At 70.6% G+C, this 56754-nt stretch carries 50 protein-coding genes (2 of these 50 running past the window's edge); 16 read left to right on the top strand and 34 right to left on the bottom strand.

What is annotated here, in order from left to right:
* Together B0I28_RS02340 and B0I28_RS02335 are read right to left on the bottom strand one after the other, a co-directional pair.
* On the bottom strand, positions 1-1004 hold the 5' portion of the coding sequence (locus B0I28_RS02340) for an LPXTG cell wall anchor domain-containing protein (protein ID WP_181245609.1). Its footprint begins 73 nt before the window's first position; only the first 1004 of its 1077 coding nucleotides appear in the window; its start codon is at positions 1002-1004; its stop codon lies beyond the left edge, outside the window.
* Positions 1005-1270: 266 nt separating this feature from the next.
* On the bottom strand, positions 1271-2374 hold the full coding sequence (locus B0I28_RS02335) for a substrate-binding domain-containing protein (RefSeq protein WP_219926507.1): 1104 nt from the start codon (positions 2372-2374) through the stop codon (positions 1271-1273).
* 274 nt (positions 2375-2648) lie between these two features.
* On the opposite strand from B0I28_RS02335, the gene B0I28_RS02330 reads away from it, so the two are divergent.
* A complete protein-coding gene (locus B0I28_RS02330) occupies positions 2649-3551 on the top strand; it encodes an MBL fold metallo-hydrolase (RefSeq protein WP_106362187.1) in 903 nt (300 codons plus the stop codon).
* A gap of 10 nt (positions 3552-3561) precedes the next feature.
* Here the strand turns inward: B0I28_RS02330 and B0I28_RS02325 are convergent, their stop codons facing one another.
* Positions 3562-4065 carry a MarR family winged helix-turn-helix transcriptional regulator gene (locus tag B0I28_RS02325; RefSeq protein WP_106362186.1) on the bottom strand — a complete coding sequence of 168 codons (504 nt, stop codon included), beginning with the start codon at positions 4063-4065 and terminating at the stop codon, positions 3562-3564.
* Between the two features lie 132 nt (positions 4066-4197).
* Between B0I28_RS02325 and B0I28_RS02320 the strand changes: the two genes are divergently transcribed.
* Entirely contained in the window at positions 4198-5097 is a 900-nt protein-coding gene (locus B0I28_RS02320; RefSeq protein WP_106362185.1) for an EamA family transporter, read from the top strand.
* Between the two features lie 45 nt (positions 5098-5142).
* On the opposite strand, the gene B0I28_RS02315 is transcribed toward B0I28_RS02320, so the two are convergent.
* From B0I28_RS02315 to B0I28_RS02280, 9 genes are all read right to left on the bottom strand, one after another.
* A complete protein-coding gene (locus B0I28_RS02315; protein ID WP_106362184.1) occupies positions 5143-5952 on the bottom strand; it encodes an ABC transporter permease in 810 nt (269 codons plus the stop codon).
* Positions 5949-6956, bottom strand: coding sequence for an ATP-binding cassette domain-containing protein (locus B0I28_RS02310; RefSeq protein ID WP_106362183.1), 1008 nt, complete (start codon positions 6954-6956; stop codon positions 5949-5951). Before B0I28_RS02310 ends, B0I28_RS02315 begins: the two co-directional genes overlap by 4 nt.
* Before the next feature lie 160 nt (positions 6957-7116).
* Entirely contained in the window at positions 7117-7791 is a 675-nt protein-coding gene (locus tag B0I28_RS02305; RefSeq protein WP_106362182.1) for a hypothetical protein, read from the bottom strand.
* Positions 7792-7868: 77 nt separating this feature from the next.
* A complete protein-coding gene (gene hrpA / locus B0I28_RS02300; protein ID WP_106362181.1) occupies positions 7869-11762 on the bottom strand; it encodes an ATP-dependent RNA helicase HrpA in 3894 nt (1297 codons plus the stop codon).
* A 167-nt stretch (positions 11763-11929) separates the two neighbouring features.
* The gene (locus B0I28_RS02295) at positions 11930-12436 is read right to left on the bottom strand and encodes a superoxide dismutase family protein (protein WP_106362180.1); all 507 of its coding nucleotides are present in this window, start codon (positions 12434-12436) and stop codon (positions 11930-11932) included.
* 96 nt (positions 12437-12532) lie between these two features.
* On the bottom strand, positions 12533-14125 hold the full coding sequence (locus B0I28_RS02290; RefSeq protein WP_106362179.1) for an ABC-F family ATP-binding cassette domain-containing protein: 1593 nt from the start codon (positions 14123-14125) through the stop codon (positions 12533-12535).
* 303 nt (positions 14126-14428) lie between these two features.
* Complete coding sequence (locus B0I28_RS02285; protein WP_106362178.1) at positions 14429-15238, bottom strand: lytic polysaccharide monooxygenase auxiliary activity family 9 protein; 810 nt, start codon at positions 15236-15238, stop codon at positions 14429-14431.
* A gap of 217 nt (positions 15239-15455) precedes the next feature.
* Positions 15456-15569: a methionine/alanine import family NSS transporter small subunit gene (locus B0I28_RS26775; protein WP_146147942.1), complete on the bottom strand. Its 114-nt coding sequence runs from the start codon at positions 15567-15569 to the stop codon at positions 15456-15458.
* Complete coding sequence (locus tag B0I28_RS02280; protein WP_219926505.1) at positions 15566-17065, bottom strand: sodium-dependent transporter; 1500 nt, start codon at positions 17063-17065, stop codon at positions 15566-15568. The genes B0I28_RS26775 and B0I28_RS02280 overlap by 4 nt, the downstream gene beginning before the upstream one ends.
* 295 nt (positions 17066-17360) lie before the next feature.
* Between B0I28_RS02280 and B0I28_RS02275 the strand changes: the two genes are divergently transcribed.
* Entirely contained in the window at positions 17361-19577 is a 2217-nt protein-coding gene (locus B0I28_RS02275; protein ID WP_219926504.1) for a HelD family protein, read from the top strand.
* 47 nt (positions 19578-19624) lie between these two features.
* Positions 19625-21424 (top strand): Stk1 family PASTA domain-containing Ser/Thr kinase, encoded by a 1800-nt coding sequence (locus tag B0I28_RS02270; RefSeq protein WP_106362176.1) that lies wholly within the window; start codon positions 19625-19627, stop codon positions 21422-21424.
* Positions 21425-21480: 56 nt separating this feature from the next.
* Here the strand turns inward: B0I28_RS02270 and pyrE are convergent, their stop codons facing one another.
* From pyrE to B0I28_RS02240, 6 genes are all read right to left on the bottom strand, one after another.
* Positions 21481-22014, bottom strand: coding sequence for an orotate phosphoribosyltransferase (pyrE, locus tag B0I28_RS02265; protein WP_106362175.1), 534 nt, complete (start codon positions 22012-22014; stop codon positions 21481-21483).
* A 26-nt stretch (positions 22015-22040) separates the two neighbouring features.
* On the bottom strand, positions 22041-22919 hold the full coding sequence (locus B0I28_RS02260) for a phytanoyl-CoA dioxygenase family protein (protein WP_106362174.1): 879 nt from the start codon (positions 22917-22919) through the stop codon (positions 22041-22043).
* 223 nt (positions 22920-23142) lie between these two features.
* Positions 23143-24777, bottom strand: a complete 1635-nt coding sequence (locus B0I28_RS02255; protein WP_181245608.1) for a protein kinase domain-containing protein — start codon at positions 24775-24777, stop codon at positions 23143-23145.
* 120 nt (positions 24778-24897) lie between these two features.
* Entirely contained in the window at positions 24898-25320 is a 423-nt protein-coding gene (locus tag B0I28_RS02250; protein WP_106362172.1) for a hypothetical protein, read from the bottom strand.
* Between the two features lie 124 nt (positions 25321-25444).
* Entirely contained in the window at positions 25445-25912 is a 468-nt protein-coding gene (locus B0I28_RS02245) for a ribose-5-phosphate isomerase (RefSeq protein WP_106362171.1), read from the bottom strand.
* Between the two features lie 11 nt (positions 25913-25923).
* Complete coding sequence (locus B0I28_RS02240) at positions 25924-27135, bottom strand: DUF1015 family protein (RefSeq protein WP_106362170.1); 1212 nt, start codon at positions 27133-27135, stop codon at positions 25924-25926.
* Positions 27136-27239: 104 nt separating this feature from the next.
* On the opposite strand from B0I28_RS02240, the gene pepN reads away from it, so the two are divergent.
* Positions 27240-29780, top strand: a complete 2541-nt coding sequence (pepN, locus tag B0I28_RS02235) for an aminopeptidase N (RefSeq protein ID WP_106362169.1) — start codon at positions 27240-27242, stop codon at positions 29778-29780.
* 134 nt (positions 29781-29914) lie between these two features.
* Positions 29915-30847 (top strand): hypothetical protein, encoded by a 933-nt coding sequence (locus tag B0I28_RS02230; protein ID WP_146147941.1) that lies wholly within the window; start codon positions 29915-29917, stop codon positions 30845-30847.
* A gap of 56 nt (positions 30848-30903) precedes the next feature.
* On the opposite strand, the gene B0I28_RS02225 is transcribed toward B0I28_RS02230, so the two are convergent.
* The 3 genes from B0I28_RS02225 to B0I28_RS02215 form a co-directional block, all read right to left on the bottom strand.
* On the bottom strand, positions 30904-31281 hold the full coding sequence (locus B0I28_RS02225; protein ID WP_106362608.1) for a DUF5130 family protein: 378 nt from the start codon (positions 31279-31281) through the stop codon (positions 30904-30906).
* Between the two features lie 55 nt (positions 31282-31336).
* Positions 31337-31600, bottom strand: a complete 264-nt coding sequence (gene ctaJ, locus B0I28_RS02220) for an aa3-type cytochrome oxidase subunit CtaJ (protein ID WP_106362167.1) — start codon at positions 31598-31600, stop codon at positions 31337-31339.
* A 206-nt stretch (positions 31601-31806) separates the two neighbouring features.
* Positions 31807-32361, bottom strand: a complete 555-nt coding sequence (locus B0I28_RS02215) for an HNH endonuclease (RefSeq protein WP_245888852.1) — start codon at positions 32359-32361, stop codon at positions 31807-31809.
* Between the two features lie 226 nt (positions 32362-32587).
* Between B0I28_RS02215 and B0I28_RS02210 the strand changes: the two genes are divergently transcribed.
* Both B0I28_RS02210 and B0I28_RS02205 read left to right on the top strand, forming a co-directional pair.
* Positions 32588-33595 carry a mechanosensitive ion channel family protein gene (locus B0I28_RS02210; RefSeq protein WP_181245607.1) on the top strand — a complete coding sequence of 336 codons (1008 nt, stop codon included), beginning with the start codon at positions 32588-32590 and terminating at the stop codon, positions 33593-33595.
* A gap of 86 nt (positions 33596-33681) precedes the next feature.
* Positions 33682-34110 carry a globin gene (locus tag B0I28_RS02205; protein WP_106362164.1) on the top strand — a complete coding sequence of 143 codons (429 nt, stop codon included), beginning with the start codon at positions 33682-33684 and terminating at the stop codon, positions 34108-34110.
* A gap of 57 nt (positions 34111-34167) precedes the next feature.
* Here the strand turns inward: B0I28_RS02205 and B0I28_RS02200 are convergent, their stop codons facing one another.
* From B0I28_RS02200 to ettA, 5 genes are all read right to left on the bottom strand, one after another.
* Positions 34168-34854, bottom strand: coding sequence for a hypothetical protein (locus B0I28_RS02200; protein WP_181245606.1), 687 nt, complete (start codon positions 34852-34854; stop codon positions 34168-34170).
* 221 nt (positions 34855-35075) lie between these two features.
* Positions 35076-35846 carry a type III secretion system chaperone family protein gene (locus tag B0I28_RS02190; RefSeq protein ID WP_219926503.1) on the bottom strand — a complete coding sequence of 257 codons (771 nt, stop codon included), beginning with the start codon at positions 35844-35846 and terminating at the stop codon, positions 35076-35078.
* A gap of 352 nt (positions 35847-36198) precedes the next feature.
* Entirely contained in the window at positions 36199-36744 is a 546-nt protein-coding gene (locus B0I28_RS02185; protein ID WP_106362162.1) for a DUF8185 domain-containing protein, read from the bottom strand.
* Positions 36741-37142: an acyl-CoA thioesterase gene (locus tag B0I28_RS02180; RefSeq protein ID WP_245888851.1), complete on the bottom strand. Its 402-nt coding sequence runs from the start codon at positions 37140-37142 to the stop codon at positions 36741-36743. Before B0I28_RS02180 ends, B0I28_RS02185 begins: the two co-directional genes overlap by 4 nt.
* Positions 37143-37144: 2 nt before the next feature.
* On the bottom strand, positions 37145-38824 hold the full coding sequence (ettA, locus tag B0I28_RS02175; protein WP_106362161.1) for an energy-dependent translational throttle protein EttA: 1680 nt from the start codon (positions 38822-38824) through the stop codon (positions 37145-37147).
* A gap of 178 nt (positions 38825-39002) precedes the next feature.
* Here ettA and B0I28_RS02170 point away from each other — a divergent pair, with 178 nt between their 5' ends.
* From B0I28_RS02170 to B0I28_RS02160, 3 genes are all read left to right on the top strand, one after another.
* On the top strand, positions 39003-40433 hold the full coding sequence (locus B0I28_RS02170; RefSeq protein ID WP_106362160.1) for an alpha,alpha-trehalose-phosphate synthase (UDP-forming): 1431 nt from the start codon (positions 39003-39005) through the stop codon (positions 40431-40433).
* A 66-nt stretch (positions 40434-40499) separates the two neighbouring features.
* Positions 40500-43094 (top strand): trehalose-phosphatase, encoded by a 2595-nt coding sequence (gene otsB / locus B0I28_RS02165; RefSeq protein ID WP_106362159.1) that lies wholly within the window; start codon positions 40500-40502, stop codon positions 43092-43094.
* Positions 43095-43157: 63 nt separating this feature from the next.
* Entirely contained in the window at positions 43158-44969 is a 1812-nt protein-coding gene (locus B0I28_RS02160) for a protein kinase domain-containing protein (RefSeq protein WP_106362158.1), read from the top strand.
* Between the two features lie 195 nt (positions 44970-45164).
* On the opposite strand, the gene B0I28_RS02155 is transcribed toward B0I28_RS02160, so the two are convergent.
* A complete protein-coding gene (locus B0I28_RS02155) occupies positions 45165-45512 on the bottom strand; it encodes a hypothetical protein (protein ID WP_106362157.1) in 348 nt (115 codons plus the stop codon).
* Between the two features lie 392 nt (positions 45513-45904).
* On the opposite strand from B0I28_RS02155, the gene B0I28_RS02150 reads away from it, so the two are divergent.
* The gene (locus B0I28_RS02150) at positions 45905-46420 is read left to right on the top strand and encodes a DUF3145 family protein (protein WP_106362156.1); all 516 of its coding nucleotides are present in this window, start codon (positions 45905-45907) and stop codon (positions 46418-46420) included.
* Positions 46421-46483: 63 nt separating this feature from the next.
* Here the strand turns inward: B0I28_RS02150 and B0I28_RS02145 are convergent, their stop codons facing one another.
* On the bottom strand, positions 46484-47131 hold the full coding sequence (locus B0I28_RS02145; RefSeq protein ID WP_106362155.1) for a mycothiol-dependent nitroreductase Rv2466c family protein: 648 nt from the start codon (positions 47129-47131) through the stop codon (positions 46484-46486).
* A gap of 115 nt (positions 47132-47246) precedes the next feature.
* On the opposite strand from B0I28_RS02145, the gene B0I28_RS02140 reads away from it, so the two are divergent.
* Positions 47247-48152, top strand: a complete 906-nt coding sequence (locus B0I28_RS02140) for a helix-turn-helix domain-containing protein (RefSeq protein ID WP_106362154.1) — start codon at positions 47247-47249, stop codon at positions 48150-48152.
* A 104-nt stretch (positions 48153-48256) separates the two neighbouring features.
* Here B0I28_RS02140 and truB read toward each other — a convergent pair whose 3' ends face one another.
* The 4 genes from truB to B0I28_RS02120 form a co-directional block, all read right to left on the bottom strand.
* Entirely contained in the window at positions 48257-49168 is a 912-nt protein-coding gene (truB, locus tag B0I28_RS02135; RefSeq protein WP_245888850.1) for a tRNA pseudouridine(55) synthase TruB, read from the bottom strand.
* Positions 49169-49385: 217 nt separating this feature from the next.
* Positions 49386-50723, bottom strand: coding sequence for an MATE family efflux transporter (locus B0I28_RS02130; protein ID WP_106362152.1), 1338 nt, complete (start codon positions 50721-50723; stop codon positions 49386-49388).
* Positions 50720-51169 carry a 30S ribosome-binding factor RbfA gene (rbfA, locus tag B0I28_RS02125; RefSeq protein ID WP_106362151.1) on the bottom strand — a complete coding sequence of 150 codons (450 nt, stop codon included), beginning with the start codon at positions 51167-51169 and terminating at the stop codon, positions 50720-50722. The genes B0I28_RS02130 and rbfA overlap by 4 nt, the downstream gene beginning before the upstream one ends.
* Before the next feature lie 101 nt (positions 51170-51270).
* A complete protein-coding gene (locus tag B0I28_RS02120) occupies positions 51271-51567 on the bottom strand; it encodes a DUF503 domain-containing protein (RefSeq protein ID WP_106362150.1) in 297 nt (98 codons plus the stop codon).
* 125 nt (positions 51568-51692) lie between these two features.
* Between B0I28_RS02120 and B0I28_RS02115 the strand changes: the two genes are divergently transcribed.
* From B0I28_RS02115 to B0I28_RS02105, 3 genes are all read left to right on the top strand, one after another.
* Complete coding sequence (locus B0I28_RS02115; RefSeq protein WP_181245605.1) at positions 51693-52223, top strand: DUF6069 family protein; 531 nt, start codon at positions 51693-51695, stop codon at positions 52221-52223.
* Positions 52224-52299: 76 nt separating this feature from the next.
* Positions 52300-53562 (top strand): sensor histidine kinase, encoded by a 1263-nt coding sequence (locus tag B0I28_RS02110; protein WP_106362149.1) that lies wholly within the window; start codon positions 52300-52302, stop codon positions 53560-53562.
* Complete coding sequence (locus B0I28_RS02105) at positions 53553-54200, top strand: response regulator (RefSeq protein ID WP_106362148.1); 648 nt, start codon at positions 53553-53555, stop codon at positions 54198-54200. The genes B0I28_RS02110 and B0I28_RS02105 overlap by 10 nt, the downstream gene beginning before the upstream one ends.
* Here B0I28_RS02105 and B0I28_RS02100 read toward each other — a convergent pair.
* Both B0I28_RS02100 and infB read right to left on the bottom strand, forming a co-directional pair.
* The gene (locus B0I28_RS02100) at positions 54197-55633 is read right to left on the bottom strand and encodes a DUF7782 domain-containing protein (protein WP_106362147.1); all 1437 of its coding nucleotides are present in this window, start codon (positions 55631-55633) and stop codon (positions 54197-54199) included. The genes B0I28_RS02105 and B0I28_RS02100 overlap by 4 nt on opposite strands.
* On the bottom strand, positions 55634-56754 hold the 3' end of the coding sequence (gene infB, locus B0I28_RS02095) for a translation initiation factor IF-2 (RefSeq protein ID WP_106362146.1). Its footprint extends 1792 nt past the window's final position; 1121 of the gene's 2913 nt are visible here — the last part of the coding sequence; its start codon lies off the right edge, out of view; its stop codon occupies positions 55634-55636.

The following is a 56754-nucleotide window of genomic DNA, read 5'->3' as shown; positions in this document are numbered from 1 at the left end:
GCCGAGCCGATCATGATCGAGAGCGAGCTACCGGTCTTGGGGAGCTCGGGCTTCGGCGAAGGCGACTCGCTGGGGGTCTCCTCCGGCGGGCACGGGGTCCACGGGACCTCGCCGTAGACGGAGTCCTTCTGGGTCTCGACCCAGTAGAAGACCGAGAACTCCTCGTTGTTCTGCGCCGGGACGGTAATCGTCTTGGACTCGCCCGGGGCCACGACCTCGACGGTCTCGGACTCGTCGTAGCTGGTGTAGAAGTAGAACGTCGTCTCCTCGCCGTCCTCGGGGACGGAGATGGTGAAGTTCAGGCCGTCGCAGTCGGCCTCGGCGGTGACGTAGTGGCACAGCGGGTTGTCGACCCACTCGATGGTGGTGTACAGCTCGCCGTCGACGAGGATGTCGACCGTCAGGCCGGTCTCCGGGTCGTCCAGGAGGAAGTACTCCCAGGCGCCCTCGTCGACCTCGGGGGTGTAGGAGACGGCGTCGCCGTTGCTCGGGTCGAAGGTGAACTCCGCCAGGGCCTCGGGGTTGTAGTTGTCGCCGTAGACGAACACGCCGAAGCAGTCGGAGTAGCCGCCGGCCTCGACCTCGGGCGTGGGCTCCTCGGGGGCCTCGCAGCCGCCCTCGGGCTGGCTGACGACCCCGGTGCCGGAGCCCTCCTGGCCGTTCGGCCACTCCGCGTCGATCTTGAGCTCCGCGGTGGCCTGGTCCAGGCTCAGGGTCTGCGTGCCGGTGATGACCTCGCCGGTGCTCGGGTGGGGCAGGGAGGCGCCGACCTGGAGGTCGCCTTCGAGCTCGGCGCTCAGCGCGGTGACGACACCGGCGCCGAGGTTCTGGGAGTTCCAGTCGGTCGCTTCCCAGGTGACGGTCCAGCCGTCGTCAGTGCACTCGGAGTAACCGGTGATCTCGACGTGGTGGGCTTGGGCTGCGGAGGCGAAGGTGACCGCTCCGGCGAGGCCCAGGACGGCGCTGCCGGCCAGTCCGAGCACCCGCTTGAGGGTACGGTTCATGTCTCTCCTAAGTAGATGACTGTTGGGTTGGGGGGTAGTCAGGGCGCCGGCGGTCAGGGGTTGAGCGTGACCGGCCCAGGCACCGTACCAAATGAGACACGCAGCAACCCGAAGAAGGGTCGCATAACGATCTCGTAACGGAGCGGCCGTCACCTGGTGCGACGCAGGCGTTCCGGATCGTCCTGAGTACATCCGGCGGATCGGGCGAAACGGAAGCGGCCGGACCCGCGAAGGGGTCCGGCCGCGCTCCGAACGCGACGGGGAGGCTACGCCTCTCCGGCGTCGATCTGCTCTTCGGTGAGGTACTCGCTGTCGACGATGACCTCCTTGTAGTTGTCGGCGGTGACGTCCACGGGCTCCAGGAGGAGCGAGGGCACGAACTTGAAGCCGTTGTCGTAGGTGCCGAGGTCGTTGACCTCCGGGTCGCCGCCGTCGACGATCGCCTTGACCATGCCGGTGACGGTGTGGGCGAGCTGGCGGGTGTCCTTGAAGACGGTCTCGGTCTGGCCGGTGCCGTCCTTGATGGCCTTGACCGAGGCGGCCTCGGCGTCCTGCCCGGTGACGACGGGGAAGCCGCCGGTGCCGGGTTCGTAGTCGGCGTCCACCAGCGCGGCGACCACGCCGCGGCTGATGCCGTCGTAGGGGGACAGGACCGCGTGCAGCTCCGTCTCGTCGTCGTCGTAGAACTCGCCGAGCAGGTCGCTCATGCGGGTCTGGGCGGCGTCGCCGCTCCAGCCCGCGGTCGCGGTCGGCTCCTGCTCGGTCTGGCCCGAGGGGATGAGGACCTTGCCTTCGTAGATGAAGCTCTCAAGGGTGTCGAGGCCGCCCATGAAGAAGTACTGCGAGTTGTTGTCGCCGAGGTCGCCGGAGAACAGCTCGATGTTGAAGGGGCCCGGGTTGTCGCGCATGCCGAGCCGGTCGATGATGTGCGTCGCCTGGAGGACGCCGACCTGGTAGTTGTCGAACGAGGCGTAGAAGTCGACGTCGGGGGTTTCGAGGATGAGGCGGTCGTAGGCGATGACGGTGACGCCCTTGTCCTTCGCGTCGGCGAGGACCTGGCCGAGGGAGGTGTTGTCGATGGCGGCGATGACGAGGAACTCCACGCCCTCGTCGACCATGGACTGGATCTGCGCGATCTGGTCCTCGACGACGTCCTTGGCGTTCTGGTGGATGACGTCGTACCCGAGGCCCTTGAGGTTGGACTCCAGCGCCTTGCCCTCGATCACCCACCGCTCGGAGGTGTCGGTGGGCATCGAGATGCCGGTGAAGCCGGTCAGCGAAGCGGACTCCTCGCCCGCGCCGCACCCGGCCAGCGACACCGCGGCGGCGCCCGCCGATCCGTACAGCAGGCCACGACGACTGAGGTGCATAAGGGTGGTACTCCTTCGTACACGGGAGGGGGTTCGTATTCCCCCCGAAACTAACACGGCCGCGAAATGAGACATGTGGGTCGATCCGTGATCCGTTCGTGTCCTGAGCAGGGGATAAATCAGGACTTGCATCATATTACGGCTCGCATGTGTATCGATCTTGACGCATGTTCGGCGCCAATTGGAAATGATCCTCAGTGAAGGTAGATCGGCCCCGGAGATCGCTCTCCGGCGGCCCCGCCGGGAGGGGTGCGCGCCGCATACCATTGCGGGCATGAGCGACCGCTGGATCGAAGTGGCCGACCGCGTGTGGGCGCGGCGGCTGGAGGAACTGGACCAGACCCTGGGGCTGGTCGTCGGGGACGACTGCTGCCTGGTGATCGACACCGGGATCAGCGCCGAGGCCGGGTTCGCGTTCGCCACGGCGATCCGGGAGCTGACCGACCTGCCGTGGCAGGTCGCGTACACGCACGACCACTTCGACCACTGGTTCGGGACGTCGGCGTTCGGCGAGTCCTCAGTGTGGGCCGTGGCCGACGGCGCGCACTACGTGCGGTTCGGCGACGAGCAGCGCCGCAAGTGGGTCGCGAAGTACCGGCTCGACGGGCGCGAGGAGGAGGCCCGGCAGATGGGGGCCTCGCGGCTGGTGCCGCCGAACTGCCGCGTGCAGGGCGCGGTCGGGCTGAACCTCGGCGGGCGCACGGTGGTGCTGCGGCAGGTCGGGCCCGCGCACAGCGACAACGACATGGTCGTGGAGGTGCCCGACGCGGGCGTGCTGTTCGCCGGGGACCTGCTGGAGCAGGGCGCGCCGCCGTCCTACTCGTCGGCCTTCCCGATCGAGTGGCCGCAGGCCGTCGAGCACCTGCTGGGCTGGAAGCCGCCGGTCGTGGTGCCGGGCCACGGCGAGCCCGGGGACTACTGGTGGGCGCGGGCGCAGGTGCGGGACCTCGCCGAGGTCGCGCGGCTGTGCGCCGAAGCGGCGCAGGGCTTCCTCACCGAGGACGAGGCCGCGGAGCACGGCCCGTTCGGGCCCGAGACGATGCGGACCGCGATCGCGCGCTGGAAGGAGCTGACGCCGCCCGCGCCGGAGCCCCTCCCGCAGCCGGAGCCGGACCGGACTCCCCCGGCGCCGGTCGTCATCTACGACTTCGACTACCAGATCGACATGCGGCCCTAGACGATACGGGCTAGTCGAAGGGCTGGTCCTCGAAGCCCGCGTGGAGCTTGCGGAGGAGCGCGCCGAGCTGGTCGCGCTCCTTCGCCGTGAGCGGGGCGAGGGCCTCGTTCTGGGCGGCGATGCCGATGCGCACGGACTCCTCGATGACCTCGCGGCCCAGAGGCGTCATGCGGACCTTGATGCCGCGGCGGTCGCCGGGGTCGGGCAGGCGCTCGATGAAGCCCGAGGCCTCCAGCTTGTCGAGGCGGCCCGTGAGGCCGCCGGAGGAGAGCATCATGGCGGCGCTGATCTCCTTGGGCGAGAGCGTGAACGGCTCGCCGGAGCGGCGGATCGTGGCGAGCACGTCGAACTCGTTGCGGCCCAAGCCCTGCTCCGACCGCAGCGCGTGGAGGCGCGCGCCGAGCTTCTGGGAGATGCGGTGGATGCGGCCGAACAGCGCCATCGAGTCGAGTTCGAGCTCGGGCATCTCGCGGTGCCACTGGCCGATGATGCGGTCCACGGCGTCGTCAGTCATGGCCGTATTCTCCCCTACCTGCACGGGCGCCGGGCAAGTCCCTGGCGGTGATCCAACTCTACCTCAAGTATCTTGACTCTAAACTAGTTTGATGTAAGCTAATTTCAGCCAAGCTACTTCGAAGGAAGCGTCATGAACCGCAGCACCAAAGACCTCCTGCTCACCGCCCTCGCACCGGTCATGTGGGGCACCACGTACTTCGTCACCACCGAGTTCCTCCCCGCCGAGCGCCCGCTCCTCACCGCGCTCCTGCGGGCCCTGCCCGCCGGGCTCCTGCTCATACTCCTGGCACGAAAGCTGCCGCGCGGGTCGTGGTGGTGGAAGTCCGCCGTCATCGGCCTGCTGAACATCGCGGTGTTCTTCGCGTTCCTGTTCATCGCCACGTACCGGCTCCCCGGCGGCGTCGCGGCCGTCCTCGGCGCGGTCGGGCCCCTCGTGACCGCGGGGATGACGATGCTGGTGCTCCACACGCGGGTTCCGTTGCGCACGTGGGTGCTCGGCATCGCGGGCGTCGCGGGCGTCTCGATGGTGGTCCTCACCGCGCAGGCCCGGCTCGACCTGACCGGGGCGCTCGCGGGCGTCGGCGGCGCGGTCTCGATGGCGACCGCCGTGGTGCTCACCAAGAAGTGGGGCCTGCCGCGCAGCGCCGGGCCCGCGGCCCTCGCGGGCTGGCAGCTCACCGCGGGCGGCCTGCTGCTCGCCCCGCTCGCGCTCCTCGTCGAAGGCGGCGTCCCGGAGCTGACGGGCACGAACGTCCTCGGCTACCTGTACCTCGGCCTGGTCAACACGGCCCTGGGCTACTGGCTGTGGTTCCGCGGCATCGGGCGGCTCTCGGTGGTGCCCTTGAGCTTCCTGGGCCTGCTCTCGCCGCTCACGGCCGCCACGGTGGGCTGGCTGCTCGCGGGCGAGACGTTCACCGTGTGGCAGACCCTCGGCTTCGCCGTGGCGCTCGGCGCGACCCTCCTGGCGCAGCTCCAGCACAAGCCGAACCGGGTGGAACCGGTGGCGCCGAAGGTCCTCGCGAAGGTCTGAACGCAGCGAAAGGACCGCCCGGTCGGGCGGCCCTTTCCTCTTGCGCTATACCATCTTGCGGCGGTAGGCGCGCATCGCGAGCGGGGCCGTCACCGCGAAGATCGCGACCGCCCACACGAACGTCCACATGAGCGGCTCGGCGATCGGGCCGTACGACAGCAGGCCGCGCATCGCGTCGGCGAGGTGCGTGACCGGGTTGACCTTCGCCCATGCCTGCATGAACCCCGGCATCGTGTTGATGTCGACGAACGCGCTCGACGTGAACGTCAGCGGCATGATGATGACGAACGCGTAGATCTGCACCTTCTCCTCGGAGTCGGCGACCACGCCCATGAGCACCGAGACCCACGAGATCGCCAGCGCGAACACCACGAGCACGAGCGTCGCCAGGAACGCGTAGCCGACGCTGCGCAGCTCGAAGCCCATGAGCAGGCCCAGGCCGACCATGATGACGACGGACCAGACCTGCTTGAACATGTCGGCGAAGATCTTCCCGGCGAGGGGCGCGGACCTGGCGATGGGCAGGGACCGGAAGCGGTCGTAGACGCCCTTGCGGAGGTCGGCATTGATGCCGGTGCCGGTGTACATGGTGAGGAAGATGGCGTTCTGGGCGATGAGGCCGCCGAGGACGTATTGCAGGTAGTCGGAGGTGGATCCGGCCATCTGGCCGCCGAAGACGTAGACGAACAGCAGCAGGAACATGATCGGGCTGAGGCTGAGGTCGACGAGTTCGAACGGGTTGTGCTTGATGCGGACCATCTGGCGCCAGGCCATGGAGAGGGTCTGGCTGACGGTGGCGCCGAGGCCGGGGCGGCCGAGCGCGGGCGCGGGGGCCTCGATGGTTGCGGCGGTCATTTCGCCTCCTCCTCGCTGTCGTCGGCGTCCTCTTCGGTGCGGCGGCCGGTGAGGGTCAGGAAGACCTCGTCGAGGCTGGAGAGGCCGAGGTGGAACTCGGTGAGCGCGATGCCGCGGTCGCGGAGGTCGGCGGCGAGGGTCGGCATGACGCCGTCGTCGTTGACACCGATGGTGATCGCTCCGGCTTCGACCATGGGTTCGAGGTCGGGGAAGCGCTCGGCGACGAGGCTCCGGAGGGCGTCGAGCTGGCCGTGGTCCTCGGGCTGGATGCGGAGGGTCTGGCCGCCGATCTTGGCCTTGAGCTGGGTGGGGGTGCCGGTGGCGATGACGCGGCCGTGGTCGATGACGGCGATCTCGTGGGCGAGCTGGTCGGCCTCTTCGAGGTACTGGGTGGTGAGGAGGACGGTGGTGCCGTCGGCGACGAGGTCGCGGACGAGGCCCCAGAGTTCGCCGCGGGCGCGCGGGTCGAGTCCGGTCGTGGGTTCGTCGAGGAACAGGATCTTGGGGCGGCCGACGAGGCTGGCGGCGAGGTCGAGGCGGCGTCGCATGCCGCCGGAGTAGGCCTTCGCGGGCTTGTCGGCGGCGTCGGCGAGGTTGAACTGGGCGAGGAGCTCGCGGGCGCGGGCCTTGGCGTCCCTGGTGTGCATGCCGAGGAGGCGGCCGATGAAGCGGAGGTTCTCCTCCCCGGTGAGCAGTTCGTCGATGCCCGCGAACTGGCCGGTGAGCCCGATGAGGGAGCGGACTTCGGGGGCGTGCTCGATGATGTCGTAGCCGCCGACGCGGCCGGTCCCGGCGGTGGGCTGGGAGAGGGTGGCGAGCATGCGGACCATGGTGGTCTTCCCGGCGCCGTTGGGGCCGAGGACGCCGAGCACGGTCCCGGTGCGGGCGTTCAGGTCGATGTGGTCGACGGCCACGAGGTCGCCGAAGTGCTTGGTGATGCCCTCGGTCTCGATGGCGTAGTCGGTGGAATGCGACACGTCGTCCTCCTTCAGGAGCGTTCGCATGGTGCAAGGGTTCTGGTTTGCGCGACGCGTGTGCGCCACCTCATATGATGTCAGATTGACGCCCGGTTGGCATCACCCGGCGCGGAGGAATTCGCGCGGCCGGATTCTGATCATGCACCCAGGGTCCGACACGCGTGCGGGAATCGCCCGGACGCGGGGGTCAGCGCACCTCGGGACGGGGGTACCCGCAGGCGTCGCAGTGGTCCTCGAACCCGATCGGGAGCCAGCCGCCGGAGAGCCAGCGCGGATGGTTGGGGAACGAGTCGTGTGCGGCGAGCGCGAAGATCAGCACCGCCGACATGGTCTGGAACTGGACGATCGTGTCGGCGCCTGTGTCGTTGCCCCGGTAGCGGAAGACGACGGTGTCGGGGCCCGTCAGATCGATCATGTCGAGCCCGGACCAGTAGATGCTGTACTGCTCGGTGTGGCTCCAGAACATGACCCGGGTGGTGGAGACCATGATCGAGCCGGGCGGGCCGGGCATCCAGCGGCGCTGGAGGTCGGCCTGGGCGCGGCGCTTGGCAGCGTTGTTGGCGATGGCGTTGACCGCGAGCGCGCCCGCGACGAATCCGACGCTGCCGAACGCGAACATCCCCGATGTGGAGTAGCTGCCGTCCCCGGCGGCCTGGAAGTACATGGGCGTGGCCTGGCCGTCGGCGACCGGGAGCTCCCCGGGGTCGGTGCGGACGAGTGTCGGGACCGGCCTCCAGTCGCTCAGGCCGTTCCGGCGCAGGCCCTGGACGACGGCGCAGGCGTAGTGGAGGTGCGAGTCGTACTGAGTCCACTCGGCGGCGGTCTGCCCGCCTGCGGGTTCGAGTTCATCGGACGGGCTCATGGCACTCCGGCATAGGGGGATGCGAACGGCGCCATGCTACTGCGGCCGGGCCAGGCCCGGCACCGGGCCGTCACCCGTCAGAGCGTCTGGAGGAGTTTCCTGATGCGTTTCTCGGAGATCTGGTAGCGGGTGCCGAGCTGCTGCGCGAAGAAGGAGATGCGGAGCTCTTCGAGCATCCACCTGACCTCGCGGCCCTCGCCGGTGCGCAGGGCCGCGGGGCGGGAGCGGGCGAGGGCGTCGCGCTCGGCTTCGAGGGAGTGGATCACGTCCATCTTCCCCTTGTCGCCGTTGACGTCGGCGACGACGCGGGTGGCGCGGTAGGCGATGCCCTTGACGTAGCGGAGGAGGTCGTCCAGGCGCCACCAGCCGGTCGCGCCGACGAACCCGTCGGCGCCGGTGAGCCCTTCGAGCTGGCGGCGCATGTCGCTCATCGCCGCGAGCATCGTGAAGTCGAACTTGCCTTCCAGGAGCCGCGCAGCGTTCCGGGCCTCGGTGAGGACCGCGGCGGCCTTGCGGGCCACGGCCGGGGACTCCCCGGCGACCTCGGGGCGGGCGCGCTTGAGGAGGGCCTCGAACCCGGCCCGGTCCCAGGCGGGGCCGCCGCCTTCGATGAGGACCTTGTCGAGGACGGTGCGCACGCAGTCGGCCAGGAGCGCGTCGACGTTCGCGTACGGCCCCGTGGCGAGCGCGAGCTGCTCGTTGCGGGTGAGGACTTCCTTCAGGTGCGGGTCGGGGCAGTTCAGGCGCAGCAGGCGCCGGGTCCCGGCCCACATGTTCGCGGCCTGCGAGCCCGCGTCGGGGAAGGCCTTGACGCCGACGGTGGCGCCCTCGTCGGTGAGCGCGGGGTACGCCTTCGCGGTGTAGCCCTTGCGCGGGGTCTCGTGGAGCTTCGGGAGCGCCTCGAAGTCCCAGGTGGTGAGGCCGGTGCGTTCGAGGTCGAACGCCTCGGCGGCCGCTTCCTCGGTCTTGGGGGCGAGCTGGCGCTGGAGCGCTCCGAGCTCCTTGCCCTCGGCGAGGACCGCGCCGTCCTCGTCCCTGACCTGGAAGGTCACGAGCAGGTGCCCGGGGACCTTCGTGAGGTCGAACGCGTCGAACGGGACGTGCACGTTCGTCATCGACTTGAGCGTGTCGGCGAGCGCGGCCATCATGGGCCGGCCGGGGGCCGGGGCCATGCGGGCGACGGCGGCCTTCGCGAAGTCGGGGGCCGGGACGAAGCTGCGGCGCAGGGACTTCGGGAGGCTCTTGATGAGCGCCTCGGCGAACTCGGCGCGCAGGCCCGGGACCTGCCAGGTGAACGCGTCCTGGTCGAGCTGCTGGAGCGCCGGGAGCGGGACGGCGACGGTGACGCCGTCGCGGGCCGAGCCGGGCTCGAACTCGTAGTCCAGTTCGAGGTCGGCGCCTTCGGAGGTCCAGACCTCGGGGTAGTCGTCGGCGGCGACGGCCTCGGCCCGGTCGCCGAGGAGCAGCGCCTCGTCGAAGTCGAGGAGGGTCTTGTCCTGCTGGCGCTTCCACCACGTGTCGAAGTGGCGGCCGGAGACGACGTCGGCGGGGACGCGCTCGTCGTAGAAGTCGAAGAGGGTCTGCTCGTCGGCGAGGAGGCCCCGCTGGCGGACCCGGCTCTCCAGCTCCTCGACCTCGGTGATCTTCGCGAGGTTGCGGGCGAGGAACTTGTGGTGGGTCTCCCACTCGCCCTGGACGAGCGCGTGCCGGATGAACAGCTCGCGGCTCGTCTCGGGGTCGATCCGCCCGAAGTTGACCTTGCGGCGGGCCACGATCGGGACGCCGTAGAGGGTGACGCGCTCGAAGGCCATGACCGCGCCGGAGCGCTTGGCCCAGTGGGGTTCCGAGTACGTGCGCTTGACGAGGTGCTGCGCGAGCGGCTCGACCCATTCGGGCTCGATCTTCGCGACGACGCGGCCCCACAGGCGGCTGGTCTCCACGAGCTCCCCGGCGACGACCCACCGCGGCTGCTTCTTCGCCAGGCCCGAGCCGGGGAAGATCGCGAACTTCGCGTTGCGCCCGCCCAGGTACTCGCGGGTGTCGGCCTCCTTGACGCCGATGTGCGAGAGGAGCCCGGCGAGGAGCGCGGTGTGGATGCGCTTCGCGTCGGGGACGGGCTCGGTGGGCTGGGTCGGGATCTTCAGGGACTTGAGGACCCCTTGGATCTGGCGCACCAGGTCCTGCCACTCGCGGATGCGCAGGTAGTGCAGGTACTCCTGCTTGCACATGCGGCGGAAGGAGCTCGACGAGCGCGAGCGGCGCTCCCCTTCGAGGTACCGCCACAGGTTCAGGAACGCCGAGAAGTCCGAGTCCGGGTCGTTGAACCGGGCGTGCGACTGGTCGGCCTGCGCCCGCTTGTCCGCCGGGCGCTCCTTCGGGTCCTGGATGGACAGCGCCGCGGTGATGACGGCGACCTCGTGGACGCAGCCCTCCTCGCGGGCCTGGAGGATCATGCGGGCCAGGCGCGGGTCGATCGGCAGGCGCGCGATGTCGCGCCCGGCCTTCGTCAGGCGCCGCTCGCCGGAGCGCACGTCTTCGAGCGCGCCCAGCTCCACCAGGAGGTCCATGCCGTCCTTGATGTTCCGCGAGTCGGGGGCGTCGACGAACGGGAACGTCTCGACGCGGCCGAGCTTCGCCGCGGTCATCTGGAGGATGACGGACGCGAGGTTGGTGCGCAGGATCTCCGCGTCGGTGAACTCCGGGCGGGAGTTGAAGTCCTCTTCGGAGTACAGGCGGATGCAGATGCCCTCGGCGACGCGGCCGCAGCGCCCGGCGCGCTGGTTGGCGCTGGCCTGGCTGATCGGCTCGATGGGGAGGCGCTGGACCTTCGTGCGGGCGGAGTAGCGGGAGATGCGCGCGTACCCGGCGTCGACGACGTAGCGGATGCCGGGCACGGTCAGCGAGGTCTCGGCGACGTTGGTGGACAGGATGATCCGGCGGCCGGTGTGGGGCCGGAAGACCCGGTGCTGCTCCTCGGCGGAGAGGCGCGCGTAGAGCGGGACGATCTCGGTGTGGCGGAGCTTCGCCTTTTCGAGGGCGTCGGCGGTGTCGCGGATCTCCTGCTCGCCGGAGAGGAACACGAGGATGTCGCCGTCCCCGGCGCGCGACAGCTCGTTGACGGCGTCGAGGATGCCGTCGGTCTGGTCGCGGTCCTCGTCGCCCTCCTCGTCGCGCAGGGGCCGGTAGCGGACCTCGACGGGGTAGGTGCGGCCCGAGACCTCAAGAACGGGGGCCGGCTTGGCCTCCGTACCGAAGTGCCTGGCGAACCGCTCGGGGTCGATGGTCGCGGAGGTGACGACGACCTTGAGGTCGGGCCGCTTGGGGAGGATCTGCTTGAGGCAGCCCAGGATGAAGTCGATGTTGAGGCTGCGCTCGTGGGCCTCGTCGATGATGATCGTGTCGTAGGCGCTCAGGAGCCGGTCGTGCTGGATCTCGGTGAGCAGGATGCCGTCGGTCATGAGCTTGACGTACGAGCGGTCGGAGACCTGGTCGGTGAAGCGGACCTTCCAGCCGACGGCCTCCCCGAGCGGGGAGCCCAGCTCCTCGGCAATGCGCTCGGCGACCGCGCGGGCGGCGATCCGCCGCGGCTGCGTGTGGCCGATCATGCCGCGCACGCCGCGGCCGAGTTCGAGGCAGATCTTCGGGATCTGCGTGGTCTTGCCCGAGCCGGTCTCGCCCGCGATGATGACGACCTGGTGGTCGCGGATCGCTTCGAGGATGTCGTCCTTGCGCTGCGAGACGGGCAGCTCTTCGGGGTAGACGATCTTCGGCACGCCTGCCGCGCGGGCGGCGAGCGCGGCCTCCTTCGACTCGACGTCGGCTTCGAGCCGCGCGAACGCGTCGCTGCGGGCCTGCCCGTCGAGGTCGCGGGCCTCCCGGAGGCGCCGCCGGAGGGCGCGCTGATCGGCCGTGCGCAGCGCGGAGACGCGCTCGTGCAGGCTGGGACGGGATTTCGGGACGCTGCTGGGCATGACGATAGGCAAGGATACTTGGGCGGCGCGCCCGCGCGCCATGCATTATGCGCGGGTGTGGCACCCGCGGCCCGGTTCGGGAGCGTCCCGGCAAATCGGACCCCTGGGGACCCCCCGGTTGCAATCCTGCGCGCGGGGTCCGACACCGCTCCGCACGCGAGCAGCCCTCACTCTGCCGTGAGGTCCCCGCACAGGACCCGGTTCGAGTCGGCGCCCTCGTCCTCGGCGAGCTCGTCGGGCGCGTGGACGACGATGCTCTTCGCGCGGTCGTCGGGGACCAGGTCGGTGGACTCGGTGGTCGTGGCCGTTCCGGTGGCGTCGGTGGTGAACGACAGCTCGATGATGTTCCCGGCCGCGTCCTCGCCGTCGGGGTCGGCGAGCCAGTGGCCGCCGCCGGGCGGGTCCTCGTCGCAGGCCGCGTCGTGGACGTGCGCCATGTAGGCGGTGTCGGGGCGCAGCCCGGCGACCGCGAGCTGCACCGAGGTGCTGCCCGTGGAGCTGACGTCGGCGGTGCCGGTCGCCTGCGGGTCCAGGTCGGCCCAGGCGGCGGTCGGTTCGAGCGCGGCGGTCCAGGTGCCGCCCGGGGCGTCGGCGACGTCCTCGCCTCCCCCGCAGCCCGACAGCGCGGCGGCGGCGAGGAAGGCGGTCAAGGCGGTGGCGGCGCGGGACGGCATGGGCGCTCCTTCGTGGTCGGCCCGACCAGTATCGGCCCGGAGCCGCCCCGAGACGGGGATTCCGGGCCCGTGTCCGCAGGGGCACGGGCCCGGAGTTCAGGCCGCGACCGGCACGTCCTCGACGATCCCCTCGCCGCGCACCAGGCCGACCCGGCGGGTCACGCCGATGCCGTCCAGGAACGCCTCGTCGTGGCTGACCACGACCAGCGCGCCTTGGAACGCGGTGAGCGCCTGCTGAAGCTGGCGCGTCGAGGACATGTCGAGGTTGTTCGTCGGCTCGTCGAGCAGCAGCAGCTGCGGCGCGGGCTGCGAGGACAGCACCGTCGCCAACGCTGCGCGCAGCCGCTGGCCGCCCGAGAGCGTGCCGACCTTCTGGAACACGGCGTCGCCGCGCATCCCGAAGCGCGCCAGGCGGGTCCGCAGGAGCGCCTGCGGGGCCTCGGGCGCGGCGGAGCGCACGTTGTCGAGCACCGTGGCGTCCTCGTCGAGCAGTTCCAGGCGCTGCGTGAGGAACCCGTGCGGGACCCGCGCGGCCGCGGCGACCGCGCGCAGCAGCGTGGTCTTGCCGGAGCCGTTGTCGCCGGTGAGGGCGACGCGTTCGGGCCCGCGCAGGTGCAGGCCCACGCCGTCGCCGTAGATCTCACCGGCCTTGAGTCCCTCGACGAGCGCGATCTCGCGGTGCGTCGAGACGTGCGTCTCCGGCAGGTCCACGCTGATGCCGCCGTCGTCGCGCACGGTCTCCTCGGCGGCGTCGAGGCGCTCGCGGGCCTCGGCGACGTCCTCCTGCTTGGCGAGCAGGATCTTCGCCGACGAGACCTCCCCGGCGTTCTTCTTGCCGTTGAGGAGGATCTTCGGCGTGCCGCCGCGGTCGCGCTCGCGCTTCCACGCGGATGCGCCCTTGTCGTTCTGGATGCGGGTGGCGACCAGCTCCTTGCGCTGCCTCGTCAAGTCCTGCTTGGCGTCGCGCACGGCGCGGGCCGCGGCCTCCTGCTCGGCGGCGATGACCGCCTCGTAGGCGCTGTAGTTGCCGTCGAACACGCGGATGCGTCCCTTGTAGAGCTCGGCGACGGAGTCGACGTGCTCCAGGAGCGCCCGGTCGTGGCTGACGACGACAAGCGTGCCGCCGAATCGGCGGATCGCCTGGTACAGGCGCTGCCGCGCGGAGGCGTCGAGGTTGTTCGACGGCTCGTCGAGCAGGAGCACGTCCGGGCGGCGCACGAGCCGCCCGGCCAGGCCCACGAGCATCGACTCGCCACCGGACAGGGTCGCGACGGTGCGCTCGAAGCCGACGTGGTCGAGGCCGAGCTCGTCGAGCGCGACCCGCGAGCGGTCGAGGAAGTCCCAGTCGTCGCCGATGGCGGCGAAGTGCTCCTCCCCCGCGTCGCCCGCCTCGATCGCCAGGAGCGCGCGGCGCTTGTCGGCGATGCCGAGCAGGTCGGCGACGGTGTCGCCCAGGCGCAGCGGGAGTTCCTGCGGCAGGTACTCGATGAGGCCCGACGCGGTGATCGACCCGGACTCGGGTTTGAGGAGCCCGGCGACCAGGCGCATGAGCGTGGACTTGCCGGTCCCGTTGTCGCCGACGAGGGCGGTGCGGCCGTCGGAGAACACGACGTCGACGCCGTCGAAGACGCGGTCGCCGTCCGGCCAGGCGAAGCGCAGCTGCTGGACGTTGATATAGGTGGTGGCCATGGAGACCTCTCTCAGGTGAGTTGTCGAACGGGATCACATGAGAGACATCGCGCCTGACGGCGGAAAGGGATCGTTCCCGGAAATAGGACACCCTCTTGATCGAAGACACACCGTGCACGTGCGCAGAGACGTGGCGGCGCGATGTCTACGACCTAGAGCTTCAAGTGAGTGCCTAACGTCGGGAACAAGGACCGGACAACCGTATCCGCGCCTCCCCTGCGTGTCAAGGGAGACGCGCGCCACGGGCCCAGCCGATACCGGGGGGGTGGATCGGCCGGGCCCGCGGACTTGTGCGGAGGTTGGCTAACAGGTGGCGGTCTGCTTCCAGACCCCCCATTCGCCGGTGGTGCCGGGCTCCTCGCCCTGCGTCCACCAGGAGGCGGTGTAGGCGATGCCGTTGTGGGTCACCTTGCTGCCGCCGGTGTACACCGAGGCGGCGGCCCAGGCCGCGGCCGAGCAGCCCTCACCGGTGCCGGGGTCGGTGGAGGTCGGCGGGTCGGACGGGTCGCCCGAGCCGCCGCCGCCGAAGTCGACGTCGATGCAGGAGTAGAAGGCGTTCGCGGTGTCCGCGATGTTCCAGACCGCGAGGACCAGGTGCTGGCCGGTGCGGGACGGGAGCGTCACGGTCTGCGTCATGGTGTGGTCGGGCTGGGCCCCGCCCATGTTGAACGACGCGATCGGGGTGAGCCCGAGGTCCGCGCGGGTGAGCGGCTGCGCCGGGTCGTAGTTCGCGTTGGTGATGTAGTAGTCGAACGTGGCGGTGGAGTGGCGCGCGGTCATCGTCCACGTGAAGGTCTTCGGGCCGGCGCTCACCGAGGTGGTGGGCCAGTTGCCGCCGCGCGGGTCGTCGAGTTCGGCGAAGGTGTCGTGGCCCGCGGAGCAGATCTCGCCGTCCGCGGGTCCGGCCGCCGGGAAGCCCTTGGGGCCCTCGACGCTCTGGGGCTCGTAGGAGATGGCCCCGCAGTTGGTGACCTCCCCGCTGGCGCACAGCGCCGAGCGGGAGGGCGGGTCGGAGGTGTAGCCGTGGCCCCATGCGAGGGCCGCCATGGAGGCCGACACCGCGAGGGTCGCGGCTCCGGCGATGGACAGGATGATCTTGCGCGACTTGCGCATCGTCGTCTCCTATCGGGGGTTGGGTTCAGCGATTCTCTTCAATGTCGTAACACGATCTAGCTGGGACGACATGAATTAAAAAGTAACCTAACAGTTCCCGGCAAGGCACACAAGGGGAGCGGCCGCGGTTTCTCCGGTTTTTCGGGGAATTGCACCGCATTCGCACGGAACGACGGCGGCCGCGCACAGAACGTGCGCGGCCGTCATGGATCGGTGCTCAGTCCTCTTCGGACTCCTCCGGGTGCGTCATGAGCACGGTGGCGGAGACGATGAGGCCCCCGCCGATGACGACGATCGCGATGACCATCATGGCGATTGCGGTGGCACTCACAGGGCCGCCTCCACTTCGTGCGCTTCCTCTTCGGTCTCGATCGGCGGGACCTCCTTGCGGCGCAGGATGAGCGCCATGATGGTCCCGAAGGCCAGCGCGCCTCCCGCGAGGGCCCAGCCGAACGCCTGGTACTGGTTGTAGGCCTCCAGGCCGGGCTCGGCGGCCAGGAGGTCGCGGAGGCTGAGGAACAGGATGCCCGCGAGCATGACCGGGGTGATGACGCCGAGGCACACGAACCAGATCGGGCCGACCTTGAACGTCGAGGTCGCGTTGGCGTCGTCGCGCAGCTCCTTCCAGCGCCACATGACCCAGACGGTGACGACGATGCTCACGAGCGCGGCGACGACGATGCCGAACTGGTTGATGTAGTAGTCGGAGACGTCGAGGAACATCAGGCCGCTCGCGGTGGGCAGCAGGAGGAGCGAGACGACGGCCATCGCGCCGCCGACGACGGCGGTGGCCTTGACGCGGCCCCAGCCGAAGCGGTCCTCCATGGCGGCCACGGGGACCTGCACGATGCTCACCATCGAGGTCCATCCGGCGACCACGAGGGAGGCGAAGAACAGGACGCCGAAGAGGCCCGCGAGGTACGGCAGCGTGTTGATGATCGTGGGGAACGCGACGAACGCGAGGCCCACGCCCGAGTGGGTCTGCTCGGCGATGGGCACGCCGGACTCGTAGGCGATGAACCCGAGGGCGGCGAAGACGCCGATGCCCGCGAGGATCTCGAAGGAGGAGTTCGCGAAGCCGACGGTGAACGCCGAAGTGGTGATGTCGGACTTGCGCTTGAGGTAGGAGGCGTAGGTGACCATGATGCCGAAGCCGATCGACAGGGAGAAGAAGATCTGGCCGTAGGCGGCGAGCCACACGCCTGGTTCGCGGACCTTCTCCCAGTCGGGCGTGAAGAAGGCGTTGAGGCCCTCGACGGCGCCGTCGAGGGTGAGGGCCTGGACGACGAGGACGCCGAACATGACCAGCAGGAGGGGGATGAAGACCTTGCTGGTGGTCTCGATGCCCTTCTTGATGCCCGCGCCGATGACGAGGAGCGTGAAGGCCCAGACGACGACCATGGCGAGGCCGATGCCGGGGAGCCAGGTGGTGAAGTCGCCGAAGCCGTCGCTGGCCTGGAGGAAGTCGGCCATGAGGAAGGTGCCGGGGTCGGCGCCCCACTGCTGGGAGACGGAGAACCAGCCGTACCAGCCGGCCCAGGCGATGATGGCCGCGTAGTAGACGGCGATGACGATGGAGACGGCGACCTGCCACCAGCCGATGGCCTCGGCGTTCTTGTTCATGCGGCGGAAGGCGACCGGGGCGGAGCCCTTGAAGCGGCGGCCGATCGTGAACTCCATGACCAGCAGCGGGATGCCCGCGGTCGTCAGGGCCACGAGGTAGGGCACGAGGAAGGCGCCGCCGCCGTTCTCGTAGGCGACGCCGGGGAAGCGCCAGATGTTGCCGAGCCCGACCGCCGAGCCGATGGCGGCCAGGATGAAGCCCACCCTCGACCCCCAGTTCTCTCTCACCATGGGTTCGTTCGCTCCAGTCTCTCGTGTTCCGGGCACATTTCGGGCCAACCCTAATGGGGCGTGCAGAGCGGGTCAAATGATCGTTACCGGGGCGTGATGGAGATTCGTTTCGCGCCTGGAAGGGAGACGGAGCGGCCCGGACGGGGCTAAGGTTGACCGGTTCCACCGCGATCGGCACGGCGCATTCGGCGAGCCGTCCATCGGCGGGGGCCGCTCCCGCGCAGTGTCTGCGCCCCTTACAACATCCGCTCCGTCTCCGAGGAGAGCCGTGTCCGCTGCCATCACTCCGGCCGTCAAGGCCGAGCAGACCCGCCTGGACGGGCTGTACGCCCGGGTCGACCGGCTCAGGGACGAGGCCGCCGAGCGCCTCGGCGAGGCCGGGCGCCGCCATGTGGAGAACGACCAGGAGCGGTCGCAGCGCGACGCCGAGACGCTGCTGTACCGGCGGCGGATCGCGCTGCTCGACGCGGTCGAGGAGGGCCTGTGCTTCGGGCGGCTCGACTACGTGGACGCGGCGGAGGCCCCGATGTACCTGGGGCGCATCGGCATCCACGCCGAGGGCGGGGAGCAGCTGCTCGTGGACTGGCGCAGCGAGGCGGGCCGCCGGTTCTACCTGGCGACCGCGGCGTCCCCAGCCGGCGTGCGGCGCCGCCGCCACCTGCACACCAAGGGGCGGCGGATCAGGTCGGTGAACGACGAGGTCCTGGACCTGGACGCGGCGGCGGATTCGGATTCGACGATCGGGTCGGAGGGGGCGCTCCTGGCGGCCCTGGACGCGGCCCGCACGGGCGCGATGCAGGACATCGTGGCGACGATCCAGGCCGAGCAGGACCGGATCATCCGCGCGCCCCTGGAGGGCGTCATGATCGTCGACGGCGCCCCGGGCACCGGGAAGACCGCCGTCGCGCTGCACCGGGCCGCGTACCTGCTGTACGAGCACCGCGAGCGGTTGAAGCGGCAGGGCGTGCTCATCATCGGCCCCGGCAGGCAGTTCCTGCGGTACATCTCCGACGTGCTGCCGGGCCTGGCCGAGACCGACGTGCTGCTGCGCACGCCCTCGCAGCTGTTCCCCGGCATCGTGGCCGACCGGCCTGAGACCGAAGCCGTTGCGGCCGTGAAGGGCCGGGCCGTCATGGCCGGGGTGATCGCGAGCGCGGTCGCCGACCGGCAGGTCGTGCCGCGCGAGCCGCTGCCGGTGGACTTCGAGGGGCACGAGCTGTGGCTGCGGCCCGAGAAGATCACGTCGGCGCGCGACGCGGCCCGCGAGACGGGCCTGGCGCACAACGAGGCGCGGGAGACGTTCCACAAGCGGGTCATCGCGGATCTGGCGACGCAGTACGCGGACATCATCGGCGAGGACCCGCTCGGCGGGGAGAACCTGCTGGGGCTCGCGGACCGGGCGCAGTTCGCGGTGGAGATCGCCTCTGACGCGGTGATCCGCGGGCAGATCGAGGAGCTGTGGCCCGAGCTGACGGCCGAGGAGCTGCTGGAGGACCTGTTCGCGTCCCGCGAGCGGATCGCGTCGGCGGCGGCGGTGCTGAAGAAGGAGGCGCGGGCGCTGCTGTACCGCGAGCCGGGCGGGTGGAGCGAGGCCGACGTGGCGCTGCTCGACGAGGCGGCGGAGCACCTCGGGGACGTGGAGCGGGCGCAGCGCCAGAGCGGGCCCAGCGCGGAGCAGATCGCGTACGCGCAGGACGTGCTCACGATCGCGGCCGGCTCGGCGTCGTTCGACTTCGAGGACGAGGAGTCGGAGCTGCTCCAGGCCACCGATGTGATCGACGAGTTCTGGCTCGGGGAGCGGCAGGTCGACGAGCGGTTCGTGTCCGTGGCCGAGCGGGCCGCGGCGGACCGGCGGTGGATCTTCGGGCACGTGATCGTCGACGAGGCGCAGGAGCTGTCGCCGATGGAGTGGCGGGCGCTCATGCGCCGGTGCGTGACGCGGTCGTTCACGGTGGCCGGGGACCTCGCGCAGGCCGCGGGACCGGTGGCGCCGACGAGCTGGGGCGAGGTGTTCGGGGACTGGGACCTCGACTGGCGGGCCGAGCAGCTGACGGTGTCGTACCGCACGCCGAAGGAGATCATGAACGTCGCCGTACGGGTGCTCGAAGCGATCGGCGTCGACGCGGCGCGGCCGCGGTCGGTGCGCGAATCTGGGCACGAGCCGTGGCTGGAGGTCGCCGGGGACCACGTGGACCGGGTCGTGGAGGAGCAGGTCGCGGCCGAGAAGGCCCTCGTCGGGGACGGGAGCGTCGCGGTCGTGGCGACCGCGGAGCGGGCCGCGGGCCTGGCCGGGATCGCGGACGCGTCGGTGCTCACGGTGAAGCAGGCCAAGGGACTGGAGTTCGACAGCGTCATCGTCGTCGACCCCGACGCGATCGCGGCGACGGGTCTGCGGAACCTGTACGTGGCGCTGACGCGGGCCACGAAGCGCCTCGGCGTTGTGGCACCGGACAAACCGGTGTTCCCCGGCGCAGAGGTCCTGTAGCGGAAGCCGCAAGCTCATACACTGTCAGCAGGTGTAGGAGGTGCGGGTTGACAACGACGACCGGGGACCTGACCGGTGCGCTCGTCGACGGGCGCTACCGGCTCAAGCGGCTGATCGCCCAGGGCGGCATGGCGGACGTGTACGAGTCCCACGACGAGCGGCTCGACCGCACGGTGGCCGTGAAGATCATCACCGCCGGGCGCTCGCACGGGTTCGACCTCAAGGCGTTCACGCACGAGGCGCGCACGATCGCCCGGCTCTCGCACCCGAACGTCGTGGCCGTGTTCGACCAGGGCGTCCACGAGGGACTGCCGTACGTGGTCATGGAGTACGTGCCCGGGACCACCCTGCGCGACCTGCTCAACCGGCGGCGGCGCCTGCGCATCGACGAGGCCGTGGAGCTGTGCTCGCAGCTCCTCGACGGGCTCCAGGCCGCGCACGACGCGGGGCTGGTGCACCGCGACATCAAGCCCGAGAACATCCTCCTCAAGAACGGCGGCCGCGGCGACCGCGTCAAGGTGGTGGACTTCGGGCTGGCCGAGGCCGTCCACGGGGACCGCGACACCGGCGGGCCGCTCGTGGCGACCGCCGCCTACGTGGCGCCGGAGCTGGTCGGCGGGAAGCCCGCGACGACCGCGAGCGACGTGTACTCGTCGGCGATCCTGCTGTACGAGCTGCTCACCGGGGAGGTCCCGTTCGACGGGCCCGACTCGGGCGCGGTGGCGCGCAGGCACGTCGAGGAGGACGTGCCGTCCCCGCAGCTGAAGACCCCCGACGTCCCCGAGGGCCTCGCGGAGCTGGTCGTCTCGGCCGCCTCGCGGCGGCCCGGGTCGCGGCCGGTCGACGCGGGCGCGTTCCTGCGGCGGCTCCAGGCCGTGGACCTGCGGCACGTGCCGGGCACGACCGGGCAGGTGCCGCGGCCGACCCGCGCCGTGCAGACCACGATGGTCGTGGACCACCCGAAGGCGAAGCGGAACTGGAAGGCCCTGGTCACGCTGGGGCTCATCGCGGCCGTGCTCGTGTCGGTGGCGGCGGCCGGATGGTGGATCGGCATCGGCCGGTACACCTCGACGCCGTCGCTGCTGGACCAGGACCGGGAGTCGGTCGAGGCGTACGCCGAGGAGCGGGGCTTCGAAGTGGAGCTGGTCGACGGCTACTCGTCGTCGGTTCCCGCGGGCGGGGTGGTCTCGCAGGACCCCGAAGTGGGCGACCGCATCCGGCAGGGCGCGACGATCACCGTCGTCGTGTCGCTGGGGCCGGAGCGGTACTCGGTGCCGGACCTGGCCGGGCAGAGCGAGGACGACGCGCGGTCGGCGCTCGCGGCCTTCGACGCCGAGGTCACCGTGGAGCACGAGTACTCCACCGAAGTCGAGAAGGACGCCGTGACGCGCACCGACCCGCCCGCGGGCGAGGAGGTGAAGTCCGGGACGCCGGTGACCGTGTACGTCTCGGACGGCATGCCGCCGCTCAACGTCCCGGATGTGGTCGGCCTCGCGCAGGCCGACGCGACGACGGCGCTGGAGGCCGAGGGCCTCGTGGTCGGGGCGGTCTCGCAGCGGCACAGCGACACGATCCCGGAGGGGTCGGTCATCGAGCAGTCCCCCGGCGCCGACGCGCCCGCCGGGCCGGGCGACGCGGTCGACCTCGTCGTCAGCTCCGGGCCCGAGCCGGTCGAGGTCCCCGACGTCGTCGGCATGGACGTCGAGGAGGCCAAGGACACCCTCGAAGCGCTCGGGTTCACCGTGAAGACCGCGCAGATCTGGTTCACCGGCACGGTGTTCGAGCAGTCCCTCGACCCGGGCAGCGAGCACCCGAAGGGCTCCGAGATCTGGCTCTGGGCCAGGTAGCAAGGACGGCGAAGGGGCCGGACGCCATCGGCGTCCGGCCCCTTCCGCTCTGCGTCCTACTCCGCTCCGGCGGCCTTGAGCTCCGTCATCGTGAACAGCGCCTTCAGCTCGATCCCGATGTCCGACAGGTTCTTCAGCCCGCCCGACTCCCGGTCGATGACGCACACGCCCTGCTCGACGACCGCGCCGCGGTTCCGCAGCTCCTCGACCGCGTCGAGGACCGCGCCCCCGGAGGTGACGACGTCCTCCACGATGAACAGCCGCCGCCCGTCGACCTCGCCGCCCTCGGCCAGACGGCACGTGCCGTAGGTCTTGGCCTCCTTGCGCACGAACAGCGCCGGGATCCCGGTGACCTGCGACAGCATCACCGCGATCGGGATGCCGCCGGTCTCCAGGCCCGCGAGCGCGTCCACGCCGTCCGCGGGCACCAGGGGGGCGAGGGCCTCCGCGATGCGCCGCAGCAGGACCGGGTCGGACTCGAACAGGTACTTGTCGAAGTACTCGTTCGCGACCACCCCGGACCGGAGCGTGAACTCGCCGGTCAGGTGCGAGCGGTCGAAGATGTCGCGGGCGAGGTCGGTGTCGGTCATGGGTTCAGACTGCCACGCCGGGACCGCTACGGGCGCAGGGGCGGGTACGACGGGTCGAGGAGGTCACGCTCGGCCAGCCAGTTGTACAGCGGCGTCTCCTTCGGCCAGTGGCCCCAGCCGTGGTCGCCCGTCGGCGCGTGCCCGCCGAGGAGCTGCTGCTGGACCGGGTCGAGGTCGTCCCACCACGGCTCGTTCGGGAGGTGGTCGACGATGTCGCGGGCGCGGATCCACCGCGGCGTGAACCCGAAGAACGCCACTTTGCGCGTCAGGTCCGAGTAGTTGTCGCTGCGCGCGTGCCAGATGCGGCGGTCGAAGAACATGACGTCGCCGGCGTTGCCGGTGACTTCGATGGCGCCTTCGGGGTCGGGCCACTCCATGTCGCGGCGCGGCGGGCCGTCGATGGTGTTCCACTTGTGCGAGCCGGGGATGATCTTGGTGTTCCCGCGGCCCTCGACCGACAGGTCGGTGAAGAAGTACGCGAGCTTGACCGACAGGCGCGGACGCGGCTCGGTCTCGGTCTCGCGGTTCTGGCGGCCGCCGTCCTGGTGCCATTCGAAGCGGAAGGGGCGCTTGCCCTGGATGGGCGGGTGCTTGTCCACGTGGGAGTGGTAGACGTGGAAGTTCCAGCCGAGGATCGACCACACGTAGTGGAAGGTCCGGGGGTGGTTGAGCAGGAACGCGAGCTCCGGGCAGGAGGTGACGGCGTCGAGGCGGTGCATGGCGCCTTCGGGGCTGAGCCTGCCGGCCTCCCGCTCGACTTCGTAGACCCTGTCGAGGGCGTCCGAGCACCGCTTGATCTCATCGGCGTCGAGCGCGCCGCGGATCATGAGGTAGCCGTCGCGGTCGAAGGCTTCGCGCTGCTCAGGAGTCAGCGCTTCGGCACCGACCGATGTCACTGCGGTCATCTCAATGCCTTTCCGGTGTCCGAGGAGGATCTGTCGTCAGCTAGACGCGTCGTCCGTCCGGGTTGGTTGCACCGTCGAATCTGGAAAACCAAGGCAAGGATTCGACGGTGTCGGTTACCGGAAATGGTAGGGCGCACCGCTTCAGGAGCGCTGGAGAAATTCTCGAAGTTCCATGAGAACTGCGATAAATCCCAAGAATCAACGCCATTCGGACGGAACATCACTATCCGAAGAGGCCGGTGATCCAGTCGAACCAGCCGAAGTCGAAATCGAGCCAGCTCCAACTCAGCTCGCCGAGGTAGTCGATGCCGACCATGAACAGGAAGATCCCGGCCGCGAGGTGCGCGAGGCGCGCGGACTTGCGCTTGGCGCGCAGCCAGCGGCCCCACAGGATGCCCCCGGAGATGCGGATGAGGAAGAACAGGCCGACGGCGACGGCGAGGACCAGCAGGTAGCCGAGCACCTGGGTCTGAAGCGTCTCCATGCCCGTGGTGATGGTCTTGAGCAGCCACATGATGAGCGAGAACAGGCCGCCGATGACCGACAGCTCGAAGCCCTTCGCGAGGGACCCGGGCGGGCCGAGCAGCGGGGCCCGGTCCTGCTTGGCCAGCTCGCGCTCGCTGGGCTCCTCGGGGTCGGTGGCGAGGCGCAGCCGCGGCAGCGGGCCGCGCCGCTCGGCGGGCCCGGCGGACCGGCCCGGCGAGTAGGAGCCCTGGTCCGGGACGCGCACGCGGCCCGCGACGGGCTGGTCCTTGGGGCCGTGGGCCGCCGCGTCCATGACGCGGGTGCCGTTGGCGGGCGGCGGGGAGCCGACGACCTGGGTCGGCGGGACGCCCATCGCCGCGGGCGCGTCCATGCGGCGGGTCCGGTCGGCGCCCGGGGCGCCGAGGCGGCGGGTCGCGTCGGCGGGCGGAGCCCCGCGGCCCCAGTCCACGCCGAGGTCGGGGAGGTTCGCGCGGGACACGACCGAGGCGAGGTCGTCGATCCAGCGCGGCAGCTCCTCGGTGCGGGGCCGGTTCGCCGGGTCGTCGTCGAGCGGCGCGGTCAGCAGCTCGCGCAGCCGCGGGTTCGATTCGAGCACGGGGTGGCGGCGCAGCCGCGCCCACGGGACGCTCTGCTCGTGGCCGGGCGAGTCCGTGCGCGCGGTCGCGCCGGTCACGAGGTAGAACGCGATCGACCCGAAGCCGTGCACGTCGTAGGCCGGGCCGACGGTGCCCTGGTGGGCCTCGGGTCCGGCGGTCTCGCGCGTGTACGCGATGGTCGTCAGGTGCGCGGGCGTGTAGTAGCGGGCGCCGGTGAAGTCGATGACCTTCGCGGACCCGTCGGGGCCGATGATCACGTTGGCGGGCTTGAGGTCCATGTGCAGCACCGGGTGCGCGCCGACCGGCGGGTGGTGCATCGCGTTCATGACCTCGACGACGGAGCGGAGCGTGCGCGCGGCGTCGACGCGGCCGAGGCGCTGCGACAGGAGCTGGCGCAGGTCGTGGCCGGGGAGGTATTCGAGGACCTGGAACGGCATCGGGTCGCCCTGCGGCGGGCGGCCCGAGGGGTGCGGGGCGCGCCCGTAGAACGCGTCGATGCGGCGGCAGATCGAGCCGACGTTCCGCGAGTGGAGGTCCATGAGGACCGCGTCGCCCTTGTCCCAGGACCGGAACTGGTGCTCGCGGGTGTCCTGCGGGTTCGGGCGGAAGACCTTCACCGTCAGGGGCGCGGAGGAGATGCCCGCCGACACGCGCACGGCCTGGTACACGTCGGCCTGGCCTCCCGAGCCGAGCAGACCGGTGAGCCGGTAGCTCTGCTCTGACCCCGGAAGGGGGTCGGCCGGGCCGCAGACGAGGTCAACGGTGGCGTTCGACATGGATCGGTCCTTCACGATAAGGCTTGAGCCCATAGCGTAACGCCCGGAATCCACCCTTCGCGGTCCCCGGAGGGCCGGTTGTTCGCATCATCTCAGCATCGCTTCGGAGGCGACCCGGCGTCAGCGGCCGGACCCCCAGGGGCTCTCGCCCTGCGGCTGCGAGCCGAAGCCCGCGGACGGCTGGCCGTAGGAGGAGGCGGGCGCGGCGGGCCCGCTCGCGGGGTTCATGGGCTCGAACACGCCGCCGGGCTTGCCCGGCTGCTGCGGGGCGGCCGGAGCCGGGGCGCGGTCGAAAGACCCGGAGGCGGAGGCGACGGGCGCGTTCGCCCCGGCGCGGGCGAGGGACCACAGCGCCGGGGACAGCGCGATGGTGAGGACGCCGAAGCCGACGGCCCACAGTTCGATCGGTGCCGAATCCTCGGCGAGGCCGGTCAGGTCGAAGTCGGCGATGTACCAGCCGAGCGAGGAGGCCAGGAAGAGGAGCGTGCCGAGAAGGCCGATCACCTGGAAGATCTGGAGGAGTACGCGGAGACCCTTGGACATGGATTGACGATACCGACACCCGTCCAATAACTCCAGGTGCGATGTTCCGAATGCTCCTGGTTTTCCCGGGACGCGCGAAGACCCGGACCGCGGCCCGGGTCTTCGCTCTCGGTTCGGTTGCGCCCTATGGGAGTTCGGGCAGCTCGTGGGTGGCCTCCCACGCGGTCAGCATGTCGATGCGGCGCTGGTGGCGCTCGGCGCCCGAGAAGGGCTCGTCGACGAACGCGTCGGCGAACGCGGTGGCCTCTTCGAGCGAGTGCATGCGCCCGCCGATCGCGACGACGTTCGCGTCGTTGTGCTGGCGGCCGAGCTTCGCGGTCTCGACGCTCCAGGCCAGGGCCGCGCGGCAGCCGGGGACCTTGTTCGCGGCGATCTGCTCGCCGTTGCCGGAGCCGCCCACGACGATGCCGAGGCTCCCGGGGTCGGCGACGACCTGCGCGGCCGCGTTCAGGCAGAACGGCGGGTAGTCGTCCTCCGGGTCGTAGGCGTGCGGGCCGACGTCGACGACCTCGAAGCCGCGGCCGGACAGGTGCTTGACCAGGTGGTCCTTGAGTTCGAGGCCCGCGTGGTCGGAGCCGAGATAGATGCGCACGTTGACAGACCCTAACCCTTCGGGAGCTCGGCGATGGCCAGGCCCGCGCGGGCCTTGGGCACGAACCAGGTGGACTTGCGCGGCATCTTCAGCCGCTGGAGGTTCACGTCCACGAACTCGGGGACGGTGACCGGCGCGATGAGGATCGCCAGGTCGGCCCTGCCCGCGTCGACCTGCTCCTTGAGCCAGGACGCCGGGTAGTCGCCGCCGACGTACGTGATGCGCTTGTCCCCCGCCTCCCAGCCGAGGAGGGCGTTGAACACCTCCTGCTCGACGCGGGTGTGGTCGAGCCGGTCGACGACCGTGCTCTCGCCGCCGGGCAGCTCCCAGGAGACCTCCCAGGTGCGGCCGGAGCCGTAGAACACGACGCTGCCGCCGCCCGCGGGCGTCTCCGGCGGGCCGTCGACCTCGGTGACGCTCGCGCCGATCTGGCCGATCTGCTCCACCAGCTGCGCCGCGGAGCCGGGCAGGCCCTTCACGAGGCGGTGGTAGGGGCGGATGACGACCGACTGCGGGGTCGTGATGACCGCGAGGAACCGGTCCAGCCCGCCGACCTGCGCGGCGAGGGAGCGGTGGTTCCCGTCGGCGACGATGAGGTCGCCGTCCCCGGCCAGCGCGGCCAGGGCCTCCCCGGCCTCGCCGCCGATCGCCCAGATCTCGTGGGCGCGGCCGGACTCGTCGGTGTCGGCGGCCACGGGCTCGCCCGCGTCCGCGATGGCGGCCTCGATCGCGGCGTGCAGCTCGTCGCCCTTGGAGGACTGGAGGAGCAGCACGGGGCTGAGGAGATGGCGCAGGAGCTGGTTGAGCTCGTTGCGCTGCTTCACCTTCTCGATGAAGACGTCCTCGTTGCGGATGACCCGGCCGGGCTCCTCCGGGGAGGAGGAGATCTCGGCGGTGTCGACCAGGCAGAACACGCCGTACGCGGTGGGCTCGTCGCCCCCGGAGATGCGGTAGGCCACGGCGACGTCGCCGAACGCGGCGAACCGGCCGGCCTCCTTGAGCGCGGCGAGGCGCTCGGCGGCCGCGGGCAGCGCGGCCGCGAAGTCGAGCCCGGCGGCCACGGCCTCGGGCGTGTGCGCAGGCATCTCGACGCCCAGCATGGACGCCGGGTTGGCCTCGATGATCCGCGTGATCTCGGTTTCGTCGGGGAACTCGTCGTAGTTCTTCGCGCCCGTGCCTCCGGTGGAGAGCCAGGCCAGGTCGATCGGGTGTGCAGCAGTCACGCCAGAAGCGTAATCGGTCGCGGTTCGGTCACCATGGCCGCCGACCGGACTCCGGGAATGTGACACACTTCTTTCATATCCGAACCCAAGACGCTGGAGGCATCGTGCCGTCGACGCACATTCTCACCAGAGACGAGGCCGAGCGGCGCGCCGCGCTGCTCTCGGTCGACTCCTACACCGTGGAGCTCGACCTGACCGGGCACGAGCGGGGCGACACCTTCGGCTCGCGGACCGCCGTGGTGTTCTCGTGCACCGAGCCGGGGGCCGAGACGTTCATCGAGATCGCCGCCGAGCGGATCGAGGAGGCGTTCCTGAACGGGGAGCCGGTGGACCTCACCGGGTTCGACCCGAAGGAGGGCCTGCGGATCACGGGCCTCGCCGCGGAGAACGAGCTGATCGTGAACGCGATCTGCACGTACTCCACGGACGGGCAGGGCCTGCACCGGATGACCGACCCGGTGGACAAGGAGACGTACCTCTACTCGCAGTTCGAGGTGGCCGACGCGCAGCGCGTGTACGCGTGCTTCGACCAGCCGGACCTGAAGGCGTCGTTCACGTTCCAGGTGCGCACCCCGCAGCACTGGACCGTGATCTCGAACATGCCGGCCGCGTCGGAGACCGTGGTCGAGGCGATCCAGACGAAGGTGACGCTGTTCGAGACGTCGGTGCGGATGAGCCCGTACATCACCGCGATCTGCGCGGGCCCGTACTTCGGGGTCCACGAGGTCCACGACGGCATCGACATGGGCCTGTACTGCCGCCAGTCTATGAAGGACTACCTGGACCCCGAGGGGGTCTTCGAGGTGACGCGGCAGGGCTTCGACCACTTCCACGCCAACTTCGGGGTGCGGTACCCGCTGCCGAAGTACGACCAGGTGTTCGCGCCGGAGTACAACTTCGGGGCGATGGAGAACTTCGGGTGCATCACGATCGCCGAGGCCTCGTTCCTGTTCCGCTCGCAGGTCACCGACTTCGAGCTGGAGCAGCGCGCGAACGTCATCCTGCACGAGATGGCGCACATGTGGTTCGGCGACCTGGTGACGATGCGCTGGTGGGACGACCTGTGGCTGAACGAGTCGTTCGCGGAGTGGGCCTCCCACTGGGCGAACGTGGAGGCGACGCGGTTCGACGGGGCGTGGACGACGTTCCTGTCGGCGCGCAAGAACTGGGGCTACGGCGCCGACCAGCAGCCGACGACGCACCCGGTGTACACCGCCGCGGGCGACACCGAGGAGATCCAGGCGAACTTCGACGGGATCACCTACTCCAAGGGCGCCTCGATCCTCAAGCAGCTCGTGGCCTACGTCGGCATCGACCCGTTCCTGGCGGGCCTGCGGGCGTACTTCGCGAAGCACCAGTTCGCGAACGCGGTGTTCGCGGACCTGCTCGGCGAGCTGGAAGCGGCTTCGGGCAAGGAGCTGAAGGACTTCGCGGACATGTGGCTGCGCACGGCCGGGGTCTCGACCCTGCGCCCCGACGTCACCGTCGACGGCGACGGGAACTACGCGAAGGTCACTGTGGCCCAGGAGGTCCCGGCCGAGCACCCGACGCACCGCACGCACCGGATCGCGATCGGCCTGTACGACCTCGACGGGGACGCGCTCGTGCGCCGCGACCGGATCGAAGTGGACGTCACCGGCGCGGCCACCGAGGTCCCCGAGCTGGCGGGCGTGAAGCAGCCGGACCTGCTGCTGCTCAACGACGACGACCTCACCTACGCGAAGCTGCGCCTTGACGAGCGGTCGCTGGCGACCGCGGTCGCGCACACCTCGGCGCTGCCCGACTCCCTCGCCAGGGCGCTGATCTGGGCCGCGGCCTGGGACATGCTCCGCGACGCCGAGCTGAGCGCCTCCCAGTTCGTGGAGCTGGGCGTGAAGAGCCTGACGGCCGAGGACGACATCAACATCGTCACCGTCGCGCAGCGCCAGGTCGCCGGGGCGCTCGCCTACGCCGACCCCGCGCACCGCGCGGGCCTGCGCGAGCAGTGGGCCCAGGCCGCCAAGGCCGCCATGGACGCCGCCGCACCCGGCTCGGACCCGCAGCGGTCCTGGGCGAAGGCGTACGCGTCGGCGTCGCGGTCCGAGGCCGACCTCGCCCGCATCGCCGGGTGGCTGGAGGGCGCGGACGTGCCCGAGGGCCTCGCGGTGGACGCGGACCTGCGCTGGGCGCTGCTGACCGTGCTCGTCGCGACGGGCACGGTCGCCGAGGACGCCATCGACGCCGAGCTGGACCGGGACTCGACCGCGGACGGCAAGCGCCTCTCGTTCATCGCCCGCGCCGTCGTCCCGACCGCCGACGCCAAGCAGCGCGCCTGGGAGCGGATCACCGACCCGTCGACCGAGAACTACGTGCGCCGCTCCTCGATGCTCGGGTTCGCCCCGCTCGACCAGGCCGACCTGGTCCGCCCGTACCTGCGCCCGTACCTGGACGCGGTGCCGGAGCTGTGGGAGAAGCTCGGCGCGCAGCAGGCCGTGGAGTACTCGAAGTACGCGTTCCCGTCGAACCTGATCGACGAGGACACCCTCGGCGTGCTCGACGCGTGGCTGGCCGAGGACCGCCCCGCGCCGATCCGCCGCGGCGTCGCCGAAGGCCGCGCCGACACCGCCCGCGCCCTCAAGGGCCAGGCGCTCGACGCGCAGCGGTAAGAGGAAGTCCGTACGGGGCTCCGGGACCGGTCAGGCGGTCCCGGAGCCCCGAGCGCTTCTCACGCCCGTTGGTAAGCTCGCCGTGTCGCGGCGCGGCCGCGGCGCCCGCCCGGGGATGAATGGAGAGAGCAGTCTTGTCCGCGCTTTTGCCGGTGGTCGTCCTCAGCGCCACCCTGGTCGCGTTGTTCGGGGTGGTCCTGCCGCTCCTGCTCCTCGGGCCCGTCCTCGCCTCCCGCACCCGCCCCCAGCCGCAGCAGCTCCTGTTCGCCGTGGTCCTGCTCATCCCCACCGTCGCCATCGGCTCGGTGTTCCTGTCCTGGTGGGCAATCGGCTGGCTCGACCGCTACGGCGTCTCCGCGCCCGAGCTCACCGGCATCGCCCTCGTCGTCGCCGCCGTCATCGGCCTCATGGCGCCCCTGCGCCTCCCCGGCGGCTCCGGCCCGTTCTGGCTCAAGCCGCTCCTGGGCCTCGCCTCCGGCGTCCTCGTGCCGATGACGATCATCTGGACCGTCGACGCGGGCCTCCACGAGCTCGCCGCCGCCGGGATCGGCCTGCTCGTCCTCGTCGTCCTCGTGGTGTTCTTCCGCGTCATCGCCAAGCCCATCGCCGACCGCCGCCAGGCCAAGCAGGTCCGCACCTCCGTGCGCCGCTTCCAAGGCCAGCTCGTCGACGTCGCCGACGCCGCCTGGAGCCTCGCGAGCGCCCGCGGCGACGCCAACCGCATCGTCCTCACCTACAACGGCGAGCACGACGGCAAGCCCGTCGGCGCGGCCCTGATGCTCAAGCGCGACATGGAATGGGTGCCCCAGGCCCGCGAGAACGAGTCCGCGGTCTTCGAGCTCGCGCGCGGCCTCAACGGCCAGCCGACCGAAGCGGTCCTGGCGCAGCAGCGGATCGGCACCCCCGCGACCCTGACGATGCGCATCCCCGGCACGACGATCCTGTCGATCCGCGAGACCGTCGCCGACACCCTCTCGTGGGTCGAGTTCGTCTCCAAGCTCGAACTCACCGACGCCGACGAGCTCCTCAAGCGCCAGCAGCCCGACGCGCAGGACGCCAAGGAGTAGACGCGAAGAACGGCGGCCCGGATGCGATGCATCCGGGCCGCCGTTCCGTATGTGCTTTAACGTCCTTGGGCGGTCTCGGCGAGCATCCGCAGGCCGGTGACGATCCCCCCGGCGAGCTGGCCCGCGCCGAACGCGGCCTCCATCGAGAAGACCACGAGCGCCGCGGAGCGGTCCGGGATCTTCTCCTGCGCGACGCGGCCGGTGACGATCTCCAGCTGCCGCTGCTCGGGCGAGACGGCGATCAGCACGGAGCGGTCCGGGTCGGCGAGCCGGTCGTGCAGCTCCTCGGCCGCGCCGCGGACCGGGTCGTGCAGCGGGCCGACGTACACGCTGTAGTGCAGGCCGCCGCCGTCGCGCTCGGCCACCGACAGCGCCTCGTCGATGTGGAGCAGCTCCTTCACGTCGAAGGGGCCCTCCAGCATCGGCTGGCGCATCAGCTCGGGGCTGCGGTCCACGCCTTCGACGACGCTCGCGGCGACCGCGACCTGGTTACCACTTGCCATGGGAGCCTCCCTTGGGGCCGCCGGCGAGGGCCTCGCCGTGGGCGGCCGCATCGAGCTCGGCCGCATGCGAACCGGAGTCGCCGGGCACCGCTCCGTTGCGGGCGACGAACCAAACCGGCTTGAAGTCGTAGGGCTGGCCCGCACGGTAGCGGGACTGCGGGCGCGGGTGGCGCAGGAAGACCACGGCGAAGACCGCGACCACGACCAGGATCGGGGCGCCGAACAGAATCAGCCAGTCCTGGAATGTCATTGTGTTGCTCCCCTAGTTGCAGAGACAGGGTGACCTCCCGGTCAGCCTAATCCAATTGCGCCCCTCACATCGCCGCAGGTGGGAAGTCGGTGCCGCGGGTCGCATGCGCGGCCGATCGCGAAGGGGCGAAAGGCATCGGGTACGGGAAGGGCCCGCCGGCGGTCCGAAGACCTGGCCGGCGGGCCCCGCCCGTCCGATGGGGAGCGCTATGAGAGGCGGGCGCGCTCCTTCCCGTGGCGCGGCAGCCACGCCTCCCAGGCCGGGTCGGGGCGGCGCTGGCCGCGGAAGCCGCGGAGCTGCCAGCCCGACGGGGGGCGGGGGACGCGCGGCAGGCGCCAGCCCAGCTCCGCGAGGGTCTTGTCGCTCTTGCGGTGGTTGCACGGGGCGCACGCCGCCACCACGTTGTCCCACGTGTGCGTGCCGCCGCGCGAGCGCGGCACCACGTGGTCGATGGTCTCGGCCGAGGAGCCGCAGTACACGCAGCGCCAGTCGTCGCGCGTGAAGACGCCGCGCCGCGACGGGCTCGCGCCCACCTGCCGGGGGATCGCGACGTAGCGGTTCAGGCGCACCACCGAGGGGACGGGGATGTGCATGGTCTCAGAGCGCAGAAAACCGTCACCAGGAGTGACGGTCTCGGCCTTGCGGGTGAGCAGCAGCACCGCCGCTCGCTTCACTGGTATCACGCACAGCGGCTCGTAACTCTGGTTGAGCACGAGCGCCGACCCGAGGCCGACGCCGTGCGTGAAGAGATTCGGATGCACCCCTGGGGAAGGGTCATCGCTGTCAAGCGTGCTCCTATGTCGAGGACCTATCACGGTGACGTACCTCCAAGCCATCGGTCCCGTCAAGTTTGACCTATATCTCAGAAAATTGCACCCTGGTTCCGTGGGATCTTGAATGACGAACGAATATCGTCTGATCGAACCCCCGGTGGCGCCGGACGGTGCGGTCCCGGTGCCCGTGCGGCCGGGGCGGAAGCGGAGAAGGATGACTGTGGTTACGGTTGCGGCGGCCGAGACGGCCTCACCCTGCGAGGCGGGCTTCAACGCCTGCACGCTGCTGTTCAAGCTCACCGAGAACGAGGAGTTCTCGGTCGACGCGGGCGTGGTCCTCGACAAGATCGGCCAGGTGCTGCTGATCCTCATCGCCGCCTTCGCGCTGCGGTGGCTGGTGAACCGCGCGATCGCGCGGATCATCAAGCAGGTCACCACGATCAAGGGCCCGCAGTCGATCGCCGAGCTCGCCGACAAGCTCGGCTCCTCGAACTCCCGGCGGGAGGAGCTGCTCGGCGACCGGTCCGCGAAACGGGCCGACACCTTGACCGGCGTGCTCCAGCACGTCGCGGGCATCGTCATCTACACGATCGCGTTCATGCTGGTCCTCAGCGCCTTCAACGTGAACCTCGCGCCGATCCTCGCCAGCGCGGGCATCGCGGGCATCGCGATCGGCTTCGGCGCGCAGAACCTCGTGCAGGACTACCTGGCGGGCATCTTCATCCTCCTCGAAGACCAGTACGGCGTCGGCGACAACGTCGACGTCGGCGACGCCACGGGCACCGTGGTCGACATGGGCCTGCGCGTCACCACGCTGCGGTCGCTCGACGGGACACTGTGGTACGTGCGCAACGGCCAGATCCTGCGGGTCGGCAACTCCAGCCAGTCGTGGGCGTACGTGGTGGTGGACACGCCGCTGCCGCCGACGGCGGACATCGACCGGGCCGGGGAGATCATCACCGAGGTCGCGGCCGGGTTCGTGGAGGACGAGGAGTGGAGCGACCACATCCTCAAGGAGCCGGAGTACCTGGGCCCGATCGAGATGACGATCGACGAGATCAAGGTGCGCCTCGGCGTGCGCACCACCTCCGACCAGCAGTGGGCGGCCGGGCGCGAGCTGCGGCGGCGCGTGACCGAGGCGCTGCGCGAGGCGGGGATCATCGACCCGGCCGGCTCGGGCCGGATCTACGTGCCGCGGACCCTCCCGAACGCGCCCGCATAGTGCCGACAAGGTGATATGCCGCCCATTCGGTGTGACGCGCGCCGGATCGGCTTTCCAGGCGGCCCCGCGGTTGGCACGATTGGGAGATGCCTAGTGACAGCCCGCGAGCCGTTGTGCCCCTCACGCCGACAGGACAGCCCGCGCCCACGCAGTCGTTCTACGAGGCGGTGGGCGGCGAGGACACGTTCGACCGCCTGGTGACCGCGTTCTACGCGCAGGTCGCCGAGGACCCGGTCATGCGCCCGATGTACCCGGAGGAGGACCTCCGCCCGGCCGCGCGCCGCCTGAAGATGTTCCTGGAGCAGTACTGGGGCGGGCCCCACACGTACTCGGAGGAGCGGGGCCACCCGCGCCTGCGGATGCGCCACGCGCCCTTCACGATCGGCGAGGTCGAGCGGGACGCGTGGCTCAAGTGCATGCGCACCGCGATGGACGAGGTGGCCTTGTCGCCGGAGTACGACCGCGTGATGTGGGAGTACATGGAGCGGGCGGCAGACTTCATGCGCAACGCATAGACACGACAGGGGAAGGGCCCGGACGCATCGCGTCCGGGCCCTTCGCCGTTCGAGGGCTCACGGGGAGCACTTGACGATGACGTCCTGGTAGAGCTCGGCGGCCTGGTTCTGGTACTCGATGTACTCGTCGGTGAACAGGTCCTCGAAGTTCTCGGCGTTGGGGTCGATCTCGCCCTCGAACTCGAAGCTGTTGTACGCGTCGAACGCGGTCTGGCAGGCCTCGAAGTCGTCGGCGGTGAGCTGGAGCCCGGCGAGGTCGTTCACGAGCTCGCCGTTCTCGGCCTCCAGCTCGTCCTGGGCGGCGGTGAGCTCCTCGATCTCGGCGGCGCGGGCGTCGGACTCCTCGGAGGCCTGCGTGTACACGTACGCGAAGGCCCCGGCGACGAGGGCGACCACGACGAGCGCGATCACCAGGACCACGGTCCCGGCCTTGGAGGGCTTGCGCGGCAGCGGCGGCGGGGCGACGAGCATCGGGCCGGTCGGGACGGACTGGACCGGGATCGGGCCGGTGGGCATCGGCGGCGCGTACTGCGCGGGTACGGCGGCCGGAGGCGGGGTCATGGCGGGCGGCAGCTGGGACGGCGCGGGGGCGGGGGCGGGCTGTTCGGCGGGGGCGGGTGCGGCGGCGTCCTGGGTCGGGGCTTCGGGTGCGGGAGCCGGGTAGGGCGCCTCCGGCGGCGGCGCCGGGGCCTCCGCTGCGGGCTCGTTCGCCGGGGGCTCGGCGGCGGGGATCGGGAGGGTCATGGGTGCTCCTGTATTCATTTGAATGCAAAGGGAACCTATAGATTACCGAAGGCGCTTGGAAAGCGCAGTCCCGATACTCGTGGGGTAGATGAGTTTTCCCAGTTCAACCCCGCCTCATCCGGCATTTCCAACCAAAAGCGACTGCACAAAAGGGAATCGGGGAGCGAAACGCGGGCCGGAGCGCCGATGCGCTCCGGCCCGCGTCCGGGTCTCGCCGGAAGTTACAGGAGCTCGCCTTCGAGCCACTCGACGAACGTGCCGGAGATGGCCGTCCCGCAGTCGATGAGCTCTTCGAGGAGCGCGGTGGTGATGCCGGGGCGGACGGGGACCTGGATCTCGCCGAACACGGGGAGCGCGCCGGACTCGGTGGGTTCGCCGAGGTACGCCTTGAGGAAGCGGCGGGTGCGGTTCCACTCGTTCATGGCCGCGTAGCCGCGCTCGGCCCACTCGCGGGGGACGGTCTGGTAGGCGCGGGCGCGCAGGACCAGGATGTCGGCGTCGGGGCCTTCCGCGCGGACCTGCACGATGTGCCGCTCCCAGAGGGCGACGATGCCGCCGTTCTCGTCCACGAGGTAGCGGATGTCGAGGTTCTTCAGGGCCGCGATGATGCGGTCGGCGTCGAGCGGGGCGGCCTCGTCGCGGGCGTCGGCCGCGATCTGCTCCAGGTCGGAGATGAACTCCGGATCGATCTCGGCGAGGTCCTGCTTGATGAGGTGCCAGCGCTCGACCTCGGAGATCTGCTCTTCCTCGGGGCCGAGGAGGAGCTGCTCCGCCGTCAGCTCATGGCGCAGCTCGCGGCCGGCGAGCTCCATTTCGAGGGACTCCGCCGCCTCGCGCTCGCGCTCGGCGCGCGGGTTCGGCACCGCGCTCGGCTGGCTGCCGCGGGCCTGGGCGCGCTCGGCCGAGCCGCCGATCTCGCTGTCGGCTTCGGCGACCGCCTCGGTCACCGGGTTGTCTTCTGCGTCGCGTTTTCTGCTGCGCCACCATGCCATGGTGTTGTCCGCCTTCCCACCCAAAATGCGAATCACTGGCAGTTCTTGGGTAATTCGTTGGCATTCGTCCGGGACTGAAGCATTGGTTGTGGTTGGTTGTGCTTCGCCGGGCACAGCCAAGTTACGTCGCGTTGCAGTGAGCAGACTAGGGACTCGGTGCGACTTGGCACAACCGTCAGTCAATCCTGACTGAAAGTATGAACCGTCGAGCGTTTGTTCGCAGGCCCGCGGTGGGTACTGTCATGGGTTTCATATGTATCAGAGACGGAAGCGGCGTCCCATCCTCCGGACGTCGGATTCTTGTCAACTGCACAGGGGTCACTGAACGGTGGCGGGCCGGAGGCCCGCGGGGTCAGAGGAGGGGCAGACCGCGGTCGCGTTCCCAGACGGCGCCGAAGGTGCCGGACAGGCCGAGACGGCGGCCGGAGCGGAGCACCTTCACCGGCTCGTCGCCGAGGAACCCCATGCGGCACAAGGCGGCCACGAGCCGCACCTGGACCGGGTAGCGCGCGCCGCCGTGCTCGACGGTGAGGGCGACGTGGTCGAGCATCGCGTCCCGCAGGCGCCGGTCGCCGACGCCGCTGCCGCGGCGCTCGCGCAGGGCCTCCCCGGCCTTGCGGTCGATGTCGGCGACGTCGGCGGCGGGCACGGTCTCGACGACGGCCCAGGGCCGCTGCGGCAGGCGCCCGCGCCAGGACGCCTCGGGTTTCGCAGCGGCGTTCCCGGAAGCGAGGTCGGCGGCGCGGTAGACGCCGTCGGGGAGGCCCTCGGCGGCGCGCACGGCGAGGACGCCGATCGGCAGGGTCGCCCACAGGCGCCCGTCGCGGGCGAGGACGGGCGCTTCGGGGTCGAGCCGGGCGACGCGGGCGGCGAAGGCGGGGCCGTCGCCGGTCGTCATTCGGTCCACCGCTCCAGGAAGGCCCGCTCGTCGTCGGTGACGCGCCGGGGCCGCTGGCTCTCGGTGTTGAACGGGACCATCACGGTCTTGGCCTTGAGCGCGAGCTTGCCGTTCGCGAAGAGCTCGTAGGCGAACGTGAACGAGGAGTTCCCGATCCGCTCGACCCAGAGCTCCACGCGCGTCTCGGCGGGCACGACCACGGGCAGCAGGAAGTCGACCTCGTGGCGGGCGACGACGACGCCCTCGCGGAAGCCGGAGAGCCCGGCGTCCTCGGCCTTGTCGAACATCATCGCCACGCGGGCCTCTTCGAGCAGCACCATGAACTTGTTGTTGTTCACGTGGCCGAACACGTCCATGTCCGACCAGCGCAGCGCCACGTCGACCTTGAAGCGGGCCACGGCTAGTCCCGGGTGAGCTTGCGGTGCGTGACGCGGTGCGGGTTGGCGGCGTCGGGGCCGAGGCGCTCGATCTTGTTCTTCTCGTACGACTCGAAGTTGCCCTCGAACCAGAACCACTTCGGCATGCCGTCCGCGTCCTCGCCCTCCCAGGCGAGGATGTGGGTGGCGACCTTGTCGAGGAAGGCCCGGTCGTGGGAGATCACGACGGCGCAGCCGGGGAACTCCAGGAGGGCGTTCTCCAGGCTGGAGAGCGTCTCGACGTCGAGGTCGTTGGTGGGCTCGTCGAGGAGCAGCACGTTGCCGCCCTGCTTGAGGGTGAGCGCCAGGTTGAGCCGGTTGCGCTCGCCGCCGGAGAGGACCTTCGTGGGCTTCTGCTGGTCCGGGCCCTTGAAGCCGAACGCGGCGATGTAGGCGCGCGAGGGCATCTCGACCTTGCCGACCATGAGGTAGTCGAGGCCGTCGGAGACGGTCTCCCACACCGACTTGTCGCCGGAGAGGCCCGCGCGGTTCTGGTCGACGTAGGACAGCTGCACGGTGCCGCCGACGTTCACGGTGCCCGAGTCGGGCTTCTCGATCCCGACGATGGTCTTGAACAGGGTCGTCTTGCCGACGCCGTTGGGGCCGATGATGCCGATGATGCCGTTGCGGGGCAGGCTGAAGTCGAGGCCGTTGATGAGCGTGACGCCGTCGAAGCCCTTGTGCAGGTCCTTCACCTCGATCACCGTGGAGCCCAGGCGCGGGCCCGGCGGGATCTGGATCTCCTCGAAGTCGAGCTTGCGGGTCTTCTCGGCTTCGGCGGCCATCTCCTCGTAGCGGCCGAGGCGGGCCTTGGACTTGGTCTGGCGGCCCTTGGCGTTGGAGCGGACCCATTCGAGCTCGTCCTTGAGGCGCTTCTGGAGCTTGGAGTCCTTGCGGCCCTCCACCTTCATGCGCTCGGCCTTCTTCTCCAGGTACGTGGAGTAGTTGCCCTCGTAGGGGTAGGTGCGGCCGCGGTCGAGCTCCAGGATCCACTCCGCGACGTTGTCGAGGAAGTACCGGTCGTGGGTGATCGCGATGACGGCGCCCGCGTAGGACGCGAGGTGGCGCTCCAGCCAGAGCACGGACTCGGCGTCGAGGTGGTTGGTGGGCTCGTCGAGGAGCAGCAGGTCGGGCGCTTCGAGCAGCAGCTTGCACAGCGCCACGCGGCGGCGCTCGCCGCCGGAGAGGTTGGTGACGGGCCAGTCGCCGGGCGGGCAGCGCAGCGCGTCCATGGCCTGCTCGATCTTCGAGTCGAGCTCCCAGGCGTTGGCGGCGTCGAGCTCCTCCTGGAGGCGGCCCATCTCGGCCATGAGCTCGTCGGTGTAGTCGGTCGCCATCTCCATGGCGACCTCGTTGAACCGGTCGAGCTTGCCCTGGATGTCGGCCACGGCCTCCATCACGTTGCCCATGACGGTCTTCGACTCGTTCAGCGGCGGCTCCTGCGCGAGCATGCCCACGGTCGCGCCGACGGCGAGCTTCGCCTCGCCGTTGGAGACCTGGTCCTCGCCCGCCATGATGCGCAGCAGGCTGGACTTGCCGGCGCCGTTGGGGCCGACCACGCCGATCTTCGCACCCGGGTTGAAGTACAGGGTGACGTCGTCGAGGACGACCTTGTCACCGTGCGCCTTGCGCGCCTTTTCCAGGGTGTAGATGAACTGCGCCACGCTGATCCTTCGCTTTGCGACGAGCTGTACGGAACTGACCGGAACCAATGATGTCAAGCCCCGGGGCGGGTCCGCCAACGGGCCCTGGCGCGGGTGCGCGTACGTCACCACCGCCCTGGTCCGCACCGCGGAAAAGACGGCCCTTCCCGGCTAGGCTTGGAGAAAGGAGGAAAACGAATTGAGCAACGCACAGTTCATCGTCGTGGCCAACCGCCTCCCCGTCGACGCAGTCGTCGATGCAGAGGGAAACCGAACCTGGCGCCGATCCCCTGGCGGCCTCGTCACCGCCCTCGAACCCGTTCTCCAGGCCAACCGGGGCACTTGGATCGGCTGGGCCGGCATCGCCGGCGCCGCCCCCGAGCCCTTCGAGTCCGACGGCGTCACGCTGCTGCCGGTCGAACTCAGCGAGAACGAGATCCACCGCTACTACGAGGGGTTCTCGAACGCCTCGCTGTGGCCGCTCTACCACGACGCGGTCGAGCCCCGCGTCTTCCGCCGCTCCTGGTGGAAGTCCTACTACGAGGTCAACGAGCGGTTCGCCGAGGTGTGCGCCCGCGAGGCCGCGCCCGGCGCGGTCGTGTGGATCCAGGACTACCAGCTCCAGCTCGTCCCCGGCATGCTCCGCGAGCGGCGCCCGGACCTGCGGATCGGGTTCTTCCTGCACATCCCGTTCCCGCCCGTCGAGCTGTTCATGCAGCTCCCCCACCGCATGGAGATCCTCAAGGGCCTGCTCGGCGCCGACCTCGTCGGCTTCCAGCGGCCCCTGGCGGCGCAGAACTTCCTCGCGCTCACCCGGCACCTGCTCGGCTACCGGCCGAGGGGGCACTACGTCACCGTCGACGACCGCCTCGTCAGGGCCGACGCCTTCCCCATCTCCATCGACACCGCGGCCAACGAGGAGGTCGCGAGCACCGAACGCGTCCGCCAGCGCGCCAAGGAGATCCGCGCCGAGCTCGGCGAACCCGAGACGATCTTCCTCGGCGTGGACCGGCTCGACTACACCAAGGGCATCGAGGTGCGCCTCAAGGCGTTCCGCGAGCTGCTCGAAGACGGCCGCCTGGAGGTCCCCAAGGCCGTCATGATCCAGGTCGCGACCCCCAGCCGCGAGCGCGTGGACCAGTACGTGGCCCTGCGCGAGCGCGTCGAGCGGGAGGTCGGGCGGATCAACGGCGAGTACGGCGTGGTCGGCCTCCCGGCCGTGCACTACCTGCACCAGTCGTTCGACCGGTACGAGCTGGCGGCCCTCTACCAGGCCGCCGACGTCATGGCGGTGACCCCGCTGCGCGACGGGATGAACCTCGTCGCGAAGGAGTACGTGGCGAGCCAGACCGACAACCGCGGCGCGCTCGTCCTCAGCGAGTTCGCCGGGGCCGCAGGAGATCTGCGGCAAGCGTTCCTCGTCAATCCGCACGATCTGACAGATCTGAAAGACGGATTCGTGACAGCGGCGACCGCGTCGGCCGACGATAGGATGAAGCGAATGCGCGCCATGAGGAGGTACCTGCGCAAGCACGACGTGTCCCGTTGGGCCCGCAGCTTCCTCACGGCGCTGGGTGTTCCGGAGCGCAGCGCGGCGTACAATCCGGGCAGCCTGCCCTCCGCCGACTGAAAACGGCAGGCAGGGGCCGGTAGGCACACATATTCCGCAACGACGGTGTTGGAGAGATACGCCACGATGACCGCACCTAGCCCAGAGGGCCGTGCTCCGGAGAGCCCCGGCTCCTCCGAAGAGCTCCGCTCGGCCCTCACCCTGCTCGCCCGTGTTCCGCAGCTGCTGATCGCGTGCGACTACGACGGCACGCTCGCCCCCATTGTGACCGACCCCTCGCAGGCCAAACCGATCCCCGAATCGGTGTCGGCCCTGCGGACGCTCGCGAACCTGCCGCAGACCAAGGTCGCGGTCATCTCGGGTCGCGCCCTGCGCGATCTGGCGGCCCTGTCCCGCCTGCCTTCCGAAGTGCACCTGGTCGGATCCCACGGGTCCGAGTTCGACATCGGCTTCACCCGGGCGCTCTCCAGCGAGGACCAGCGGTTGCGCGACAAGCTCGTCGCCGAGCTCACCGCGATCGCCGAACGCTACAAGGGCGCCCGGGTCGAGCCCAAGCCCGCGGGCGCGGCCCTGCACGTGCGCGAGGCCACCGAGGCCGACGCCGGCCGCGCGGTCGACGACGTCCGCGAGGGCCCCTCGACGTGGGACGGCGTGCAGACCACCGAGGGCAAGGCGGTCATCGACCTGTCGGTGGTCGCCACCCACAAGGGCGACGCATTGGACAAGCTCCGCCACCAGCTCGGCGCCTCCGCCGTGCTGTTCCTGGGCGACGACGTCACCGACGAGAACGCGTTCGCGCACCTCCACGGCCCCGACGTCGGCGTCCGCATCGGCCCCGGCCCCACCAGGGCCGCCTACCGGCTCGACGACCCCGAAGCGGTCGCGAAGCTCCTCGCGAGCCTCGTCGACACCCGCCGGGCCTGGCTCCAGGGCGAGTCCGCGCAGCTCATCGAGCGGCACGCGATGATCGCCGACGGCGCCAACCACGCGCTGCTCACCCCCGAGGGCCGCGTCACCTGGATGTGCCACCCCAAGCCCGACTCCGGCTCGGTCTTCGCCGACCTGCTCGGCGGCGACCACGCCGGGCACTTCACCGTCCAGCCCGTCAGCGCGGGCATCCCCCTCGGCCAGCGGTACGTCGCCGGGACCATGAGCGTCGAGACCCGCTGGTCCGGCCTGTCGGTCACCGACTGGCTCGACTCGACCCCGCGCAGGCGCGGCGACCTCAACGCCACCGTCCTCGTCCGCGAGATCACCGGCGAGATCCCCGTCAAGATCACGTTCGCGCCCCGGCCGGAGTTCGGGCAGATCCCCGTGCAGCTCCAGCCCGTCGGCGACGAGGGCCTCAAGGTCCTCGGCGGCCGCGAGCCCATCAGCCTGCGCTCCCCCGGCGTCGAATGGCACATCGAGTACGACGGGCAGCACTCCCTGGCCGTCGCCACCGTCGACCTCGCCCAGGCCGGCGGCTCCCTCGTCCTGGAGATGCGCGCGGGCATCGACGACCTCGCCGAGTGGCGCCCGCCCGTCCACGTGCGCCGCCGCACCACCGAGGCCGGATGGCGCAACTGGTCGGACTCCCTGAAGCTCCCGCGCGTCGAACCCGAGACCGTCGGCCGCTCCGCGCTGACGCTCAAGGCCCTCTGCTACCAGCCGACCGGCGCGATCCTCGCCGCGGGCACCACCTCGCTCCCCGAGGAGCTCGGCGGCGTCCGCAACTGGGACTACCGGTTCTGCTGGATCCGCGACGCCGCGATGACCGCGAACGCGCTCGTCGACCTCGGCTCGCTCCAGGAGGCCGAGGCGTACTTCACATGGGTCGCCGGCATCCTGGAGCGCACCGCCGGGCACCCCGAGCGGCTCGCGCCCCTCTACGACATCGAGGGCCAGGCCCCGAGCCCCGAGGCCATCATCGACACGCTCCCCGGGTACGCCGGGGCGCGGCCGGTGCGCATCAACAACGCCGCGTCGAACCAGGTCCAGCTGGACGTGTTCGGCCCCGTCGCGATGCTCATCGAGGCCGTCGCCCAGCGCCGCGGGCACCTCTCGGAGTTCGAGGAGCGCGTCATGGCGAACATGGTCGAGGCCGTCGCCAAGCGCTGGCACGAGCCCGACCACGGCATCTGGGAGGCCCGCCAGGCCCCGCGGCACCACGTCTACTCCAAGGTCATGTGCTGGGTGACGGTGGACCGGGCGCTCAAGGTCGCCGAGCAGTTCGGCATGGAGTACAAGCCCGACTGGCCCGAGCTGCGCGACCAGATCGCCAAGAACGTGCTCGAACTGGGCTGGAACGACGAGATCGGCGCGTACACGGCCGCGTACGGCCACGACGACCTCGACGCCGCGTCGCTGTGGATCGGCCTCTCCGGCCTGCTCCCGCCCGACGACCCGCGCTACCTGAAGACCGTCCTCAAGATCGAGGCCGGCCTGCGCTCGGGCCCGACGGTGTACCGCTACCACCGCGACGACGGCCTCCCGGGCACCGAGGGCGGGTTCATCATCTGCGCCGCGTGGCTCGCCGAGGCGTACCTCCAGGTGGGGCGCCGCACCGACGCCGAGGAGCTGTTCGAGCAGATCCTCGCGTGCGCGGGCCCGACCGGCCTGCTCCCCGAGCAGTGGGACCCGATCGCCGAGCGCGGCCTGGGCAACCACCCGCAGGCGTACTCGCACCTCGGACTCATCCGGGTGGCGAACCTGCTGAACGGCACGAGCGGACGCATCTGAGCAAGTCTCAGGGCGGGGGCTAATCTGGACGGGACCGAACGTCCCCGGCAGAGAGCCCCCGCCTTGAGCCTCAACACTCCGGCCGTCCCCGGATTCCGCGACTTCGAGATGGTCGCGCACGGGTCGACCGCGTTCGTCTACCGCGCCGTCCAGGAGCGGCTCGACCGGACCGTGGCCGTCAAGGTCCTCCTCGTCGACGACGACATGACCACCGCCGACTCCGTCGAGAAGGAACTCGAAGCGACCGTCGCGGTCTCCAACCACCCCCACATCGTCTCGATCATCGACACCGGGCACACCGAGGCCGGGCAGCCGTTCATCGTCATGGAGTACTGCGAAGGCGGCTCGTACTCGGCGATCCTCAAAGCGAACGGGCCCCTCCCGGTCACCGACGTCATCGACGTCGGCGTCAAGATCGGCCAGGCCCTCCAGGCCGCCCACCACGCGGACATCCTCCACCGGGACGTGAAGCCGCAGAACATCCTCCGCGGCCAGTACGGCCCCGCGCTCGCCGACTTCGGGATCGCCCGGAGCACCGCGGCGCTGGCGGCGACGGCCGCGATCGACAAGCTCACGCCGCTCCACGCGTCCCCCGAGGCCCTGCTGCGGCAGGCCCAGACGCCCGCGAGCGACCTGTTCAGCCTCGCCTCCAGCATGTGGCACCTCCTCGCCGGGTTCGCGCCGTTCGCGAACCCCGAGGGCGGCACCGACCCGGACACGCACCGCCAGCGGGTCACCTCCGACGCGCCGCCGCCGAAGCTCCCCCGCGAGGACGTCCCCGAGTGGCTGGAGACGCTGCTCGTGCGGAGCCTCTCGCGGGACCCGGCCCGGCGGCCCGCGTCGTGCGAGGCGTTCGCCGAGGAGCTCCAGCGCGGCATGTACGGCGGCGGGGTCGGCAAGGCCGCGGCGCCGTCGGTGATCGGCGACGTCTCGAACGAGGAGACGGTGTACCGGCCCGAGGTGGCGTCGCGGGGCACGCGGGTGCCGCTCGACCCGTTCGCGCCCGTGCAGCAGCCGCCGATGCCGCACTCGGAGTACGGGAACACGCTCGGCTCGACCGCCGGGGGGATGACCGGCGGCGGCACGAACGGCGGGTTCGGGTCCCAATTGGGGCACGCGGTGGACCCGCGGTACGCGCAGCTCAACGGCGCCCCTGCCGCGCCGCCGGTCTCGGCCCAGCCGTTCTCCGGCGCGCCCGCGTCGGCGCAGCCGTTCTCGGGGGTCCCCGCTTCCCCTGCGCCGCAGATCGCCCCGTACTCGGCGCCGCCGCAGGCGCCGGTGAGCATGCAGCCGCCGCCGTCCCCGTGGACCGCGCAGCAGGCCGCTCCTCAGCAGTCGGCACCGCCGGAGCAGCAGGTGTTCGCACCGCCGGTGATCGGCCGCGACGGCGCGAAGCAGCGCAAGACCCAGGCGTACAAGGCGCCGAAACCGGTGCAGCGCAAGGAGAAGGACAACCGCAGCCTGAAGGGCTACGTGATCCTCGGGCTCTCCATCAGCGTCGTCCTGGGCCTGGTCATGACGCTGTGGCTGTGGCTGATCGTCCCGAACAAGGACGGCGACGACCTCGACCAGGCGGACACGGACGGCGGCGGGGCCCCGACGGGCCTGGCGATCGAGTCGTGGAACGAGGGCGAGGTGACCCTCGTGTGGAACGCCCCGGAGGGCGCCACGGACAGCCTGCGGTACATCGTGTTCGCGCAGCGCGTCGGGGACGACCAGGCGGAGGCGCTGAACAAGGACGGGACGCTGGAGACCACGTACACCAGCGGCGGCTTCAGCCCGGACCAGGACTACTGCTTCCTGGTGAGCGCACTGTGGGCGGTCGACGAGGTGCCGAAGTCCGAACCGGCGTGCACCGCCGATCTCGGCGATTGACCGAATACCCGATAAGGGTCCGCCGATCGGGTGAACCGCGCCAATCCGCGCGCGCATTCCGCAGTTGCAGAAATTGGACCGCGAATAGCGCCCTCGAACATTTGATCGACCATTTTCGGCATGCGTCTGTACGCGCATGAAAAAAGCGCCCCACGCCCGGAGGGCATGGAGCGCGGTAGTCGCGGGGGCGGACCCTTACGCGGCGACGGCCTCGGCGGAGAAGGCGCCGGCCTCTTCGAGCGACTTCAGGGTGGTGTCCCAGCCCTGCTCCGCGGGGAGCGAGGACGCGAGGCCCTCGATCTCGGCCTTGATCTTCTCGCCGTGGCCGGCGGCGGCGAGCGCCTTGACGGCCTCGGTGAACGCCTCGGAGCCGGTGGCGAGGTGCAGGGTCTTGCCGTCGGTCAGGTTGCGCAGGTACACGTGCTTGCCGCCGTTGAGCGGGATCAGGTACTTGAACTCGCCGAGGACGCTGAGGCCCGCGGCGCCCTTGCCCTGGCCGGCCTTGACGGAAGCGCGTGCTGTCTTGGAAGTGTTGGCTGCCACGCCGGTCTCCTCACCATGTCGTGTAGACGGATCTTCGGTCTCGCGCAGGAAGAGCAGCCCCGAAGACTGGCACGAACCTGGGTTGGACCACAAAAGAAAACCGACAGTATGCCGGTCATGCGCAAGTGTAGCTCAGGTGCGTCCTGCGACGACTAGCACATGCACCGGGTGTGACACATCGAATGATCGAAAAAGTGAGTGCCCGGAGCCGTTTAAGCCTAGCGCGATGCTTTCGAAGCTGTCAGTATGTAACAGAGCGGAATAGCGTGCCGGGTCCGAGTCCATCCCTTCTTCGACCCGGTCGATACCCGTTGTGCGGCTTCAAGTCGTAGCCAAATGACCACAAGGAGTGAGCCAGTACTCAGATACGCCGATTCCCAAGGAGGTGCGCGATGCAGACACGCGGCGTGATCTACATCCACTCCAGCCCGCCGGCCGTGTGCCCGCACGTCGAGTGGGCGATCGGGCGTGTCCTGGAGAGCTCCGGCAGCTCCTCGCGGCAGGGAACGGTCAAGCTGGGGTGGTCCCCGCAGGACGCCGAGCGGGGCACCATGCGCGCCGAGCGCGCCTGGACCGGCCACGCCGGCATGGGCGCCGAGTTCGCGAAGGCCCTGGTGCAGTGGCCGATGCTCCGATTCGAGGTCACCGAGGACCCGAGCGCGGGCGTCGACGGCGAGCGCATCATGCACGTCCCCGGCCGCGGCGCCTACCGCGCCGCGATGAGCGCCAGCGGCGACATCATGATCGCCGAGGACCGCATCCGCGCGCTCCTGGCGACCACCACCAGCGCCGAGGCGCTGCGCTCCGGGCTGGACCAGCTCCTGGGCCTGGAGTGGGAGCGGGAGCTCGCGCCGTACCGGCAGGCCGTCGGCGGCGCCGAGCAGTCCTGGCTCTCCCAGGTCAGTTAAGACGAGAGAGGAAGGCCCGCAACGCGATCGCGTTGCGGGCCTTCCCGTATGCGCTCGTAGGCGCTAGAGGTCGTCGACGAGGTTGTCGAAGTTCGGGCCGTCGGTGCGCGAGCGCTTGAGCTCGTAGAAGCCCGGCGTGGTGGTCACGGCGTAGACGCCGTCCCACAGCTTCGCGGCGGCCTCGCCCTGCGGGGCCGGGGTCACGACCGGGCCGAACAGGCCGACCTTGACGCCCTCGTCGTTCTCGACGGCGACCACGGGGGTGCCGACGTCGGTGCCGACCAGGCCGATGCCGCGCTGGTGCGAGGCGCGCAGGGCCTCGTCCCACTCGTCGGTCTTCGCGGCGGCGGCGAGGTCGGCGGGGAGGCCGACGGCGTCGAGCGCGGACGGGATGTAGCTCTCGGGGTCCTTGTCCTTGCGGAGGTGGATGCGGTTCCCGAGGGCGGTGTAGAGGCGGCCGAGGGTCTCGTTGTCGTACTGCTCGGCGACGGCGGTGGCGACGCGCACGGCCGGGAGTGTCCCGGGCATGAACGCGCGGTACTGCTCGGGGAGCTCGTCGAGCTTGGGCTCGTTGAGCACGTACAGGCTCATGACGTTCCAGCGCACGTCCAGGTCGCGCAGCTTCGACGCCTCGATGATCCAGCGGGAGGTCATCCAGGCCCAGGGGCACGCGGGATCGAACCAGAAGTCGACGGTCTTGGGTTGTGTCATGCGACTAGAGTACTTTCAATTTGAACTAGTTCCCAGGCGGTCTAGCTCTCAGGGGCTCGGTCGCATGATCGGAACCCACCGCGCAATCCGGATTAAAAGGATAAACTTGCCGCTGATGCTGGTGAATACGCGACAAGATGACATAACGGGCCGGTTCTGGGAGGGCGCCGACGAGCGCCCCGCCGCGCTCGTCGCCGAACCGTTCGGCACCGCTCCGGCCCCGTCGTTCGAGATCCTCACCCTCGCGCGCCTGCGCGCGGGCGGGGCGCCCACGCGGCCGTTCCGGCCCGACCGGCACTGCCTCGTCACGCTCTCCTCCGGGGCCCTTCGCCATTCGGTGGACTTCCGGGAGCACGCCGTCGCGCCCGGACAGTGGCTCTGGGCCCGGCCCGGCCAGGTGCAGCGCTGGGGCGCGCTCGACCGCGCCGAAGGCACGGTCATCCGCTTCGCGACCGGGTTCCTCGACCCCGACACCGCGATCGGCGTCTGCGCCGACGACCCGCACGCGCCGGTGCTCCGCGTCCCCGCGGCGGACGACCACGCGCTGCTGCGCGCGGCGACCACGCAGCTCCAATGGGAGCACTCGGCCGACCGCCTCGCCCCGGACACGCGGCGGCAGGTGCTCCGGCACCTGCTCGCGGTCCTGGTGCTGCGCGTGGCGAGCCTCCCGAGCGCCTCGCCCGGGACCGAGCAGGGCGAGGTGTACCTGTCGTTCCGCGACGCGGTCGAACGCGACTTCGCGAACACCCGGACCCTGAACGACTACGCCGAGGCCCTGGCGTGCTCCCCCAGGACGCTGTCCCGCGCGACGATCGCCGCGGTTGGCATGCCCGCGAAGGAGTTCATCGACCGCCGGGTCGTCTTGGAGGCCAAGCGGATGCTCGCGTGCTCCACGATCCCGGCGGCGCGGATCGGCGAACGCCTCGGCTTCTCCTCGGCCACGAACTTCAACAAGTTCTTCGCCCAGCGCACCGGCACCACTCCGATCGCCTTCAGAAGCGAGATCCTCGCACCGCGATAGCCGGGCACCCGACAGCCCCGCCACACCGCTGGGGTTGGGCCCCCGGTCTGCAAGGGTGCCAGCGGGGTCCGACAGTCCGGCTAGGAGGCCGCGGCGCTCCGCCTTCAGTTCGCTGCCGCGAACACCGTCTCGGGTTTTGCCGTGTCGCCGTGTTCGGTCATGACGGCGAGGAGGTCGCCGCCTGCGTCGAGGACGGCGTAGCGGCCCTCGATGCCGGCCGCCGCGAGGGGTTTGCCGTAGGAGAGGGCCTTCGCCTCCGCATCGGTCGCGGTGCGGGTGGGCATGAGGCGGGCGGCGGCGTCGCCCATTGTGAGGGTGCCGAGCGGGTCGCCCGCGTCGGATCGTTCGGCGAGGGTCTCCAAGGTGGCGGCGGTGTCGAGGCCGAAGCCGCCGATCCTGGTGCGGCGCAGGGCGGTCAGGTGGCCGCCGACGTCGAGTGCCGCGCCGAGGTCGCGCGCGATGGCGCGGATGTAGGTGCCTGAGGAGCAGGAGACGTCGACGTCGACGTCCACAAAACTGCCTTCGCGGCGGATCGCCAGGACCTCGATCGCGGCGATCGTCACGCGGCGGGGCTTCAGCTCGACGGCCTCGCCGTCGCGGACCCGCTTGTACGCGCGCTGCCCGTCGATCTTCACGGCGCTCACCGCGCTCGGGACCTGGTCGATCTCGCCGGTCATCGCCGCAAGCCCGGCGCGGATCGCCTCATCGGCGACGGCAGAGGCATCGGCGGTCGCGGTGGCCTCGCCTTCGGCGTCGTCGGTCACCGTGGACCGGCCGAGGCGGATCGTCGCAGCATAGGACTTGTCGAGGCCGGACACGTAGGTCAGCAGCTTCGTGGCCTTGCCGACGGCGACGATCAGCACGCCCGTGGCCATCGGGTCCAGCGTGCCGCCGTGGCCCACCTTCCGCGTGCCGCAGATGCGGCGCATGCGGGCCACGACCCCGTGGGAGGTGATGCCCTGGGGCTTGTCGACGACGATGAGGCCCGGCTGCGGGCCGTTCTGCGCTGCGGTCACGGTCGTAGAGGCTAACCGGCCGCCCGCGCGGGGTGCGCTACTGGTGGCGGTCGAGCGATTCCTGGAGGGCGCGCAGCGCCTCCGCCTTCTCTTCATCCCAATTATTGGGACGGACGCGGCGCCTGCGACGAGGTGATGAGTCGGTCTTCATCCTGGAAACCTTAACGGAGGTTCAGGCGCCTCACTACGTCGAATTCACATTGTGAGACAGGTTTTGTCAGGCCCGCTCAGCGCCGGTGACGGCCCAGTCACCGGATCGCAAGCGCCACAGGATGAGTCCGAGCCGCACGAGCATGTAGACGGCGATGCCGCCCCAGATGCCCGCGAGGCCCCAGTCGAACACCGGCGTGAGCCACATGAACGGCAGGCCGCTCGCGATCGAGGCCACCGTCATGTTCCGCAGGAACCGCAGGTCCCCCGCGCCGATGAGGACCCCGTCGAGCGCGAACACGACGCCTGCCACGGGCAGCAGGAGCACCAGCCACGGCCACACGCTCCCGAGCTGGTCCCGAACGGCCGCATCGGAAGTGAACAGGCCCGGCAGGACCGGGACGAGCACGAGGATCACCACGAGGAACAGCGTGCCGTAGCCGACGCCGACGATCGTGATGCGCTTCGCGGAGGCCCGCGCGGTCTCGGGGCGGCCCGCGCCGAGGTCGGCGCCGATGAGGGCCTGGGCGGCGATGGCGACCGCGTCGAGGGCGAGCGCCGCGAAGAACCACAGCTGCATGCCGATCTGGTGCGCGCCGAGCGCGGCGGTGCCGACGCGGGCGGCCACGGCCGCGGCCGAGAAGGAGCTCACCTGGAACGCGGCGCCGCGGATGATGAGGTCGCCGTTCGCGGTGAGCTGCTTGGTCATCAGCGGCCAGTCGACGCGCAGGCTCACCCCTTCGCGGCGCAGCGCGAGGAGGAACAGCGTGCCGGAGATGGCCTGCGCGACGGCGTTCGCCCACGCCGAGCCGACGAGGCCGAGCCCGACCGGGTAGACGAGGACCGGGGCGAGCGCGGCCGAGAGGAGGAACGAGACCGTCACGAACCACATGGGGCGGCGGGTGTCCTGGACGGCGCGCATCCAGCCCTGCCCGGCCCCGGCGACGAGGAGGAACGGGGCGCCGAGGATCGCGACGCGCAGCCATTCGGCCGCGGCGGCCTCCACGGCCGGGTCGTCGCCCATGAGGCGCGCGAGCGGGCCCGCGAAGACCTCGATCGCGGCGATCATGAGCAGGCCCGCGGCCAGCGCGATCCAGGTCCCCTGGACGCCTTCGGCGACGGCGCCGGGGCGGTCGTCGGCGCCGTAGCGGCGGGCCGCGCGGGCGGTGGTGCCGTAGGCGAGGACGGCGCCGATGAGCGGCGCGAGGCCCATGATGACGCCGCCGAGCGCGAGCCCGGCGAGCGGGACGGCGCCGAGGTGGCCGACCACGGCGGTGTCGATGAGGAGGTAGATCGGTTCGGCGGCGAGGACGACGAGGGCCGGGATCGCGAGGGAGGCGATCGTCCGGTAGGAGGCCGGCCGCGGCGGGGCCGCGGCCGGGTCGGCGGGGGTGGGGGCGGTCACCGGCCGGGCTCTTCGGCCTCGTCCTCCGGCTCGTCCTTCTCGATATAGGGGTTGGCGTCGCCCGCGTAGGCGGCGCCTTCGGCGATCTTGTGGACCTCCGCGTCGGCCGCGGCGGCCTTCGCGAGGAGCTCCTCGATGCGGTTGGCCTGGTCGGGGACGGTGTCGGCGATGAACTGGAGGGACGGCGTGTGGCGCATCCCCAGGGCCCGGCCGACGGTGGTGCGCAGGTGCCCGGTGGCGCGCTCCAGGCCCGCCGCGGAGGCCTTGACCTGGTCCTCGTCGCCGAGGACGGTGTAGAAGACCGTGGCCTCGCGCAGGTCGGAGGTGATGCGCGCGTCGGTGATGGTGACCATGCCGACCCGGGGGTCCTTGAGTTTGCGGACCGCCTGCGCGGTCAGCTCCATGACCCGCTTGGACACCTGGGCCCGCTTCGCTGCGTCTGCCATCGCTGTTCCTGCCTTCCACTGCTGCGCGCACCTCGGATCGGATGCGCCTTCGTCGACCGCGCCCCGTCGTCGGGGCGCGGATACTCACTCGCCTGTGCCGCTCATTCGTCCTCGGGACCGAAGAGGCGCCGCCTGGCGCTGAGGAGCTCCACTTCGGGGCGGCCCGCGACGTGGTGCTCGCAGGCGTCGAGGAGCTCCGCGACGTGGCGGTGGTCCCCCGCGACGGCGGCGACGCCGATCGTAGTGCGGCCGTGGACCTCCTGGTCGCGGACCTCCGCCACTGCGACCTCGTACTTCCGCAGGGAGGCGACGATCGGGCGCACGTAGGAGCGCTTGGCCTTCAGCGAGCGGGAGTCCTGGGGCAGGAGGAGGTCGAATTCAACGCATCCGGTGAACACCGCTCTAGATTACGCGTCGCCTCTGACATCCCCAAGATCTTTTCAGCTGCCGGAAATCACCGGTTTCGCGACGTCCGTCACGGGTACCTGCCACGATGAGGCCGGAAGCGGACCGAGGAGGAGCCATGGCGTCACCGCAGAGCGGCTGGGACCGGAACTACCAGGATCAGCCCACGCGGCCGTACCCGCCGGTCCAGCCGCAGCAGGGGGACCGGCCGAGCGTGGACGCCGGGAAGCTGTGGGCGGGCGGCTTCGGGACGGCGGTCGTGGCCGCGCTCGTCGCGCTCGTGGGCATCCTGCTGGTGCGCGGGGTGCTGGGCATCCACATCCTGTCGCCCGACGACGCGGGGACGTACGGCGACGCGACGACCACCACCTACGCGTTCGGGGCGTTCGGGATCGCGATCCTGGCGACCGCGGCCGTGCACCTGCTGCTGCTCCTGATGCCGCGGCCGATGGCGTTCTTCAACTGGATCATGCTGCTGGTGATCGCGGTGGGCGTGCTCATCCCGTTCACGGCCTCGGCGGAGCTGGAATCGCAGATCGCGACGGCGGCGATCAACCTGGTCATCGGCCTGTGCATCATGAGCCTGCTCAACTCGGTCGCGGCGATCGCGACCCGCGCGGGCCGCACGCAGGGCGACGGCATGCTGTGAGGGTAGGGCAGGCCCTACCTTGAACAAGCGGGACCGCCGGGTCGTACCGGGCGGCCCGCTTTTCTACTGTTGACGCATGCGTACAACCCTCCGGCAGCTCGGCACCGACACCGGATACCTCCTGTCGATGTTCTTCATCGCCCTGCCCTCGTTCATCATCGGCGTGGTCGGCACCCTCCTCGGGGTCGGCACCGCGGTCATCTGGATCGGCGTGCCCATCGCCGCTGCCACGATGTTCGCGATGCGCGGCATGGCCGCCGCGGGCCGCTCGATGCTCCCCGCGGTGCTGCGCCGGGAGCTCCCGAAGCCGCGCTACAAGCGCGCGCCCGAGGACGCGTCGGCGCTGCGGCGGTTCCTGACCGCGCTCACCGACGGCCAGTCGTGGCTGAACATCCTGTGGGCCGTGACGGTCCTGCCCGTGGCCATCGCCGGGTTCGCGATCGCGATCGTCTGGTGGGCGGTGACGCTCGCGACCCTGACGTGGCCCGCGTGGGGCTGGATCATCATCGCGGCCACCGGCGAGTCGGAGCAGGGCCTCGAATACGCCACCGAGTGGCTCGGCTGGGGCGACTCGTACCTGGCGATGACGGCCGTGTGCTGGATCGCCGCCGCGGTGATGCTCCTGACGATCGTCCCGGTCATCCGCGGCCTGGCTTTCGCCCAGGCCTCGATCGGCCGCGGCATGCTCACCTCGATCAGCGGCCTGCACGAGCGGATCGACCAGCTGGAGGAGTCCCGGGCCGCCGCGACCTCAGCGGAGGCGGACGCGCTGCGGCGCATCGAGCGGGACATCCACGACGGCCCGCAGCAGCGCCTGGTGGGCCTGGGCATGGAGCTCGCCCGCGTCAAGCGCCAGCTCGCCACGAACCCCGAAGCGGCCCAGGAGACCCTGGAGGCCGCGATCGCCCAGACCAGGGAGACCATCGACGAGCTGCGGTCGCTCTCGCGCGGCATCGCGCCGCCGATCCTCACCGACCGGGGCCTGGAGGCGGCGCTCGCGGCCCTCGCGGCGCGCTCGCTCGTGCCGGTGGAGCTGGAGACGGACCTCAACGGCCGGTACAAGGCGGCGGTGGAGAGCACCGTGTACTTCGTGACCGCCGAGTGCCTCACGAACGTGGCCAAGCACTCCCGCGCGACCAAAGCGACCGTGTCGGTCGAGGACTGGGGCGATAGGCTGGTGCTCTCGGTCGGCGACAACGGCGTCGGGGGCGCGCACGTCTCGAAGGGGCACGGGCTCTCGGGCCTCACCGACCGGGTCAAGGCCGTCGAGGGGCAGTGGACCATCGACTCCCCCGACGGCGGTCCCACCGTGATCGTCGTGGAGGTTCCGTGCGTGTAGTGGTCGCCGATGACGCCGTGCTCATCCGTTCCGGGCTGGTGAAGCTCCTGGAGGAGTTCGGGTGCGAGGTCGTCGCCGAAGTGGGCGACGGCGACGCGCTCGTGGAGGCCGTCGCCGAGCACAAGCCGGACGTGTCGGTCGTCGACGTCCGCATGCCCCCGTCGTTCACCGACGAGGGCCTCAGAGCCGCCACGCGCGCCCGGGAGATCGCCCCGGGCGCGCCCGTGCTCATCCTCAGCCAGTACGTCGAGGTGTCCTATGCGGACGACCTCCTGGCGGACGCGCGCGGCGCGGTCGGGTACCTGCTCAAGGAGCGGGTCATCGACATCGAGGACTTCATGGACTCCCTGAAGCGGGTCGCCGCGGGCGGCACCGTGTTCGACCCGGAGGTGGTCTCGCAGCTCATGGTCAGGCGCCGCAAGAACGACCCGGTCGCGACGCTGACGCCGCGCGAGAAGGAGGTCCTGGGCCTCATGGCCGAGGGCCACTCGAACAAGGCGATCGGCAAGAAGCTCTTCATCTCCGACGGCGCGGTCGAGAAGCACATCAGGAACATCTTCACGAAGCTGGCGCTCAGCAGCGAGGACGGCGACCACCACCGCAGGGTGAAGGCGGTCCTGGCGTACCTGCGTTCTTAGAGCTGGAGGAAACCGCGCTCGACGAGCCGGCGGATCACGGGGTAGAGCTGGGCGTACAGCAGCGCCGGCTCCGCCCCGTACGTCTCGGCGAGGAGCTGGACCTGAAGGCGCACTTCGGCTTCACCGTTGCACGCGCCTAGAAATGCGACCACGAGCGGGTCGACCTCCTCGGCGTACCGCATGCCCTCGGCCTGCTGGAGCCACTGCCGGTCGACGTCCCAGCCCTCCTCGCCGACCGCGGCGGTCTGCTGGAGGACGACGCCGTCGGCGACGCGCAGCCGCGACTCCCACAGCGCCTCGGGCTCGATCGCGCTCTCCAGGACCGCGAACCGGTCGGCGATCCGGTCGCTCCACGGGGCCTGGACCGCGTGGCGGGCCTCCTCGCAGACGATCCGGCTGGGGCCGTTGGCCTTCCGCACGGCGATGAAGCCGAAGCCGACGGCCTCGACCTCATTGGCCTCGAACCAGTCGAGCCAGGCCGCGGCCTGCTCGGCGTCGTGGGACTCACCGGAGTCGCGCTGCCAGGTCCGCACGTAGTCGAGCGGGTCGAGCGCCTCGCGTTCGACCGCCCACACGAGTGCGCCCTCGTCGGGGAACCAGCCCGCGACGCGCTCGGTCCAGTCCTCGCCCTTGCGGTGCAGCCAGTTCGCGAGGAACTGCATGGTCCCGCCGGGGTTCAGGAGGTCGACGGAGGCCGCGGCGAGTTCGGCGGCGATGCCGTCGGCCTCGCGGCCGCCGTCGCGGTAGGTCCAGCCGGAGCCGGGCGTGGCGATCACGAACGGCGGGTTCGCGACCACGAGATCGAACGTGCGGCCCGCGACGGGCGCGAGCAGGTCGCCTTGCAGGAGTTCAAGGTCCGCGCCGTTCACGGCCGCGTTCAGGGCCGCGAACGCGAGGGCGCGATCGCTCAGGTCGGTGGCGGCCACGGCAGCGGCGTGGTCGGTCAGGGCGAGCGCCTGGACGCCGCAGCCGGTGCCGAGGTCGAGGGCGCTCGCGACGGGGTCGCGGAGCGTCAGGTCGAGGAGGAGCTTCGAGGCGCCGCCGACGCCGAGCACGTGATCGGGGCCGCGCCCGCCTGTGGTGTTGGGGCGCTGGTCGGAGAACAGGAGCCGGTCGCCTTCGAACTGGGCGCCCCAGTCGGCGATGACGTCGTAGCCGCCGGGGATCAGCATGCCGCAGCGGACCGCCTCGCCGAGCGTCAAGGGCGCCAGGGCGTTCGAGGCCGCCTCGGCGTCGACCGTGATACCGGCGACGAACAGGCGGGTGAAGACGCCGAGCGGGTCGTCCCCGCACTGGTCGAGAAGGGCCCGGTAGTCGCCGCGGTCGGCGGCGGCCAGGGCTTCCGGGGTGAAACGCGCTGCGAGCGCGGCCCGGCGGAAGCCCCGAAGGGCCTCGCCGAGCCGCGCCGCGGCATCGGTCTGGAGCAGCCGCACTTACGCGCGCGGCTTCTCGCGCATCTCGAAGGCCTCGATGATGTCGCCTTCTTCGATGTTGTTGTAGTTCTTCAAGGTGAAGCCGCACTCGAAGCCCTCGCGGACCTCGTTGGCGTCGTCCTTGAACCGGCGCAGCGACGAGATGGTCGTCTCGGTGACGACCGCGCCGTCGCGCAGGAGGCGGACCTTCGCGTTGCGCTTGATCGAGCCGCTCGTGACGAGCGCGCCGGCGATGTTGCCGAGCTTCGACGAGCGGAACACCTCGCGGATCTCGGCCGAACCGAGCGCCGCTTCCTCGTACTCGGGCTTGAGCATGCCCTTGAGCGCGGTCTCGATCTCCTCGATCGCCTGGTAGATGACCGTGTAGTACCGGACGTCCACGCCTTCGCGCTCGGCCATGTCGCGGACGCGACCCTCGGCGCGAACGTTGAACGCGATGATCGTCGCGGACTCGCCGTCGCCCGCCGCGGCGAGGTTGACGTCCGACTCCGTGATCGGGCCGACGCCGCGGTGGATGACCTGGAGGTGCACTTCCTCCGGGATCTCCAGGGCGACCAGGGCCTCTTCGAGGGCCTCGACCGAACCGGCGCCGTCGCCCTTGATGATGAGCGAGAGCGTGGTCCGCTCGCCTTCGGCGATCTTGTCCATGAGGTTCTCGAGCGTGGTGCGCGAGACGCGGGACGCCTGCTGGGCCGCCCGGCGGCGCGCCTGGCGCTGCTCGGCGATCTGGCGGACCGTGCGGTCGTCGTCGGCGGCGAGGAACACGTCCCCCGCCATCGGGACGGACGCGAGGCCCTGCACCTGCACCGGGAACGACGGGGTCGCCTCGGTGACCTTGGTGCCGTCGGCGTCGTGCATCGCACGGACGCGGCCGTGGGCCCCGCCCGCCACGATCGAGTCGCCGACCCGCAGCGTGCCCTTCTGGACCAGGACCGTCGCGACCGGGCCGCGGCCCTTGTCGAGGTGCGCCTCGATCGCGATGCCCTGCGCGTTGCCGGTCTCCGAAGCCTCCAGCTCCAGGGACGCGTCGGCGGTCAGGAGCACCGCTTCGAGCAGGTCCGAGATGCCGATGCGCGGCTTGGCGGCCACGTCGACGAACATGGTCTGCCCGCCGTACTCCT

The sequence above is a fragment of the Glycomyces artemisiae genome, from assembly GCF_003002955.1.
GTDB lineage: Bacteria > Actinomycetota > Actinomycetes > Mycobacteriales > Micromonosporaceae > Glycomyces > Glycomyces artemisiae.
The sequence above is the reverse complement of the archived record's forward strand: the minus strand, read 5'-3'. Positions and strand labels throughout refer to the sequence as shown.

Excerpts from the sequence above, each read along its gene's own strand:
- B0I28_RS02335 (WP_219926507.1), bottom strand. The coding sequence starts at position 2,374 with ATGCACCTCAGTCGTCGTGGCCTGCTGTACGGATCGGCGGGCGCCGCC.
- B0I28_RS02330 (WP_106362187.1), top strand. The coding sequence starts at position 2,649 with ATGAGCGACCGCTGGATCGAAGTGGCCGACCGCGTGTGGGCGCGGCGG.
- B0I28_RS02325 (WP_106362186.1), bottom strand. The coding sequence starts at position 4,065 with ATGACTGACGACGCCGTGGACCGCATCATCGGCCAGTGGCACCGCGAG.
- B0I28_RS02320 (WP_106362185.1), top strand. The coding sequence starts at position 4,198 with ATGAACCGCAGCACCAAAGACCTCCTGCTCACCGCCCTCGCACCGGTC.
- B0I28_RS02315 (WP_106362184.1), bottom strand. The coding sequence starts at position 5,952 with ATGACCGCCGCAACCATCGAGGCCCCCGCGCCCGCGCTCGGCCGCCCC.
- B0I28_RS02310 (WP_106362183.1), bottom strand. The coding sequence starts at position 6,956 with ATGCGAACGCTCCTGAAGGAGGACGACGTGTCGCATTCCACCGACTAC.
- B0I28_RS02305 (WP_106362182.1), bottom strand. The coding sequence starts at position 7,791 with ATGAGCCCGTCCGATGAACTCGAACCCGCAGGCGGGCAGACCGCCGCC.
- hrpA (WP_106362181.1), bottom strand. The coding sequence starts at position 11,762 with ATGCCCAGCAGCGTCCCGAAATCCCGTCCCAGCCTGCACGAGCGCGTC.
- B0I28_RS02295 (WP_106362180.1), bottom strand. The coding sequence starts at position 12,436 with ATGCCGTCCCGCGCCGCCACCGCCTTGACCGCCTTCCTCGCCGCCGCC.
- B0I28_RS02290 (WP_106362179.1), bottom strand. The coding sequence starts at position 14,125 with ATGGCCACCACCTATATCAACGTCCAGCAGCTGCGCTTCGCCTGGCCG.
- B0I28_RS02285 (WP_106362178.1), bottom strand. The coding sequence starts at position 15,238 with ATGCGCAAGTCGCGCAAGATCATCCTGTCCATCGCCGGAGCCGCGACC.
- pyrE (WP_106362175.1), bottom strand. The coding sequence starts at position 22,014 with ATGACCGACACCGACCTCGCCCGCGACATCTTCGACCGCTCGCACCTG.
- B0I28_RS02260 (WP_106362174.1), bottom strand. The coding sequence starts at position 22,919 with ATGACCGCAGTGACATCGGTCGGTGCCGAAGCGCTGACTCCTGAGCAG.
- B0I28_RS02255 (WP_181245608.1), bottom strand. The coding sequence starts at position 24,777 with ATGTCGAACGCCACCGTTGACCTCGTCTGCGGCCCGGCCGACCCCCTT.
- B0I28_RS02250 (WP_106362172.1), bottom strand. The coding sequence starts at position 25,320 with ATGTCCAAGGGTCTCCGCGTACTCCTCCAGATCTTCCAGGTGATCGGC.
- B0I28_RS02225 (WP_106362608.1), bottom strand. The coding sequence starts at position 31,281 with ATGCGCCAGCCGATGCTGGAGGGCCCCTTCGACGTGAAGGAGCTGCTC.
- ctaJ (WP_106362167.1), bottom strand. The coding sequence starts at position 31,600 with ATGACATTCCAGGACTGGCTGATTCTGTTCGGCGCCCCGATCCTGGTC.
- B0I28_RS02210 (WP_181245607.1), top strand. The coding sequence starts at position 32,588 with ATGACTGTGGTTACGGTTGCGGCGGCCGAGACGGCCTCACCCTGCGAG.
- B0I28_RS02205 (WP_106362164.1), top strand. The coding sequence starts at position 33,682 with ATGCCTAGTGACAGCCCGCGAGCCGTTGTGCCCCTCACGCCGACAGGA.
- B0I28_RS02200 (WP_181245606.1), bottom strand. The coding sequence starts at position 34,854 with ATGACCCTCCCGATCCCCGCCGCCGAGCCCCCGGCGAACGAGCCCGCA.
- B0I28_RS02190 (WP_219926503.1), bottom strand. The coding sequence starts at position 35,846 with ATGGCATGGTGGCGCAGCAGAAAACGCGACGCAGAAGACAACCCGGTG.
- B0I28_RS02185 (WP_106362162.1), bottom strand. The coding sequence starts at position 36,744 with ATGACGACCGGCGACGGCCCCGCCTTCGCCGCCCGCGTCGCCCGGCTC.
- otsB (WP_106362159.1), top strand. The coding sequence starts at position 40,500 with ATGACCGCACCTAGCCCAGAGGGCCGTGCTCCGGAGAGCCCCGGCTCC.
- B0I28_RS02150 (WP_106362156.1), top strand. The coding sequence starts at position 45,905 with ATGCAGACACGCGGCGTGATCTACATCCACTCCAGCCCGCCGGCCGTG.
- B0I28_RS02145 (WP_106362155.1), bottom strand. The coding sequence starts at position 47,131 with ATGACACAACCCAAGACCGTCGACTTCTGGTTCGATCCCGCGTGCCCC.
- B0I28_RS02140 (WP_106362154.1), top strand. The coding sequence starts at position 47,247 with ATGCTGGTGAATACGCGACAAGATGACATAACGGGCCGGTTCTGGGAG.
- rbfA (WP_106362151.1), bottom strand. The coding sequence starts at position 51,169 with ATGGCAGACGCAGCGAAGCGGGCCCAGGTGTCCAAGCGGGTCATGGAG.
- B0I28_RS02115 (WP_181245605.1), top strand. The coding sequence starts at position 51,693 with ATGGCGTCACCGCAGAGCGGCTGGGACCGGAACTACCAGGATCAGCCC.
- B0I28_RS02110 (WP_106362149.1), top strand. The coding sequence starts at position 52,300 with ATGCGTACAACCCTCCGGCAGCTCGGCACCGACACCGGATACCTCCTG.